The following is a 54,952-nucleotide window of genomic DNA, read 5'->3' as shown; positions in this document are numbered from 1 at the left end:
GGCCGCTCGGACACGCTACCTCGCCCCCCGAGCGTAGCCGACGGGTCGCGGGGCAACCTGGGCCCGGCCTGGGACGTGCTTCACGCATGGGGGACGAACCGGATCGCGGACTGCGGCTCGGCAACCTGGCCCGGTAACCACCGGCTGACCGTGGCCTGCACCCGCCCCGACGGGCGGGTGGTGACCAGAGTGTTCTCGGTGAACCAGCGGACCCCGACGACGGGATCTCGCCGCTCACCTGGCTGGTGCTCGGCGGGGTGCTGCTGCCCGTCAGCGGCATCGGGTTCGCCGTGACGCTGCGCCGGATGCGGGCTAGCTCCAGCTGAGCGTGAGCGCCGCGCCCTGGGCGTGGCCGGCCTCGGCGGCCGGGGTCCGGGTCGACGGGTCCAGGGGATTCGCGCCGAACGCCGCCACCGACGCCTCGTCCGGGGTGACCAGTGCGACCTCGGCGCCCTTCGCGCGCAGCTCGTCGAGGACCGCCGGGAGCGGTTTCTCCCTCGGCAACGCGGATTCCAGCCCGAGCGGCGAGACGACCGTGACGCGCGTGAAGCCCGTCGCGTAGTCCGCGTTCTCCGCTGAGCGGACGCCGCCGTCGACGTAGCGGCGGCCCTCGATCGTGACCGCCGGCCAGACACCCGGGACCGCGCAGCTCGCCGCCACCGCGTCGACCAGGGTCGCCCCCGATGCGCGGTCGAACTGCCGCGGCTCGCCGGTTTCCGCGTCCACCGCCACGATCACCAGGCGCTGCTCCGGCCAGTCGTGCGCCGGCAGGCGCGCCTCGATCACCGCGCGGCGGTCCGCTTCCGACACCGTTTCGGCCGTCAGCGCGAGCTTGCCCACCGCTCGGCGCACGTCGGCCGGCGAGCCGGCTCCGGCGAACGCGCTCCCGAAGTCCGCGGCGAACTTCTCGAAGTCGATGTCGGCCGGGATCTCCGGCGCCTGGCGCGCCGGGTCGGTCTGGCGGGCGAGGAGCTCGTCGAGGGAGACGCCGCTGGTCACCTGCGCCGCGACCGCCGCCCCGGCCGACGTCCCGACGAGCAGGTCCGCCCCCGTGAGGTCCTGGCCGTGGCCGGCCAGCCCGGCCAGCAACCCCGTCGTCCACGCGATCCCGGCGACCCCGCCGCCGCCCAGCACCAAAGCCTGTCCGCTCATGGGGCCAGCGTATCGACCGGGACCGACAGTTTCGGCCGATCAGGCCTGGCGCAGGGCTTTCGCGGCGATCCGGGCCTGCACCTCGGGCCGGCGCAGCGGCGGCACGGTGGCCGGCGGCTGACGGCGTTCGGGCAGCTGCTCGAGCAGCCGCGCGGTGATTTCCGTGATCTCGGCGACCGCGGCTTCGAACGGCTCGCGCGTGGCGTCCGAGAGCGACTGGACGCCGGTCACCTTGCGGACGTACTGGCGGGCCGCGGCCTCGATCTCCTCGCCCGTCGCGGCTGGCTGGAGCCCCCGGAGGGTGGTGATGTTTCGGCACATGCCGCCCAGGGTACGACGCTCCGGACGCTTCGATCACACGGTCGGGTAGGCCGGGCCCCACCTCGTTGACGCCGGATCCCGCGGTTGGGCAGTGTCGGGGAAGTGCCTCTCAGACCGCGTCCCTTCCGCTTCGCCCGTCCCGAACCCGGCATCCTCGAAGAAGCACCGCCCGAAACCCCGATCCCGGAACAGGCGTGGCCCCGCGTGCGGGCCGACGAGCTGGTCACCCTCGTGGCACACGTCTTCGCCGCCCACGGCTTCCCCGAGGCGCGGGCCCGCATCGCGGCCGAAGCGCTCTGCCACGGCGATCTCACCGGGTCGCCGGAGACCGGGGTCGCCGACCTGACCCGCGTCCACCTGCCGTTGCTGGAAAACGGGCTCGTCGTGCCGCACGCCGAGCCGTTGATGATCGCCGACCGCGGGGCCGCCGCGCTGATCGACTACCGCCGCGCGCCGGGGCTCTGGGCCGTCGGCGACGCGATGGACCGGGCCGTGACGCGGGCCGGGCGCTTCGGCGTCGGGCTCGTTTCGCTGCGCGGGATCGGGCCGTTCGGCCGGGCCGGCCACCACGCCGCGCGCGCCCTGCCGCACGCGATGATCGGGCTGGTGCTCGCCGCGGGCGGGGAGCCCGGCCAGCCGATGAACCCGCTGGGCATGGCGGCCCCGGGCGGCGCGTACCCCGAGTTCGTCTTCGACATGGACCGGTCCGGCTCCGAAGGCGCCGGGTTGACGCTGCTCGTCGAGGTCCTCGCCGGGGTGCTCTCGGGTGTCGCCGACCACGAGCACGACACCGGCCTGCTGGTGCTGGCGATCGCGCCGACGACGTTGCGCAGCGCGGACGGCTTCTACCGCGCGGCCAGCGCCCTGTTCGGCAGCATGCTCGGCTGGGAGGGCGGGGCGCCGATCCGCTACCCCGGCTGGCGGGAGGCCCAGCACCTCGAGCAGTGCCGGGCGCTGGGCGTGCCGCTGGCGGGGCCGGTGCGCCGCGAGCTCGACGCGCTGGCCGCGTCGATCGGCCTGCCGCCGCTGACCAGCGTCGGCTAGCGGACTAGGACGACCTTGCCGCGGTCGGGGCCCACCGCCACCACGTCGCCGTCGGACAGCTGGCGGCCGCGGCGGGTCTCGACCTCACCGTTGACCAGGACCTCTTCGGCGTCGATCAGGTCCTTCGCGTGGGAGCCGTCTTCGGCGAGGCCGGCCAGCTTGAGGAACTGGCCGAGCCGGATCGGCTCGCCGGTGATGGGTACGTCGACGGGATCACTCATACGCGCATCATGCCCGGGCGGTCGTCTGCCGGTAGAGGGCCTGGACGTCCGTGTCGAAGTAGCTGGAGTAGGACGTGTCGGGGTCGTCGCCGCCGTACTCGAACCCGCCGATGACGCCGATGACCTTGCCGAGGCGGGTCTGCGGGTCGGGCGCGGTGACCCAGGGGCCGCCGCTGGTGCCGGTCGGGAAGCCGACGCAGTCCACTTTCAGCTGGTAGGTGTCCTGGCGGCTGGTCGTGTTCTGGCAGACGGCCGGCGTCTCGGAGTCGTCCGGGTAGCCGGTGAGGGTGATGGCCTGCTCGAACTCGCCGCCGGTGGCCAGGGTGTTCGCGCCGACCAGGCTCTCCAGGGTCTTCGTGGCGCCCGCCTGGTGCGCGGTGGCGAAGCCGACGTCGAGGTCCTGGTCCGACGACGCGGCCCAGCCGGGCGCGACCAGCTCGTCGGCCACCGCCCAGTAGCCGAAGGGCGCGACACCGTCGTGGTAGCCCGGCGCGAACGTGACGCCGGTGAGGTACCCGCCGCCTTCGCCGTCGTGGATGCAGTGGGCGGCGGTCAGCAGGACGTCACCCTGCTGGCTGTGCACCACGCTGGCGGTGCAGTAGTGCGAGCCCTCGATGAAGAGCGCGCCGACCGCGGCGCTGGACGCCGTGGGCAGGTCCGGCGCCGCCACCGGAGCGGCCTCGACGGCCGGGGCGTCCGCGGGTTCCGGCGGCCGGCCGGCGAAGGCCACGACGAACGCCGCCCCGAGCAGCAGGACCGCGGCGACGGTGAGCAGAACGGCGGGCCGCCGCACGTGCATCGCCTCCTCGTCACTCGACCGCCATCACTCTAAGGTGCCGGGGCGAGACGATCAGCACACCCACAGCAAGTTCACAGGCGCTACCATCCGTAACACCTCAGGGAGGGCCGATGAAGCAGTTCTCGGACAAGGTCGTGGTGATCACCGGAGCGGGCTCGGGGATCGGCCGGGCGCTGGCTCTGGAGTTCGCGCGCCGCGGGGCACGGGTAGCGCTCTCCGATGTCAACGCCGCGAACGCGGAGGAGACGGCGAAGCTGGCCGGGGACAAGGCTCGCGCGTACACCCTGGACGTCGCCGACCGCGCCGCCGTGCTCGCGCACGCCGAGGAGGTCGCGGGCGAGTTCGGCGGGGTCGACGTCGTCGTGAACAACGCGGGTGTCGCGCTCGGCGCCACCGTCGAGGAGATGACTTTCGAGGACTACGACTGGCTGATGGGCATCAACCTCGGCGGTGTCGTGAACGGCACAAAGGCGTTCTTGCCGCACTTGATCGCGTCCGGCGACGGGCATGTCGTGAACATTTCCAGCATCTTCGGCTTCGTCGGCGTACCGACGCAGAGCGCGTACAACGCGGCGAAGTTCGCGGTGCGGGGATTCACCGAGGCTCTGCGCGAAGAAATGCTGATCGCGCGGCACCCGGTGGGCGTCAGCTGCGTGCATCCCGGTGGGATCAAAACCAACATCGTGCGCAACTCGCGAGGTGGTTCCGGCGACCAGGAGAAGGCCGCACAGGGCTTCGATCGGATCGCGAAGACGACGCCGGAGAAGGCGGCGCAAACGATCCTGCGCGGGATCGAGCGGAAGTCGGCGCGGATCCTCATCGGGCCGGACGCCTACGTCGTCGACGCCATCCCGCGCGTGCTCGGCTCGGCCTACCAGCGGCCGCTGGCGATGCTCGCGCGCATGGGGATCCGGAAGACGGAAAGCTGAATCGCATTCGGACTACGACTTTCAGGGTGTCCGCACCGGAATAAGCTTCACCCGATGGAGTTGCGTTTCGGACAGGCCCGTCCGAAATGGTCCAGAATGCGTGGGGTCCACGAGCCCCGTACCGGAGGTCCCCGATGCTTCGCACCGCACAGCGCAGTGCGACCCGTCCGTCCGGCGACACCGCGGTGGAGCTGCTGGATCGCACCGGCATCATCGCGGCGAGCCTGCCCCGGCGCCGCCGCACCGACGACGAGCCGGCAGCCGAGCCGATCTACACGCGGCCGCCGGTGTGCGACCAGGACCTGCGGCCCAAGTCGGTGGTGATCCGGCGCCGCGCCCGCACCTGGCTCGGCAGCGGCGCCGCCGTGCTGCTCGTCGCCGTCGGTTGGCTGGGCGGCGGAATGCTCTCCGGCGGGCTGTTCGGCACGCCGCCGGCCGACGACGTCGCCCAGCTGGACCCCCGCCCGGCCGTCGCCGAAGCGCCAGCGCCGCAGGCTCCTCAGGCGCCGGCGGTCACCCCGCCGCCGACCACCGTGTACGTGGCGGTGCCCGCGAAGCCGGCGCCGAAGAACGTTCAGGCGCAGGCGAAACCGCAGCCGAAGAAGAAGTCCTCGGCGGACGCCGAGGCGCGCGCGGACCTGCCGTCACCGCCGCCGTCGCCGTCGACGACCAACCCGGTGCAGGCCTGGGTGAACGTCGCCGAAAGCATGATTGAGCAGTACCAGTACCGCTCCGAGACGACGACCACGGCTCGACGCTGAAAAACCAATTTCCCATTTTGTTCGTGGGTTGCCAACTAGTCGATCATCTTGTTACCTTCGGTTGTCCGATGGCTGCGGCACACGGCCCGGTCGTCGACTTGCTGACAGGGGAGGAAGCAAGGATGAACAATCGCGCCCTTTTCCGCCGCACCGCCGTGGTCGCCGCCGTCGTGGCCGTGGTGACGACGACCGCCACCGGGGTGGCCGCCGCCAACACCGTCAACGTGCCCTGCACCGACAGCAACGTGCAGGCCTCGGTCATGGCTTCCGAGGTGACGACGTGCTTTTCCGGCACCGGCCCGTCCTGGACCGGGCACCTCTACCGCCCGCAGGCGATCTGGGGCGGCTCGTACACGATCGTCGTGTCCTTCGAAGGGGTGGACGACCCGGCCATCGCCGGACCGCACCAGACGGTGACGATCCCCGCGGGCGCCGCGGCCATCGTCGACGTCCAGCTCCTGCCGGCCTGAGTGGGGACGCCGTGATGAGCAAGCGTTTCACCGTTCGCGCCGCGCTGGGCGTGACACTGGCCGCCGTGGCCTTGCTGACCGCCACGACGGCGGCCGGCGCCGAAGAGCCGTCCGCTCGGCTCAAGGACAACGACGGCTGCAACCACGACATCTGCATCATCGTCAACGGGACCGGCAACCACATCACCCACGTCGAGGTGCTGGCCAACGACGACGTGCGGAAGATGGGCCAGTTCTACCTGGACATCAAGACGCCCGGGGGATCGGCGCGGAACTACGGCGCGAAGAGCCCCGGTTACGCGGCGGGCTTCATCCCGTACCCCGGCGTCGACTACGACCCGGGCACGCAGTTCTGCGGCGGCGCCTTCGAAGTCGACGGGAGGGACGCGCCCGGCTACCCGTGCGTAACCGCTCCGGTCTGACGCGGTTTCCCGGCGGCGGCCCGGATTCCCGGGTCGCCGCCCTCAGGCGCCGCTCCAGCGGTACTCGTGCTCGGGGCGCCCGGTGGCGCCGTAGCGCAGCCGCATCTGGACGGTCCCGGACTCCGCCAGCGCCGTCAGGTACCGCTGGGCCGTCGCGCGGGCCATGCCGAGCTCGCCGGCGACCTCGGCCGCCGACAGCGGGCGGCCGGCCCGCCGCAGCTGCTCCGAGACCAGCCGGGACGTCGCCGTCGACTGGCCCTTCGGCGCGGACGTGCGGTCCTGGTCGTGCAGCACCCGGTACGCGCGGTCGACGTCGTCCTGGGCCATCGGGCGCTCGGCCGTGAGCAGGCCGCGGAAGCGTGCGTACGACGTCAGCCGCTCCGCGAGCTGGCGGGTGGTGAACGGCTTGATCAGGTAGTTCAGCGCGCCGGCCCGGATCGCCGCGGCCACCGACGCGCTGTCGGTCGCCGCGGACAGCACGATCGTGTCGGTCTGCAGCTCCGGCAGCACCACGAGGCCGGACTCGTCGGGCAGGTAGACGTCGAGCAGCACCAGGTCCGGCGAGAGCTCGCGGACACGCGCGCGGGCCTCGGCGGCGGTGTGCGCGGTGCCGACCACCGCGAAGCCGTCCACCTCCTCGACGAACCCGGCGTGCACTCCGGCGACCCGGAAGTCGTCGTCCACGATGAGCGTGCGGATCATCCGTCCTCCGTCAGCATTCCGGGCAGTTTCGCGACGAACAGGGCGCCGGTTTCGCCGTCACCGGGGCCGGCCAGCCAGACGTCGCCGCCGCGGGCGCGAGCGGCCTGCCGGGCCAGGGCCAGCCCGATCCCGTGGCCGGGCGCGATCTTCGTCGAGACGCCTTCGTCGAACAACCTCCGCCGCAGGTCCTCCGGCACGCCGGGCCCACTGTCCACAACGGACAGGTGGAGGGTCGTTCCTTCGGCGAGCAGGGAGATCTCGACGGTCGCCGGCCGCCGCGGGCCCATCCGCGCGGCGTGCAGCGCGTTGTCGACGAGGTTGCCGATGACGGTGTTCGCGGCGATCGGGTCGGTGACCGCCGAGGGCACCCAGGTGTCGTCGGCCAGCTTGAGCGTGAGGCCCTTTTCCTGCGCCTGCTCGGTTTTCGCGACGAGCAGCGCCTGCAGGTACGGATCGGCGACGGCGTCACCGAGCTCGCTCGGCCGCGCGGACGAGGAGTCCGTCAGCGTCTGCAGGTATTCGACGGCTTCGGTGTGGTGACCCAGCTGCAGCAGCCCGTAGAGCGTGTGCAGCCGGTTCGCGAACTCGTGCCGCTGCGCGCGCAGGCCGTCGGACAACGCGCGGATGCCGTCGAGCTCACGGGTGAGCGTGTCGAGGTCGGTGCGGTCGCGGAAGGTCAGCACGCTGCCGATCGGCCGGTCGTCGAGCCGCACCGCGCGCGAGTTGATGACGAGCACGCGGTTTCCGGCCACCGCCAGGAGGTTGTCGACCGGTCGTCCTTCGGCGACGGCCTTGTGCACCCGCGGCGAGAGTTCGAGCTCGGCCATCGCCGCGCCGATCGGGAGCTCGGTGCCGAGCAGGCGTTCGGCTTCCTCGTTGCGCACCGAGACGCGGTTCGCCTCGTCGACGGCGAGCACGCCCTCGCCGATCCCGTGCAGCACGGCTTCGCGTTCGTAGAGCAGTTCGGTGAGTTCGTGCGGTTCCAGGCCGTGCGTGACGCGCCGCAGCCGGCGGTTGAGCAGCGCCGACGCGCCCGCGCCGAGCAGCAGCGCGCCGCCGGCGAACGCCAGGGTCGTCACCAGGAGCTTGTTGAACGCGCCAGTCGGATCCGCCACGTCGAAGCCGACGCTCACCTCCCCGACCACCCGGGTGTGGTCGGGGGTCCAGATCGGGGTCTTGCTGCGGACGGACAGCCCGAGCGTGCCGTTCTGCACGGCGCTGACCTCGTCGAACCCGGCCAGCGCCTGGTCGGCCGAGGTGCTGACCCGCTTGCCGATGTTGCTCGGCGTCGGGTGGGCCAGCCGGATGCTGTTGTCGTCGGTGATCACGACGAACAGGGCGTCGGTCCGGTCCCGCACGGCGAGCGCCCGCTCCTGGAGCGCGCCGCCGGGGATCTTCGCGGCGGTGTCCGCGACCACGACCGGGTCCGTCGCGACGGACTTCGCGATGGCGAGCGCGCGCTGGCCGTACTGGTCGGTGAGGGTGCGGGACAGGAGCGCGCTGACCAGCGCGACGCCGAGCCCGACGACGAGGACGACCACGCCGATCTGCAGCAGCAGCACCTGCCTGCTGAACCGCATCCGCGGGAAGAGCGCCCACTTTGGCATGACCGGGAACATACCCCCAGGTCAAGACCGTGCGCTAAACGAGCAAAACATTCAGAACGCGCAGGTCGCGCGGAGAACGTCGACAAGCTTCACGTCCGCGCCACACGTACTTAACGTCCTCTCCCAACGCGTGACCCCTATCACGTGACGAAGGAGTCACCTCCCCATGGTTCCCCCACTGATCGAACTCACCGGAGCCACGAAACGGTTCCCGAGCGGGTCCGGTTCCGTGCACACGGCCGTCCGCGACCTGACCATGACCGTCCAGCCCGGCGAGTTCGTCGCCGTTGTCGGCCCCACCGGCTGCGGCAAGTCGACGACGCTCTCCCTCGTGTCCGGGCTCCAGCCGCCGTCCGCCGGGCGGGTGCAGGTGAACGGCGAGGACGTGAAGTCCATTCCGGACGGTGTCGGGTACATGTTCCAGACCGACGCCGTGATGCCGTGGCGTTCGGTGCTGGACAACGTCGCCTCGGGCCCGCGCTTCCGCGGCGCGTCGAAGGCCGAGGCCCGCGCGCAGGCCGTCGACTGGATCGCCCGCGTCGGGCTCGCCGGGTTCGAGAAGTACTACCCGCACCAGCTTTCCGGCGGGATGCGCAAGCGCGTCGCGCTGGCCCAGACGCTTGTCACCAAGCCGAAGATCATGCTGATGGACGAGCCGTTCTCGGCGCTGGACGTGCAGACCCGCGCGCTGATGCAGGACGAGCTGCTGCGCCTGTGGTCGGGTTCGGGGGCCGCGGTGATCTTCGTGACCCACGACCTCGACGAGGCGATCGCGCTGGCGGACAAGGTCGTCGTGCTGACGACGTCGCCGGCCACCGTGAAGGACGTCTTCGAGATTCCCCTGGAGCGGCCGCGGAAGGTCGAGGACCTGCGGCTCACCGAGGAGTTCCGCAAGCTCTACGCCGACATCTGGGAATCACTGCGCAGTGAGGTCGACAAGGCCCGCGAGAAGGGAGCGTCCCGTGTCGCTTGAGACCCCCGCGGCGGCGCCGGCCACCGCCCTGCCGGTGCTGGAAACCGAGCAGGACATCCTCACGAAGGCCAAGCGGGCGACGTCCCGGCGCAAGCGCAACACCTGGTTGCTGCGGCTGGCGCTGGTGATCGCGTGGCTCGGCAGTTGGGAGCTGACGGCGACCTACTGGATCGACCCGTTCTTCTATTCGAAGCCGTCGCGCATCTGGGAACGGCTGGTCGAGTGGGTCACCGCCGGGACCGACTTCGGCTCCCTCTGGTACCAGCTGTGGGTCACCGTCGAGGAAGCCCTGGTCGGGTTCGCCATCGGCGCCGTGGCCGGTGTCATCTTCGGCGTGATCCTGGGCCGCAGCCGGTACCTGGCCGACGTGCTGGCGCCGTTCATCAAGGCCGCCAACGCCGTGCCGCGCATCGTGCTCGCCTCGCTCTTCGTGATCTGGTTCGGGCTGGGGCTGGCGTCGAAGGTCGCCACGGTCGTTGTGCTGGTGTTCTTCGTGGTGTTCTTCAACGCCTTCACCGGCGCCCGCGAGGTGGACCGCAACCTGATCGACAACGCGCGCATCCTCGGCGCGGGCAAGATGCAGGTGATCAAGGCGATCGTGCTGCCGAGCGCGACGTCGTGGATCCTGTCGTCGCTGCACACCGCGTTCGGCTTCGCGCTGATCGGCGCGGTCGTCGGTGAGTACGCCGGTTCGAAGGCCGGCATCGGCTTCCTCATCTCCAACGCGCAGGGCACCTTCGACTCCGCCGGCATCTACGCCGCGATGATCATCATCACCGTGGTCGCCCTGTTCGCCGAGTGGGGCATCGGGAACCTCGAAAACCGGCTGCTGCGGTGGCGGCCGTCGATGTCCGGCTCCAGCGACCAGACCGTCATCTGAAAGGGAACGAACCGATGAGGATTCGACGCAGCGTCGCCGCGTTCGCCGCGCTGACCGTGGTGGCGGCGATGACCACCGCCTGCCAGGACTCGCGCACCGCCGCGACGGGCGAGGGTGGCAAGCCGAAGGTCACGATCATGGTTGGGGGCCTGGAAAAGGTCATCTACCTGCCCGCGATGCTCACCCAGCAGCTGGGGAACTTCGCCGCCCAGGGCATCGACGTCGAGCTGCAGAGCGAGCAGTCGGGCGCCAACGCCGAGACCGCGCTCGTGGCCGGCCAGGTGCAGGGCGTGGTCGGGTTCTACGACCACACGATCGACCTGCAGGCCAAGGACCAGTGCATCAAGAGCGTGGTGCAGATGGCCAACATCCCGGGTGAAGCCGAGGTCGTCAGCACCGCGCAGGCCGGCCAGATCAAGGGCGCGGCCGACTTCAAGGGCAAGAAGCTGGGCGTGACGTCGCTCGGGTCGTCCACCGACTTCCTGACGAAGGCGCTGGCGGCCAAGGCGGGCGTGGGCGCCGACCAGTACACGCCGGTCAAGGTCGGCGCCGGGCAGACGTTCATCGCGAGCCTGGACAACGGCGGCATCGACGGCGGCATGACGACCGACCCGACCATCGCGCAGCTGACCAACACCGGCAAGGCGAAGGTGCTGTTCGACCTGCGGACGGTCGAGGGCACGAAGGCCGCGCTGGGCGGGCTGTACCCGGCGTCGTCGCTTTACATGGGCTGCGACTTCGTGGACCGGAACAAGGACGCCGTGCAGAAGCTGGCCAACGCGTTCGTGGCCACGCTGAAGTGGATCAGCCAGCACAGCCCGGAGGAGATCGCGGCGAAGATGCCGGCGTCCTACAGCGGCGGTGACAAGGCGCTCTACATCAAGTCCGTCAAGGACAGCATCGGCATGTTCAACGCCGATGGGAAGATGGACGCCGGCGGCGCCAAGAACGCGCTCGAGGTGCTTTCGAGCTTCTCGAAGAACGTGCAGCCGAAGAAGGACTCGATCGACCTGTCGAAGACCTACACGACGGAATTCGTCGACGCGGCCGCGAAGCAGGGCTAGCCGGACCCCGCTCACCTGACCGGGCGGTTGGTGAGCGATATCGACCCGTAAAGGCCTCTTTCCCCCGCGGAGGCCTTTACGGGTCTTTTCGGACAATGACAAGACCATGCGAAAGTAGCTACCTTCTTTTTCGCGTTACTCCAACACTTGGGGAACGGTTTTCCCGGTCCCCATCGGTGAACGGAGTCCCCGCATGTCCAGAATCCTCGCGTCGCGTGCTGCCCGCGTCCTCACGGCGGTCGCCGCTGCTGCCGCCGGCCTCGCTGTCTCGGGCACGGCGCACGCCGCGGTCGAGTACGGCTCCCACTTCCACGGCCACCAGTTCTCCGGCGGCAACTGGGGTGGTTACGTCAGCTTCGGCAGCTTCACGACGGCGACGGCGAGCTGGACCGAACCGACCGTGACGTGCCGGTCGAGCAACGACCTCTTCGCGCCCTGGGTCGGCATCGACGGCGACGGATCGTCCACAGTGGAACAGACCGGCGTCGAGACGGACTGCTCCAGCGGGCGTCCGGTGTATTCGGCCTGGTACGAGATGTACCCGGCCGCACCGGTGTACTACAACGTCTCGGTCGGCGCGGGTGACCACATCACCGCGACCGTGACGCGCACCGCCACCAACACCTACCGCCTCGACCTCTCCGACACGACCAAGGGCTGGACGAAGACGACCACGAAGTCGCTGACGTCCAAGCACGCGTCGGCGGAGGCGATCATCGAGTCCCCGACCGACTCCTACCCGACCATTTCGGGTGGCATCAAGTTCACCGGCGTCAAGTTCAACGGGACGAACCTGGCCTCGACCAGCCCGTCCGCCCTGAACGCCGACGACCGCGGCACCGGCACGTGGATCCCGGGCGCGATCGGCTCGGACGGCCAGAGCTTCACGATCGCGCGCCACTGAGTCACTTCAGGTTGTTGATCGCCCAGGCGACGACCATCACCGCGAGGATGAGCGAAATGGCCGCCTGCAGCATCATCGTCATCTTCGCCCAGATCCGCAGGGGCATGACGTCGGTGGGGCTGAAGGCGGCCGCGTTCGTGAACGAGAAGTAGAGGTAGTCCAGGTAGGACGGTTCCCAGTCCTGGTGCGCCAGGTCCGGGTCGGCCATTTGCGGGAACTGCAGGTCGGGGTACTGCGCCCGGCCTGCAGCCCGCTTGCCCGGGCCGCCGCGGTCGAACTCCCAGTACCAGAGGGAGAACGCGACGATGTTCGTCCAGTAGACGATCCCGCCGGTGACCAGCACGGCCCCGGCGCGGTCGCCGATGGAGCCGGTCGCGATGCTGTAGACGAGCGTGACGGCGGACCCGGCGTTCACCGCGGTCACCGCCGCGACGAGCAGCAGCGAGATCACCCGCTCGACCGCGCTGAACTCCGTCATCGGACCCGGGTTGACCAGCAGCAGCGCGACCACGAGCAGCGCGGAGACGGCGGGCAGCAGCCACTGCGGGTGCAGCGCCATGTCGTCGGGCAGGACGACCTGCAGCACGAGCGTGGCGACGACCACGCCCATGGCGGGCCAGCGCGTCTCCCCGGAGGTCCGCCGGCGCCAGGCGGGAAGTGCCTCTTCAGTCACCGGCCCAACGTAGGACGCCCTCGGCCGGCTAGCCAGCCGGTGCGGTGGTGACTTCGCCGGGCAGCTTGCGCGCGACGTCCGTTCGCGAGCGCGCGCCGAGCTTCCGCAGCACCTTCGCCACGTGCTGCTCCACCGTTCGCGGCGAGAGGAACAGCCCGTCCGCGATCTCCCTGTTCGTCCGGCCCTCCGCGAGCATCCGCGCCACTTCGCGTTCCCGCGGCGACAGCTCACTCCCGTATCCGCGCCGCCCGCGTTGCGACGGCGCCCAGGCGCCGTGTTCACGCAGCTGGTGACGGCACCGTCCCGCATCCCGCGTCGCGCCCAGCTGCTCGTACGCCTCGGCCGCCGCTGTCAGCTCCTCGACCGCGTCGCGGTTGCCCGCGGCGAGCCGGCACATCGCGGCCCGCTCCCGCATCGCCGTCGCCGGGTACGGCATCGGCAGTGCCACGTAACCCGACGCGGCTTCGTCGAACAGCGCGGCCGCCGCGAGGTGCTTGCCGCGTGCCTCCAGCAGCACCGCCCGGCCCGCCACCAGGGCCGCCGTGGCCACCGGCGCGTCCCGGCCCTCGATGCCGCGGGCGAACGCCTCGACGACGTTGTCCGCCTCCGGCCAGCGCCCGGCCCGCGCGTACGCCTGGGCCGCCGCCGGAACCAGCGCCGCGCCCCAGATCCAGACGCCCTTGCGGCCGGCCGCGGCCACCGCGGTGTCGGCCACCGCACACGCGCCGTCGACGTCGTCGGTCGCCAGCAGCACCGTGATCAGCACCCCGGCCGCCGACAGCACCACCGGGATCGGCCCGCGGTCCGGCGCGTGCACGCTCGCCGCCGTCAGGTGCCGTTGGGCCGCGGCGAACTCGCCGCGCACGGCCGCGAGCCCGCCGAGCACCAGCGACGACTCCATGACGATCGGGCCGAGCTCCGGATAGCTGTCCCGCAGCTGCTCGGCGGCTTCGGCGAGCCCGGACCAGCGCCCGCGCACCCAGTCCAGCCGGACGCGGGTGCCCTGGATCAGGCCGATCGCGTACAACGCGCCCGCGTCGGTCGCGCGCCGGACGCCTTCGGTCACCAGCCGCTCCGCGCGGTCCAGGTAGCCGGCCCAGGCCTGCCCGTCGGCGAGGTTGCACCACAGCCGGGCCAGCTGGACGCGCTCGGCGACCGTGCCGACGGTGTCGGAAAGCGCTTCGAACTCCGTCCACGCCGAGCCGTCGCCGACGTGCGACGCGGCCGCGATGCGGTCGGCGGTCAGCGCGAGCCGCAGCTCGGGGTCGTCGAGCCGTTCGTAGACCTCACCTGCGCGAGCGCGCCAGCCTTCGTGCCACGACAACGGCGTCAGCCCGTCGATCGGCTGGGCGAGCAGCGTGATCCCGCGGGCGGCGAGGTCGGGCCGGTCGGTCAGCTCGCCGATCGCGCGCTCGACCTCCAGCCGGCCGCGGCCGAGCCCGCCGATGGTCCGGACCAGGAGCATGCCGAGGCTCAGCCGGATCGAGCCGCGGACCGACGCCGGCAGCGTCACCTCTTCGAGGACACGTTCCAGCGTGCCGAGCACGTCCGGGCGGAAGCCGCGCAGCGCGACCTGGCTCAGCTTGCCGGCGACCCGCCCGATGTCGGCCTGCGCCGGGCCGGGTTCGGCCAGCACCGACTGCAGGAGGTCGATCGCGCGGGACGTCTCGCCGCGGGTGATCGCCTCGTCGGCGGCGGCTTCGGCGTAGTGCCGCCACTGGTCGACGCGGCCGGCTGCGCGCGAGTGCCGGGCCAGCAGCGTGAGCGGCGGCGACGGCAGGGCGGCGAGCACGCGGATCGCCTGCGCGTGCAGCAACGCACGCTCGGGTCCGGTCACCATGTCGTAGACGGCCTTGCGTGCCAACGGATGCCGGAAACCGTACCGGCCGTCGCCGACTTCGCCGAGCACCCCGCCGGACAACGCGGCGAGCAGCGCGGTGCGGAGGACGTCGTCCGGCAGCCCGGCCAGCTCGCCGAGCACGGCGGCCTCGGCGCCGACGCCGAGCACCGCGGCCGCCCCGGCCAGCCGCACCGCGGGCTCGGGCAGCGTCGCGAGACGTTCGGTGACGGCTTCCCGCAGCAGCACCGGGACTTCGAGGTTCTCCAGCAGGCGGTCGGAGAGCACTTCCCCGACCGGCAGCCGCTCGGCCGCTTCCCGCAGCGCTCGGAGGGTTTCCTCGACCACGAACGGGATCCCGGCGGTGCACTCGTGCAGCTTCGCCGCGAACTCGTCGGTGACCCGCGGCACGTCGAGGAGGTCGACGGCGAGCCGGCGCACGGCCGTGACGTCGAGCGCGCCCAGCGCGACCCGCGCGGAGTGGACCGCCGGGTCGGTTCGGAAGGGGGCGCCGAGCGGGCCTGGGCGGACGTCGGTGGCGGACCGGTAGGTGGCGACGACCGCCAGCTCCGGCGGCATCGAGCCGGCGAGGAACCGCATGAGATCGCGGGTGTCCTCGTCGGCCCACTGGAGGTCGTCGATCAGCACGAGCGCGGGCCCGCACGCCCGCAGCAGCTCCCGCACCGCGCGGAAGACGCGGTGGCGCTCGGCGACCGGGTCGGCCAGCGGCTCGGGCCGCGGGGGAAGCGCTTCCGCCAGCTCCGGCAGCAACGGCCGCAGCACCCCGGCGACCGGGCTGAGCGGCCCGAGCGGCTCGTCGCCCACCGCGCGAAGCGCTTCCAGGACGGGTCCGTAGGGAAACGGTTCCCGCAGCGGCTGGCAGGCGCCGGTGAGCACCCGGCTGCCTTCGAACTCCTTGCGGCGCCCGATCTCGGCCAGCAACCGGGTGCGGCCCATGCCGGGCTCACCCTCGATCAGCACCGCGGCCGGGCGCCGCCGGAGCACGTCCACGATGGCGTCGAGCTCGGTGTCCCGGCCGGTCAGCCGGGCGGGTCCCGACCGGACGGAGACCGTGGTCGCGCGGGGAGCCGTCAACCACATACGACCTCCTCGACGCACACCGGGGGCTGTGCGCGGGAGCCTAAGCAGCGTTGATCGGTCCGTAAACCATTAACCGAATAGGTGGCCGACACCGCCCTCACACGTCTGCCTACCGGCTGTCACCGGTTTGCCGCGGGATTCACCGGTCCCGGGCCACGGCGCGGGGGAAACTTCGGCGTTTTGCCCGTTCCGGTCGTGCTTAACGCGTTCAGGGGTGAGCGTCGGCTACCGAAAGTAGTGTCCGGAAACCCTACTTAAGGACCTGTCCGACCGGGTGACAACCCACGGTGGGGACCGCTTGGAGCAGGGGATTCGTCCGGAGTGAATGCGTATACCCATTCGCCGGGCGCCCGGATTGCACCGTAACGCCCACTGCGGGGACCCTCACCCGGGGGAGTACCACTGCGTGGCCGGTGCGGAGCCGCGCGTAACCAGCTAGGGAGAAGCATGAAGATCGCGAGACTTCTCGGTGCCGCTGCCACCGCGGTCATGGCGACCGGCGCGCTCACCGCGCTCGCCGTGCCCGCGTCCGGCCAGGACCTGCTGAACCCGGACATCGTCCCCGCCATGCAGCGGGACCTGGGCCTGACCCACGACCAGGTGCTGACGCGGCTGAAGAGCGAGGACGTCGCGAACAAGGTCACCGAAGCCGTCAGCGCGACGCTCGGCGACGCGTTCGGTGGCGCCACCTACAACGCCGCCACGGGCAAGGCGCACATCCAGACGACGAACGCCGCCGAGGTCGCGAAGATCCAGGCGTCCGGGGCCGAGGCGGAGGTCGTGAAGTTCAGCGCCCGCCAGCTCGACTCCACTGTGGACAAGTTCACGGCCCTCGACAGCTCGGCGCCGTACGCGATCACCGGCTGGGGGGTGGACTCCGTCACCAACCGCGTCACGCTCTCCGTCCTGTCGGGGCAGCGCGCCGCCGCCGACGCGTTCCTCACGCGGTCCGGTGTGGACAAGTCGTCGGTAACGATTCTCGACGCGGCCGCGAAACCGGCCCTGCACGCCAACATCCGCGGTGGTGACGCCTACTACATCGGCGGCTCGTCGCGGTGCTCGGTCGGGTTCTCGACCACGACCGGCTTCGTCACCGCCGGGCACTGTGGCGCGCTCACCGGCGGCGGCTCGCTGACCGGGTCCAACGGCGCGGCGCTCGGCAGCTGGATCACCTACCGGTTCCCGGGTGTCGACTACGCGGCGGTCCGGACCAACAGCAGCTGGACCCCCGTCGCGCAGATGAACAACGGGACCGCCGTGCGCGGGCAGTCGAACGCGGCGACCGGCACCTCGGTCTGCAAGGCCGGCTCGACCACCGGCTGGACCTGCGGCACAATCGGCGCCAAGAACCAGAGCGTCCGCTACGCCGAAGGCACGGTCAACGGCATGACCGCGACCAACGTCCGCTCGGCGGCCGGTGACTCGGGCGGCGGCTTCATCAGCGGCAACTCGGCGCAGGGCATCCTGTCCGGCGGCAACACGTCCGTGACCTACTTCTACCCGATCGCCGGCGCGCTCTCCGGCACCGGCACCACCCTGAAGACCAGCTGACCCGCGAAACAGCGAAGGGCGGGTTTCGAGTGCCTCCAGCGCACTCGAAACCCGCCCTTGTCCTCGCCGCGGGAATGGGAGGTTCAGGGGTCAGACGTTGCTGATCTCCTCGATCAGCCCGTCGACGTCGAAGTGCGCGCTCTCTTCGCCGAGCGGCACCAGTTCGCAGGACGCGTCGAGGAACGACCGGACGTCCTCGACCTCGAGCTCGAACGACGCATAGCCGTCCGGTGACTCGATTTCGAGGGTGAGGAAGTCTTCGTCCTCGGACAGGTCCGGGCGGACCCGGACGTCGCCGAGGCCGGCCGGCTCGTCGAGCCCGGCCACGAGGAGGTCACGCGCGAAGGTCCATTCGATCCACCGGCCGCGCTCGGTCCGGAACGCGACGGTGACCGCGAACGGCTCGTGCGCGTGGTAGGAGAGGCGTGAGAGGACGGGCGTGGTGCTCTCGTTCAGCACCACGAACTGGCTCTGGTGAACGGCGTCGGTGTGCATGGCCCCTCCTGGAGTCCGGTGGCGGTTCGCGCGGCGCGAACTGTTCGGCTAGGAGATGACCAGGGCCGATCGTCATGACGGAGAAACTCTCACGTTCACTTGATCGGTTGCATCCGTCCATTGTGGTGTAACGCCGGGCACATACCCCTTGCACTCAGCCGGCGACAGGTGGTGACGGCTCGCGCAGCGCGTCCGGCAGCTTTCTCCGCAGCACGAGCAGCGCCGGGACGGCTCCCGCGCAGGTCAGGGCCAGTACGGACCACGTGAGCGCGTTGCCGACGCTGAGCAGGGCGGCCAGCAGGCCCGGCGCGAGGGCGACCGGCAGGCCCCAGGACAGCTGGAAGACCGAGCTGGCACGCCCCTCGGCGCCGCGGGGGGCGGCCGCGGCCGCCGTGGCGGTGCCCGTCGGCCCGAACATCGTCTCCGCGACCGAGAAGCCGAGGCTCGTCAGGAGGATCAGCCCGGTGGCCACGGGCAGGGGGACGATTTCCAACGGGACGAGCAGAGTGAAGGAAACCGCGAAGAGGACGGCGGAGCCGATGAGCACCGTCGTCCGGCTGCGGCCGGCCAGCAGCGTGACGATCGGGCGCTGCGTGGTGACGACGACCACGGTGCCGAGCGTGATCGCGGTCCCGGCGATCCACTGTGGACCGTGCAGCAGGTCGCGCACGACGATCGGCAGCACCGCGAACTTGCTCGCGCTGGCGAGCGTGAAAGCCATGTGGGTGACGCAGAACCCGGTGAACGGCCGGTCCCCGAGCACCGCCCGCCACCCCGAGCTTTCACGTGAAAGCTCGGGCCCCAGGTGGGAGCTTTCACGTGAAAGCTCCGGGAGGGAGCCGATCAGGACGGCCGCGACCGCGAAGCTCGCCGCGTTCACGTACGCGAGCAAGTGGAACGCCCAGGGGCTCGTGATGGTCGGCAGCACCGCGGTCGCCGCCGCCCCGACCCCCGCGCCGGCGAAGCGCCCCACCGTCTGCGCCGCCAGCATCCGGTCCGTTTCGCTCCCGGACGTGAGCCGCGCGACCATCGGTGCGTTGCACGTCCAGAACAGCCGGTCGCCGAAGCCGGCGACCACCGAAACCACGATCACCTGCCAGCTGGTGTGGACCAGTGGGTAGGCGCAGAAGGCCGCGATCCGCACGAGGTTCCCGGCGACGAGCAGCGCCCGCGGCCCGAACCGGTCCATGGCGGCGCCGGTCGCCGGCCCGCTGACGAGCGCGAGCAGCGCGCCGGTGCTCAGCGACGTCCCCGCGTCGAGCAGGCCCATGCCCTGGCCGTGCACCAGGAACAGCAGCGCGAAGGGCACCCACAGCCCGCTGCCGAGCGCGTCGATCAGGGTGGCGGCCAGGAAGACCCGGCGATGTCGAAGCATGCTTCCCCCCGGAAAGGCAGCGCTCCAGACTATCGCCGCGACCCGCCCGCGCGGTCGCCTACGGGCCCAGCGGCAGGTTGAGCCCCACTTTCACCCGGTCCATCGCGACGCTCGTGGTGAAGTGCCGGACGTTCGGGTTGTCGAAGAACATCCGCCGGGTGAAGGCCTCGAAGCCGCTCATGTCCGGGCACGTCACGATCAGCACGAAGTCGGCGTTGCCGGTGACGTAGTAACACTGCTGCACGCAGTCGTCGGCGAGGATCTGGCGGCGGAACGCGTCCAGCACCGCGAGGTTCTCGCGCTCCATCTCGACCATGACGACGAAGGTCATGCTCAGCCCGAGCGCCTGCGGGGACAGCACCGCGACCTCGCGCTCGATCACGCCCGCCTCCCGCAGCCGCTTGATCCGCCGCTGCACCGCCGCGGCCGACAACCCGACCTTCGCGCCGATCGTCTCGGCGATCGTGCGGGCGTCCGCCTGGAGGCAGGCGAGGATGGCGATGTCGAGCTGGTCGAGGTCGGGAGTCTGCACCCCAGCAGGCTAACGGGGACCCCCGACGATTTGCCGCGAGTTCGCCGTCGGCTCACTCGGCCGTGACGCCGCTCACTACTCCGTACGAGGGGAAGATGAAACAACTTTCTGAGTGAGCTGGAACACAACTGACCGGTCTACCAGGGGGTAGCCCATACAAGTGGAAGACCAGCCGGTCGCTCCGCCAACCCGCCGGCGTGGGGAGGCTCTCCCGTGCCCGCACCTGCCGCCGTGCTGACCGGTCTCGGCTCGTGGTTGCCGACAAAAGTCCTGGACAACCACGAGATCGCCGCCCGGCTCGACACCTCGGACGAGTGGATCCGGACCCGCACGGGCATCCGCGAACGCCGTGTCGCCGGGCCCGGCGAGTCCACAGTGGACCTCGCGGCCGGGGCCGGTCGCCGGGCGCTGGCGTCCGCCGGCACCGGCGCCGACATGGTCGTCCTCGCCACCTCCACGCCCGACCAGCCCTGCCCGGCCAGCGCACCGCAGGTCGCCGCCCGGCTCGGGCTCGGCACGGCCGCGGCGTTCGACGTCAACGCCGTGTGCAGCGGCTTCGTCTACGCGCTGGCGACCGCCGCCGGGTTCATCGCTGGCGGCCTCGCCGAGCGCGTGCTCGTGATCGGCGCCGACACCTTCACCACGCTCATCGACCCCGCCGACCGCACCACCGTGCCGATCTTCGGCGACGGCGCCGGCGCGGTCCTGCTGCGGGCCGGGGACGCCGGCGAGCCCGGCGCGTTCGGGCCGTTCGACCTGCACAGCGAGGGTGAGCACGCCGAGCTGCTGTGGGTCGAGGCCGGCGGCGCGCGCAAGCGGCTCTCCGACGACCCGGGTGACCGCTTCCTCGCGATGCAGGGCACCGCGGTGTTCCGGCACGCCTGCGCGCGCATGGCCGAGTCGTCCCGCACCGTGCTGGAGCGGGCGGGCTGGATGGTCGGCGACGTCGACCGGTTCGTCGGGCACCAGGCGAACATCCGGATCCTGCAGGCGACGGCCAAGCAGCTCGGCATGCCGGCCGACGCCGTGGTCGCCAACATCGACCGCGTCGGCAACACCAGCGCCGCGTCGATCCCGCTCGCGCTGGACGACGCCCGGCGCGACGGCACCCTCACCCCCGGCAACCGGGTCCTGCTCAGCGCGTTCGGCGCGGGCCTGACCTGGGGCTCGACCGTGCTGACCTGGCCGGACCTGGGTCAGCCGGCCTGAGGTTCCGCGGTCCAGGTCGGCGTCGCCGCCTGGCGGCCGCGCAGCTCCAGCTCGCCGTGCTTCACCCAGTGCGCGGCTTCGCTGGGCAGGGCCGAGGAGACGACGGCGTCACTCGCGAGGATTCGTGACGGCGTCGCCTTGGCCAGCTCGGTGAGCCGCGCGGCCTCGTTGACCGCGTCGCCGATCACGGTGTACTCGAGCCGGCTACTGCTGCCCAGCTGCCCGGCGAACACCGGGCCGGTCGAGACGCCGATGCCGAGGTCGAGCTCACCCGCGTCACGCACGGCGTCCCGGATCGCGCGGGCGGCGGCCAGCGCGACGGTGGGCGCGTCCGCGAGCCGTGTCGGGGCGCCGAAGATGCACAGCGCGGCGTCCCCCTGGAACTTGTTGACCAGCCCGCCGCGCGCGTCGACCGCGGAGACGACGGCGGCGAACAGCCGGTTCAGCTTCCCGACCAGCTCCTCCGGCGGGGTGCGGTAGGCCAGCGCGGTCGAGTCGACGACGTCGACGAACAACGCCGTCACTTCGCGGACGTCGCCGGACAGGGAGGCGCCGTACTCCAGGGCGTGCCGGGCGACGTCGGCGCCGACGTGCCGTCCGAAGAGGTCCCGCATCCGCGCCTGCTCGCGCAGCCCGGACGCGAGCTGGTTCACCGACGTCTGGAGCAGGCCGATCTCGCTGGAGTCGTCGACGTCGACCGCGACGGTGGTGTCGCCGCGCGCGATCCGGTCGAGCGCGACCCGCAGCCGGTGCAGCGGCGCCGCAACCGCCCTGGCCAGCAGCGCCGTGCCGATCGCGCCGACCACCAGGCCGATCACCGACAGCATGACCAGGCTCGCGGTGGGGTTGCCGGCGCCGAGGTCCGGCGGGGTGGCGACGAGCAGCACGCCGACGAACGGGACCCCGCTGGCCAGCGCCCAGGTGACGACCAGCCGGGTCAGCACGGTGACCGGCAGCGAGCCCCGCGGCGGCAGGATCCCGAGCGCGATCGTCATCACCGGCCGCGCCACCCACTCGGCCGCGAGGTAGGTGAGGCCGACGGTGGTGAGCCCGCCGAGCCCGATGACGGTCGCCATGCCGGCGGCGTCCTCACCCGAGCCGAGCACGCCGGCCAGGACGGCGAGCACGAGCGTTCCGATCAGCCAGAGGGTGCCGCTGACCACGGCCATGTCGACCGGCAGCCGCAGCGCGCGCTTCGCCTCGCTTTCCGACGGCGGCCGCCCGAGCACGAACCAGACCGCGGTGCGGCGCTGCAGCCACGCGGTCCACAGCGTCCCGGCCAGCAGCGACACGACGACGATGCCGCCCGCGGTCAGGCCGAGCACCCACCCCCGCTCGCCGACGTCCTTCGGCAGGCCCTGCAGCACGAGCAGCAGCGCGACCACCCCGGAGCCGGCCACACTGGAGCCGACGCCGAGCCCGGCGAAGCCCAGGCTGGTGCGCAACACCACCCGGAAGTTCTTCACGGCGATCTTGCGCACGGCGTTGATCGTACGGCCGAAAATCCGTGGCCACCGCCGGTGGCCGGTGGTTACCGTGCGGATCATGGAGTCACTCGGCCAGGAGGAGATCCGGGCCTCGTTCGTCAACTGCACCCGCGGCGAGGCCAAGGGGGTGACGCTGCCGGCCCGGCCCGAAGAGATCCCGTGGGAGCGGCGGCAGTTCCTCGGCTGGCGTGACCCGAAGGCGCCCGGGCGCGCCTACCTCGTGCTGCCCTACGGCGGCGAAGTGGTCGGGCTCGCCCTGCGGGCCGCTCCCGCGCCAAAGTCCCGGCTGCGCAGCAACATCTGCGGCTTCTGCACCACGACCCACGGCCTTGCCGACATCACGCTGTTCTCGGGCAGGCGCGCCGGGAAGCTCGGCCGCGAAGGCAACACGCTGGGCATCTACGCCTGCGGGAACCTGGGGTGCAACCAGTACGTCCGCGGGGAGCTGAAGTCCGACGTGCCCCAGCCGCACGAGACCTTGACGCTCGAACAGCGTCTCGCGCGCCTCGAGGAGCGGGTGCACAAGTTCGTCGCGCGGGTGCTTGAGTCTCGTTAGAAGCGGTACCGCACGATGTGCGCCATCTTCGCCAGCGGTGGCACGTACTTCACCAGCCGGAGCTGGAACCGGGTGAACGGCCGCAGCCGGGCCATGACCTCCGGGGTCGACCAGTGCGCGGCGTCCAAAGAGGACACCATCGTGAGGCCGTCGCGCTCCAGCTCGTGCGGGTCGTTCACACCCCAGTGCAGGGTCGCGCCCACACGGCGCACGGGGGTGTTGAGCTTCTGCGCCTTGATGCCGAGCCGGTTGAAGACGTCGCAGACCAGCTCGCCGGACGGGAACTTGGCGACCAGGCGCCGGATCAGCTCGTGGCCCTTCTCCGGGTCCAGGTACATGGTCAGGCCCTCGGCGACGATCAGCGCCGGCCGGTCCGACGGCACCTGGTCGAGCCACGCGAAGTCGGTCACCGACGTGCCGATGTTCGTGTGGTTTGGCGCCGGCGCGAAGAGCTTCTCGCGCAGCTCGACGACCTCGGGGTAGTCGACGTCGTACCAGTGCACGGTCTCCGGCGGGGCGAGGCGCTGGAACCGGGTGTCAATACCGCAGCCCAGGTGCAGCACGATCGCGTCCGGGTGCTTCGCGAGGTAGTCGGCGGCCCACGCGTCGATCGGCTTCGCCCGCAGGACGACGCTCACCGCGCTGTCGCGGGTGATGCCGAGCTGGGCGAAGTCGTAGTCGATCCGGCGGACGGCTTCGTCGGCGGCGTGGTCGCCGAGCACGGGGTCGGCCTCGCGGCTGTCGAGCGCGCGGCCGTAGAGCGTGGCCAGCATCGTGGCCTTCTCTTCGGTGAAGTGCACCTTCTCCATCAGCGCTCCTCCGCGGCGAAGTCGTGCGCGTACGTCTTGGCGTCGACCAGGTGCTTGAGGGTCAGCTCGCGGGCCGCGGCCGGGTCGGACCGGCGGATGGCGTCGAGGATCGCGCGGTGCTCGTCGACGGCCTTGCGGATCTGGCCGGGCAGCCGCAGCGCCAGCCGCCGCTCCTCGCCGACCAGGGCGAGCACCGACCGCAGCAGCCCGGCGACGTCGTCGTTGCCGGCGTTCTGCGCGATCACCCGGTGGAACTCGGCGTCGGCGGCGATGACGTGCAGCATGTCGCCGTCCTCGGCCGCCTTCGCCATCTCGTCGACGTTGTCCTCGAGGCGGCTGACGGTCTTCGCGGTGGCGTGCCGGGCGAGCCGTTCGGCGAGGGTCGGCTCGACGGTCGCACGCAGGTCGAAGAGCTTCTCGACGAGCTGGTCGTGCTCGGTGAACCAGGTGCGCAACGGCTGTTCCTGCTGCTCACGGACGTAGGTGCCGGAGCCGGCGCGGATCCGGACGTAGCCGATCGAGTCGAGCACGCGCAGCGCCTGCCGCAGCGACCCGCGGCTGATGCCGAGGTCCTCGCACAGGACGCGTTCGGCGGGCAGCCGCGCGCCCGGCGGCAGCTTCCCGGAGTCGATCAGCGACCGCAGCCGGTCGACGGTCGCGCTCCAGACCTGCTCGGTGTCCACGGCGTCCATCTTCTCAGCTCCGGAAACTGTCGGGGGTGGCTGCCATGATCACCGGCATGGACATCTTGGGGGCGTGGGTGCGCGGCTGGGCGGTGTCGCGGGCGACTCCACCGCCGGTCGAGGAGCCGGACGGCTACCGCGTCGACGTCGGCTTGCCGTGGCACCGAGTCCGCTACCTGCTGCGGTCACCGTCGGCGGTGGCTTCGCGGGCGCGGACGGTGGCGGCGCCGGGCACGTGGCTGAAGACGTGCGGCGCGCGTCCCGCGGTGGTCGAGGGCCTGACAGCGGAGTGGGAGGTGGGGGAGACGGAGTACCTGATGACGTTCGACGGCGTCTGTCCGCCCGCCGAGGTCCCGGCGCCCTACGCGGTGACGGTCAGTGGCGAAGGCCCGGTGTGGGAGGTGGCGGTGACCGCTTCGGGCGAGCCGGCGGCCCGCGGCTGGGTCGCGGTGGATTCGGGGGTGGCGGTGTTCGACCGGATCGTCACGGAGCCCGAACACCGGCGCCGAGGGCTCGGCCGGGTGGTGATGCACCGGCTGGGCGTCGCCGCGAGGGCGCGGTCGAGCGTCCTGCTGGCATCGGCCGCCGGGAGTGAGCTGTACGGCGCGCTGGGCTGGCGGGTGGCGTCCGAAGTCGTCCCCGCGCACGTACCGGAAGGAGCGCCGTGACCGCACGCTTCAAGGACCTCGCACTGGACGCGACCGACCACCAGGCCCTGGCCGACTGGTGGTGCCGGGCGATGGGCTACGTCCGCCGTGACTCCCTCACCGGCGACGAGCGCCCGGAAGACTGGCCCGTCCCGATCGTCGACCCGGCGGGGAAAGGGCCGCTCATCTGGGTCAACCCGGTGCCCGAGGCGAAGACGGTCAAGAACCGCATGCACCTGGACGTCTTCGGCGACCCGGCGGAGCTGGCGGAACTCGGCGCGACGCTGGTCCGGCCGCGCGGCGGCGACCTCGAGTGGGAGGTGATGGCCGATCCGGAAGGCAACGAGTTCTGCGTCTTCACGCCGCCGTGACCGGGACCGGTCCCCGAGTTCCGGCCGTACCGTTGCCACTCGACGGCCGAGGGGAGCGACGTGACCAACCTGCGCCTTGCCGGGATCGGGGCACTCGGACTCCTGCTCGCCGCGTGCGGCGGTGCCCAGGAACCGGCACCCGCACCGCCACCACCCGCGCCGCCGACCTCGGCAGCGCCGATGACCGCACGATCCTTGGCGACCGTCCTCGGGGAAGCGGAAGTCACGAAGCTGGACGCGATCGGCAGTGTGCTGCTCTCCTGCGTGCCGGACCTGTCCCACTGCTACCACTCCGTGGCCGCCGTGCGCACGGGCGTCGCCGAGGCGCAGGCCAAGATCAAGGCCGATCCCGACGCGTCCCGCTTCGCCGCGGCGCTCGAGAAGCTCGACGAAACCGGCAAGCAGGCGGATGTCCTGCAGGGGTGCGAAGAGTGGTTCACCAGCGACGGCGGCGCCGGCGGGAAGGGCTGCTCCGCCGCCTTCAACGACGTGGTCGCGCTCTTCGGCGAGTTCCGCGCCCTGATCTAACCGACGGAAGTGTCTGACCAGACACATCCGCGTCGCGGGAGTGGCCCACCATGCTTAGGCTCCGCACGTGAGCGCTTCATGACGTGGTGGCACGCGGTGATCATCGTGGTCGCCGGGATCTGGGCCGGCACCATCAACGCCGTGGTCGGGTCGGGGACCCTCGTGACCTTTCCCGTCCTGGTCGCGCTGGGGTACCCGCCGGTGACGGCGACGACGTCCAACGCGATCGGGCTCGCGCCCGGCACCCTCAGCGGCGCCTGGGGTTACCGGCACGAGCTCACCGGCTACTGGCGGCAGACCGCCAAGTTCGCCGTCGCGTCGTTCCTCGGCGCCATCGGCGGCACCATCCTGCTGCTGTCGCTGCCGAAGGACGCCTTCGAGGCCGTGGTCCCGGTGCTCGTGGGGCTGGCCGTGATCCTCGTGATCGTGCAGCCGCGCGTCTCGAAGTGGGTCGCGAAGCGCCGCGAGGACAACGGCGAAGAGCACAAAGCCGGGCCGCTGCTGATGTTCTTCATCTTCCTCATCGGCATCTACGGCGGGTACTTCACCGCCGCGCAGGGCGTGATGCTGATGGCCGTGATGGGGATGCTGCTGTCGGAACCGCTGCAGAAGCTCAACGGCGTCAAGAACGTCCTCGCCGCCGTCGTCAACGTCGTGGCCGGGGTGATCTACGCGTTCGTCGCGCCGATCAGCTGGCCCGTCGTGCTGTGGCTGGCCGTCGGCTCGACCGCCGGCGGCTTCCTCGGCGCGAAGATCGGCCGGAAGCTGCCGCCGGCGGTGCTGCGCGGCGTGATCGTGGTGATCGGCGTCGCCGCCGTGATCCAGCTGGTGGTCAAGCAGTTCAGCGACTGAATTCCCGCGCGGCGGCCAGGAAGAGGTCGTTCTCGTCGCGGGTCCCGATGGTCACGCGCACGCCGTCACCGGCGAACGGCCGCACCACCAGCTTGCGGTCCAGCGCGTGCTCGGCGAACGGCACGGCCTGGTCCCCGAGCGGCAGCCAGACGAAGTTCGCCTGCGTCTCCGGCACCCGGTACCCGGCGGCGATCAGCTCGTCGCGCACCCGCCCGCGTTCGGCGATGATCTCCTGGCAGCGCGCCAGGAGCTCGTCCGCCGCGTCGAGCGACGCCAGCGCGGCGACCTGCGCGAGCATGTTCACCGAGAAGGCCACGTACACCTGGCGAAGCGCGTCGGCGACCGCTTCCGGCGCGACGGCGTAACCGACTCGAAGGCCCGCGAGCCCGTACGCCTTCGAGAACGTGCGAAGCACCATGACGTTCGGGCGCGTGCGGGTGTACTCGATGCCGTCGGGAACTTCCGGGTCGGTGACGAACTCCTTGTACGCCTCGTCCAGCACGACCAGCACGCGCTGCGGGACCGCGTCCAGGAAGCGCTCGAGCTCGGCGCGGCGGACCGCCGTCCCGGTGGGGTTGTTGGGGTTGCAGACGAAGACGATGCGCGTCCGGTCGGTGATCGCCGCGAGCATCGCGTCGAGGTCGAGCTCCTGGCCTTCGGTGATCGGCACCTTGACGGAGACGGCGTGCGCCACCTGCGTCACGATCGGGTAGGCCTCGAACGACCGCCAGCCGAAGATGACCTCGTCGCCGGGCGCGCACGCGGCCTGGATCGTCTGCTGGCACAGCGAAACCGAGCCGCAGCCGATCGCGACGCGCTCGACCGGCACGTCCAGCTCGCGCGCCAGCCGCTCGCGCAGCAGCTGCGAGCCGGTGTCCGGGTACCGGTTGACTCCCGCGGCGGCTTCGGCGATGGCGCGGGCGACGCTCGGCAGCGCACCGCCGGGCACCTCATTGCTCGCCAGCTTGATGGCGCCTTCGATCGTCCGGCCGGGGATGTATTTCGGCAACGATTCGAGATCGGCACGCGGGGACACGGACGACATCTTCGGCGCTCCTCCGGTTGAACGGGACAACCCCGTCACCGTATCTTTTCCGGCCGCCACCACGCGAGTCCCTTCAAACGGTTGCCGGTGCAGTTACCTGCGACACTGGGTTCCTTCCGTTCACCTCGAAGTGATTGAGTGACGCAATGACGTCGACCAGCACCGTGGACTACCAGCGCACCGACGGCCGTGCCCTCCGCCTGACCTTTTCGGAACCCGAGGGCGCGCTACGCGGTGGCCTGGTGGTGCTGCACGAAGCGGACGGCGTCACCGACGGTGTGAAACTGCTGCTCGCGAGCCTCGCCCTCGAAGGCTGGCTGACCGTCACCCCGCACCTCGAGAACGACCAGCTGACCCAGCAGGACCTCCTTGACGCGACGGACATCACACTCGCCTGGCTCGTCGAACGCGGTGTCCAGGCCGACCTGCTCGGCGTCATGGGCTTCGACCTCGGCGGCACCGCGGCGCTCGTGGTCGCCTCGCACCGCAGGCTCGGGGCCGCCGTCAGCGTCGGCGGGCAGCAGGTCGCGGAGCTGCCGGCGCTGGTCGAGATTGCCGGTCGGCTCACCAGCCCGTGGCTCGGCATGTACGGCGACGCCGGTGACGAGGCCGGCGGCGCCGAGGTGGAGCGGCTGCGTGACGCCGCGGCGTCGGCGAAGGTCGCCACGAACGTCGTCCACTACCCGGGTGCGAACCACCGCTTCGACGCCGACCCCGGCGCGGCCGCCGAGGCCTGGCAGCGCACGCTCAACTGGTTCGACGCGCACCTGCGGTGATGTCGGCGCCCGCCACACCCGGGGCGGGCCGAGTGTCGGTTTCGACCACAGTGACTTCGTGATCCGAGGGATTAGGCTCGGGGCGTGACGCACACCGCCGACGCCCCCGAAGTGCTCTGGCGCCCCGAGCCGAGCCACGTTGCCGACACGAAGATCGAAGCCTTCCGCCAGTGGCTGCGGGCCGAGCGCGGGGTCGAGGTGGACGACTACCGCTCGCTCTGGGAGTTCTCCGTCGACCGCGGCCCGGACTTCTGGCAGGCGGTCGCGGACTTCCTCGGCGTCCGCTGGCACGACCAGCCGGGCGAGGTGCTCGCGGGCGAGATGCCGAACGCCGTCTGGTTCCAGGGCGGCACCCTGAACTACGCCGAGCACGCGCTCACCCCCGGCGTCGCGGGCGCCGCGAAGGGTGACGACGAGACTGCGGTGATCTTCCACCGCGAAGACGGCTTCGCGGACCAGCTGACGTACGGCGAGCTTCGCGCGCAGGTCGCGGCGGCCCGGGCGGCGTTCCTCGAGCTGGGCGTCGGCAAGGGTGACCGGGTGGTCGCGCTGGCGCCGAACTGCCCGCAGACGCTGGTCGCGTTCCTCGCGGCGGCGAGCATCGGCGCGGTCTGGTCGTCGTGCTCGCCCGACTTCGGCGTCCGCGCGGTCGCCGACCGGTTCGTCCAGATCGAGCCGAAGCTGTTCTTCGCGGTCAACGCCTACGCGTACAACGGCCGCCAGTTCGACATCCGGACGACGGTCGCCGACCTGCGGGAGAAGCTGCCGTCGCTGGCCGCGACCGTGGTCGTCGAGTACGTCGGCGAGGGCCGGCTCGAGGGCGCGCACGACTGGGCCGAGCTGCTCGCGAAGCACGAGGGCGCGCCGCTGCTGTTCGAGCCGGTCGAGTTCGCGCACCCGCTGTGGGTGCTCTACTCGTCCGGCACCACGGGCCTGCCGAAGGGCATCGTCCACGGCCACGGCGGCATCACGCTGGAGCACCTCAAGGCCCTCGCGCTGCAGACCGACCTCGGGCCCGGCGACCGGTTCTTCTGGTTCAGCACCACCGGCTGGATGATGTGGAACTTCCTCATCTCCGGCCTGCTGGTCGGCACGACGATCGTGCTCTACGACGGCAACCCGGGCTTCCCGGACCTGAACGCGCTCTGGCACCTGGCCGAGCAGCACCGCGTCACCTACTTCGGCACGTCGGCGCCGTACATCCAGAGCTGCCTGAAGAAGGGCATCAAGCCCGCCGAGCGCTACGACCTGACGGCGTTGCGCGCGCTGGGCTCGACCGGCGCGCCGCTGAGCGTCGAGGGGTTCCGGTGGATCGTGAACGAGATCGGCCCGAAGGTGCAGATCTGCTCGGTCTCCGGCGGCACCGACCTGTGCGCGGCGTTCGTCGCGTCCGCGCCCGACGTGCCGGTCTGGCTGGGTGAGCTCTCCTGCCCGGCGCTGGGCGCCGCGGTCACCGCGTTCGACGAGGCCGGCAACGCCGTCGTCGAGCAGGTCGGCGAGCTGGTGATCACCAAGCCGATGCCGTCGATGCCGGTGTTCTTCTGGAACGACCCCGACGGCTCGCGCCTGCGTGAGGCGTACTTCGAGATGTACCCGGGGCTGTGGCGCCACGGCGACTGGATCCGGATCACCAGCCGCGGCTCGGCGGTCATCTACGGCCGCAGCGACTCGACGCTCAACCGGGGCGGCGTCCGGATGGGCACGGCGGAGTTCTACCGGGTCGTCGAGGGGTACGACGAGATCGCGGACTCCCTGGTCGTGGACACCTCGGCGGCCGGGAACGAAGACGGTCAGCTGATCTGCTTCGTGGTGCTCGCGGACGGCGTCAAGATCGAAGACATCGAGCCGACGCTGCGGAAGGAGCTCCGTAGCGCCCTGTCACCGCGCCATGTACCCGATCGGTTCGTCGTGGTTTCCGAGATTCCTCGTACCTTGAACGGTAAGAAGTGTGAGGTACCGGTGAAGAAGATCCTCGCCGGTGTGGCTCCCGACCGGGCCGTCAGCCGCGACGCGCTGGCCAACCCGGCGGCGCTGACGCCGTTCGTGGAGCTCGCCGGGGGGTAGATGGGGGAAGCATGATCGCCTGCAACGGGTTGCACAGGTGGTGACGGGGACACGCGCGCAGACCACCTGGCGGGTGGCGGGGGCCACCACCGTGGGGGTGATCACCTGGGTGACCCGGCTGGCCGGACTGATGACGCTCGTGTCGGTCCTGGTGCCGGCCGGGCGCCGGAACCTGCGCGGGCGCCTGTCGGAGTGGCTGGAGCTGCCGCAGGACGCCACCGTCGCCGCGGCGACGATCGCGCTGGTCACGGGCGTGCTGCTGGTGCTGCTGGCCGCCGGCCTGCGGCGTCGCAAGCGCCGGGCGTGGCAGCTCGCGGTCGGCGCGACGGTGCTGCTCACGGTGTCGCACCTGGGCCTGCGGCACGTCTTCGGCGCCGGGCTGGTGTCGGTCGTGCTGCTGGTGGGCCTGATCGCGAACCGCCGTTACTTCGTCGCGAAGCCGGACCCGGTGGTCGGACGCTGGCGCGCGGTGCGCGTGTTCCTGCAGCTGGTGCTGGCCGGGTTCGTGATCAACGTCATCCTGCTGTCCGTGGCGTCGCACGCCGTGCTGGAGCCACTGAGCTTCCCGGACCGGCTGGCGGAGTCCGCGCTCGCGCTCGTCGGGGCGAGCGGGCCCGCGGTCTTCCACCAGATGTGGCTGGAGGACATGACGGCCGCCGTCGGGCTGCTGTTCGGCCTCGCCGCCGTCCTGGTGTCGGCGTACTTCCTGCTGCGCTCGGCCGAGCCGGCGCCGCGGCTGACCGACGACGAGGTCACACGCCTGCGCAAGCTCCTGGACGAGCACGGCGAGCGTGACTCCCTCGGGTACTTCGCGCTGCGCCGCGACAAGTTCGCGGTGTTCTCCCGCACCGGCAAGGCCGCGGTCACCTACCGCGTGATCGCCGGGGTGGCGCTCTGCTCGGCCGACCCGCTCGGTGACCACGAGGCGTGGCCGGGCGCGATCGAGGAGTACCTCGAGGTCTGCCGCCGCAACGGCTGGGTCCCGGCGGCGATGGGTGTCTCCGAGCTCGGCGCGACGGTCTGGGCCCGGTTCGGCCTGGAGGTGCTGGAGATCGGCGACGAAGCCGTCGTCGACGTCGAGGACTTCACCCTGGACGGCCGCACCATGCGCGGCGTCCGCCAGGCCGCGGCGCGCACCAAGCGCGCGGGCTACAAGGTGCTGGTGCGCCGCACGGAGGACCTGCGCCCGGGCGAGCTGGCCGAGCTGGAGGCCCTGGCCGCGAACTGGCGCGGCACGGACACCGAGCGTGGTTTCTCGATGGCGCTGGGGCGCATGGGCGACACGGGATCGGTGCTGGTGACGGCCGAGCAGGGTGGCCGGGTCCGCGGGCTGCTCCAGTTCGTGCCGTGGGGCTCGAAGGGCCTCTCGCTGGACGTCATGCGCCGCGACCGCACGGCCGACAACGGTGTCAACGAGCTGATGATCTCGGAGCTCCTGCTGGCCGCCCGCCGCCACGACGTCGAGCAGGTGTCCCTGAACTTCGCGGCGTTCAGAGCCCTGATGGAGCAGGGCCGGCGCATCGGCGCCGGCCCGGTCGCGCGCATGTCCGCGAAGGTGCTCCACTTCTTCTCGCGCTGGATCCAGATCGAGACGCTGTACCGCTTCAACGCCAAGTTCCAGCCGCGCTGGGTGCCGAGGTACCTGGTGTACCCGGGCGTCCGCGAACTCCCGCGCGTCGGCATCGCGACGTTCGAGGCCGAGGGGCTCGGCGGACGATCTCCGCGCCTGCTCAGACTGCTGCGCCGAGCGTGAGGGGGGTGCCTTCGGAGGTGGTCCGGGGGGTGTGTAACCTATCTGAGCAGTGGTCGTTGGGCCCAGGAGGCTTCGCCTAGTCTGGTCTATGGCGCCGCACTGCTAATGCGGTTGGGGGTAACCCCCCCTCCCGGGTTCAAATCCCGGAGCCTCCGCTGGTGCCCGGTTCGCCGGGTGCTAGGTTACAACTGAACACGCGCCCGTAGCTCAGCTGGATAGAGCATCTGACTACGGATCAGAAGGTCAGGGGTTCGAATCCCTTCGGGCGCACGTCTGGTTGAGACAGCAGTACCGAGCAGGGCCTCGTTTCCGACAGGAAACGAGGCCCTGCTTGCATTCGCGGACAGTCCACTGCGGAACCTGGTCAGCCCACCAGGAAGTGGACCAGGTTGCCGACGCTGTGGATCGCGAAGTAGGCGATGTCGGCGGCTGCGTAAACGATGTCCGAGATACCCATGGTGAGTCCTTCCGTCGGTGTGTCCAAAGGGGTTACCGCGCGGTAATGGGTAAAGCATTGGGCCAAACGGCCTAATTGGCCAGGCTTTAACATTGCTTTACCCCAGTTGGGGGATCAATGACGAACGTCACCTGGCGCGGGCGATGAACTGGGTCACAAGAATGCTGCGAATGGTCGCGATCTGTGCTCCAGGTCGGGCTTTCCGCGTCGCGCGGACCCGGCGAAGGGATGCGACGGTGTCTTCCGCACCCCTTGGTTCGGCTGCTTTGTGTAACTGGACTGGACCAGTCAACTCGCCAATTCCGCAACCGGTCCGGCGCCTTCGGCACTCTCTGTACTCGTGCTTCCATAATTGGTCTGGACCACGTAACGTCTTCGCAAACGGCGCAAATCACCGTCTTGGTCCCCCCTGGTGCGCGTCGGCCTGTACCTGGCTCAAGGGAGAGTTATGTCCAGAAAGAGATGGCACCTCCTCGGTCTCTTCACCGCGGTCGGCGCGATCGCGATCGGGCTCGTCACCGTGCCGGCGAGTGCCGCCGGTGGTGTCAGCGCGAGCTTCACCAAGGGCTCCGACTGGGGCACCGGCTACGAAGGCAAGTACACGATCGCCAACGGCTCCGGTTCGGCGCTGCCCAGCTGGACGGTCGAGTTCGACCTCCCGTCCGGCGCGAAGATCGCTTCGCTGTGGGATGGCAGCTACACCGCCGCCGGCCAGCACGTCACGGTCAAGAACACCTGGAACGGCAACGTCGGCAACGGCGGCAGCGCCAGCTTCGGCTTCAACGTCTCCTACTCGGGCGCCTTCGCCGCCCCCTCCAACTGCCGGCTGAACGGCGGCTCCTGCGACGCTGGCGGTGGCACCCCGACCACCACGCCGACCACTCCGACGCAGCCGACCACCACCCCGACCACGCCCACCACGCCGCCGACGACGACCACCACCCCGCCCCCGCAGGGCGGCCTGAAGAACGTCGGCTACTTCGTGCAGTGGGGCGTCTACGGCCGCAACTACCACGTCAAGAACATCGAGACGTCGGGTTCGGCGAACAAGCTGACGCACATCAACTACTCGTTCGGCAACGTCACGAACGGCTCGTGCACCGCCAACGACGACCCGTACGCCGACTACCAGAAGACCTACGACGCCGCGGGCAGCGTCGACGGTGTCGCCGACACCTGGGACCAGCCGGTCGCGGGCAACTTCAACCAGCTGCGCAAGCTGAAGAAGATGCACCCGGGCCTCAAGGTCATCTGGTCGTTCGGCGGCTGGACGTACTCCGGTGGCTTCGGCCAGGCCGCGCAGAACCCGGCCGCGTTCGCGCAGTCCTGCTACAACCTGCTGAAGGACCCGCGCTGGGCCGACATCTGGGACGGCATCGACATCGACTGGGAGTACCCGAACGCGTGCGGCCTGAGCTGTGACTCCAGCGGCGCCAACTCGTACAAGAACCTGATGTCCGCGCTGCGCTCGAAGTTCGGCTCGTCGTTCCTGGTCACCTCGGCCATCTCGGCGGACGGCAGCAACGGCGGCAAGCTGGACGTCGCCGACTACGCCGGTGCCGCGCCGTACCTCGACTGGTTCAACGTCATGACCTACGACTACTTCGGCGCCTGGGCGCCGCAGGGTCCGACGGCCCCGCACTCGCCGCTGACCAACTTCACCGGCATCCCGACGCCGGGCTTCTACTCCGACGCGGCGATCCAGAAGCTGAAGAGCAAGGGCGTCCCGTCGAGCAAGCTGTTGCTGGGCATCGGCTTCTACGGCCGTGGCTGGACCGGCGTCACGCAGAGCACGCCGGGTGGCACCGCGACCGGCCCCGCGCCGGGCACGTACGAGCAGGGTATCGAGGACTACAAGGTCCTGAAGAACTCCTGCCCGTCGACCGGCACGTTCGCCGGCACCGCCTACGCGAAGTGCGGCAGCAACTGGTGGAGCTACGACACCCCGGGCACCATCGGCGGCAAGATGTCCTACGCCAAGCAGCAGGGTCTCGGCGGCGCGTTCTTCTGGGAGCTGACCGGTGACACGAGCAACGGCGAGCTCATCACCGCGATGAAGAACGGCCTGTCGTGAAGCGCCGGTGGTTGCCGGCGCTCGGGCTGGCGGCCGCGGCCGCCACGATCGGTGCGATGTTCGTGATCGCTCCGGCGAACGCGGCGGGCGGCGTGTCCGCGACCTTCTCGAAGGGCTCCGACTGGGGCACCGGGTACGAGGGCAAGTACACGATCGCCAACGGCTCGGGCTCGACGCTCACCTCGTGGACCGTCGAGTTCGACCTGCCGGGCGGCGCGAAGATCGCTTCGCTGTGGGACGGCAGCTACACCGCGGCCGGCCAGCACGTCACGGTCAAGAACACCTGGAACGGCAACGTCGGCAACGGCGGTAGCGCGAGCTTCGGCTTCAACGTGACGTACTCGGGTTCGTACGTCGCGCCGTCGAACTGCAAGCTCAACGGTGGGTCGTGTGCGGCCGGGGGGACACCTCCCACCACGACCACACCGCCGCCTACGACGACACCCCCGCCCACGACCACCCCGCCGCCGGGCACCGGCGGCAAGGGCGCGCCGTACCTGTACATGGGCTGGGGCAGCCCGCCGAACCCGCAGACGGTGATGAACGCGACCGGCGTCAAGTGGTTCACCATGGCGTTCATCAACGCCTCCGGTGGCTGCAACCCGGCGTGGGACAGCAGCCGTCCGCTTTCGGGCAGCGCGGACGCCAACGCGATCGCGCAGATCAAGGCGGCGGGCGGCCAGGTCGTCCCGTCGTTCGGCGGCTGGAGCGGCAACAAGCTCGGCCCGAACTGCTCGACGTCGGCCGCGCTGGCCGGCGCCTACCAGCAGGTGATCAACGCGTACGGGCTCAAGGCGATCGACATCGACATCGAGAACTCCGACGAGTTCGAGAACGAGGCCGTGCAGGACCGGATCCTGGGCGCGCTGAAGATCGTCAAGCAGAACAACCCGGGCGTGCAGACCATCCTGACGTTCGGCACGTCGACGACCGGCCCGAACTACTACGGCAACCGGCTCATCGACCAGTCGAAGGCCCTCGGCGCGAACGTGGACGTGTTCACGATCATGCCGTTCGACTTCGGCGGCGGCTCGAACATGTACGCCAGCACGACGAGCGCGGCGAACGGCTTGCGGGACAAGCTGAAGTCGACGTTCGGGTGGAACGACGCCACGGCGTACAGCCACCTGGGCATCTCGGGCATGAACGGGCTGTCCGACCAGCAGGAGCTGACGGATCTGTCGACCTGGACCCAGATCACGAACTGGGCCAAGTCGAACAAGATCGGCCGCCTGGCGTTCTGGTCGGTCAACCGCGACCGCGGCTGCCCCGGCGGCGGTGTGCAGTCGGCGTGCAGCGGCATCGCGCAGAACGACTGGGATTTCACGAAGGTGACGGCGGGCTTCTGACGTCGTTGTGAATGACGGCCTCCTTGCCGGCTCCCCGGGCCGGCAAGGAGGCCTTCGTCGTTCAGAGCGCTTTGACGGCGTCCCCGATGGCGTCGTTGAGGATCGACAACCCCAGCGAAATCTCTTCTTCGGTCGCCGTCAACGGCGGGGCGATGCGGAACACTCCGCCCATTCCCGGCAGCTGGACGATGTTCATGTGCAGGCCCAGCTCGAGGCAGCGCCGCGTGACGTGGGCGCCCAGCTCGTCCGAGCCCTGCTTGGTGTCGCGGTCCACCACCAGCTCCAGACCGGCCAGCAGGCCGCGGCCGCGGATGTCACCGACGACGTCGTGGTACTCCGCGAGCTGCTCCAGGCCCCGGCGCAGCACGCCGCCCAGCTCGAGCGCGCGCTCGTCGAGGCGGTCGCGGATCAGCACGTCGAGGACCGTGTTGCCGACCGCCGCCGGGAGGGGGTCCGCGACGTGCGTGGTGAAGAACAGGAAGCCGCGGTCGTGCGCTTCCTGCTCGATCTCCGCGCTGGTCAGCACCGCGGCCAGCGGGAGCCCGGCGCCGAGGGTCTTGGAGAGCGTCAGGATGTCGGGGACCACGCCGTCACGCTCGAACGCGTACCACGTGCCGGTGCGGCAGAGCCCGGTCTGGGCCTCGTCGAGGATCAGCAGCATGCCGCGCTCGCGGCACTTCTCCTGCAACGCCGCGAAGTAGCCGGGCGGCGGCTCGATGATGCCGCCGGAGCTCAGGATCGGCTCGACCAGGCACGCGGCCAGGCTGCCGACCGACTGCGCGTCGATCAGGTCGAAGCCGAAGTCGAGCTGACGCCGCCAGTCGAGGTTGCCCTCGGCGTCGGTGAAGTCCGGCCGGTAGGAGTGGGGCGCGGGGATCGCGAAGTTGCCCGGCGCGGCGGGCCCGTACCCGCGGCGGCCGGCGCTGTAGGTGGCGCTCGCCGCGGCCTGCGTCATGCCGTGCCACGAGCGGGCGAACGAGACGATCTCGTGCTTGCCGGTGACGAGCTTGGCCAGCCGGACGGCCGCCTCGTTCGACTCGGCGCCCGTGGTCAGCAGCAGCGCCTTCTCCAGCGGCGCCGGGAGCGTGCCGGCCAGCCGCCGGGCGAGGTCGACGACCGGGCGGCTCAGCATGCCGCTGAACAGGTGGTCCAGCCGCCCGACCTGCCGCCGGACGGTCTCGACGATCTCCGGGTGCGAGTGCCCGAGGATCGCGCTCATCTGGCCGGAGGTGAAGTCGAGGATCCGGCGGCCGTCCTCGGTGAAGACGAAGCTGCCTTCGGCGTGGTCGATGATTTCGCGCGTGAAGGCGCCGCCGTAGCGCACGAGGTGCCGGTCGGCGTCGGCCCAGAACGTGGCGGTGGGGTTCATGGGCTCGACGGTAGGTCGACGCCGAGCGTCACGTCCAGCTCACGATTCCGGCTTTGGTGTTCGGTTCTGCCGTACAAGAATGGGCGTCATGCTGAACCCGTGGCGCCTGCGGCTGCTGAGCCGCCTCGACACCCTGGGCACGGTCCGCGCGGTCGCGCAGGACGCCAACCTGAGCGCGTCGAGTGTCTCGCAGCAGCTGGCGGTGCTCGAGGCGGAAACCCGCACCCAGCTGCTGGAACGCACGGGCCGCCGGGTCCGCCTGACGCCGGCGGGCCTGATGCTGGCCCGGCGCGCGCGAGCGATCCTCGACCACATGGACACGGTCGAGGCGGAGCTGCGCACCCTCGGCGAGGAGCCGGTCGGCCAGGTCCGGCTGGGAGCGTTCCAGAGCGCGATCCACACGATGGCGGTCCCGGCGGTGACCCGCCTCGCGGCCGCGCACCCGCACCTGGAGGTCGAGCTGCTGGAGCTCGAGCCCCACGCGAGCATCCCGGCCCTGCGCGGCGGCGACGCGGACGTGATCCTCACGACGACCGACTTCGTCGAGCAGCCGCTGGGCCCGGACCTCGACATCGTCCCGCTGGCCACGGACCCGATCGTGCTCGTTTCCTCGGGTGACGCCCCGCGAGGCCCGGCCGTGCTTTCGGCGTACGCGGACGAGCCGTGGGCGCTGGATGCACCGCAGTCGTACATGGCGAACCTGACGCTGCGCCTGTGCCGCGAGTCGGGGTTCGAGCCGCGGGTGGTGTGCCGCTTCAGCAACTACTTGATGACGCTGCAGCACGTGGAGGCCGGGTTGTCGATCGCGCTGCTGCCGGGGTTGGCGGTGGACCGCCGCTACCACGTGTCGACGCGGGAGCTGGCCACGCCGGTGACACGGACGATCGCGGCGGTGGTGCGGCGCGGCTCCCCGACCCGCGCGGCGGTGCATGTGGTGCTGGACGCGTTGCGGCAGCGGCCGGACCTGCCGGCCCTGGCCGAATGGGCCGGCGGGGGCGCAGACTGAGCCGGTGCGGGTGGCGGTGCGGGTCGCCGGGGTGGTGCAGGGCGTGGGGTTTCGGCCTTTCGTCCATCGGCTCGCGAGGCAGCTCGGGCTCGGGGGCTTCGTCGGGAACGACGTCCGTGGGGTGTTCATCGAGGTCGAAGGCCCACCAATCTCCATCGCCGCGTTCGAAAAGGCACTGAAAGAGCAGGCGCCGCCGCTCGCTGTGGTTGATCGGGTCGACGTGCGCGAGATTCCCGCCGAGGGGGAAACCGGCTTCCGGATCGTCGAAAGTCCCGACGGGGGCGCCGCCGACACGCTCATCTCCGCCGATTCAGCCACCTGCGACGACTGCCTGCGCGAGCTCCGAGACCCCGCGGACCGGCGCTACCGGTACCCCTTCGTCAACTGCACCAACTGCGGCCCGCGGTTCACGATCGTCACCGGGGTGCCCTACGACCGGCCGCTCACCACCATGGCCGGGTTTGCGTTGTGCGCCGACTGCAAGCAGGAGTACGAAGACCCCGACGACCGGCGGTTCCACGCCCAGCCCGTCTGCTGCCCGGCCTGCGGGCCCACCCTCCGGTTCGAGCCCGGCGGCGGTGACCCCATCAGCCAAGCCGCGGCCGCGATCGACCAAGGCGCGGTCGTCGCGATCAAGGGGCTGGGTGGGTATCACCTCGCCGTCGGGGCGCGGCACGAAGAAGCCGCGACGAAGCTGCGCGCGAGGAAACACCGTGAGGACAAGCCCTTCGCCGTCATGGTCGCCGACCTGACCGAGGCCCGGGAGCTGGCGGAAGTCGACAGGGCAGCCGAAGAAGCGCTGAGCAGCCGACGACGGCCCATCGTGCTGCTACCCAAGAGAACCGGCCTCGCCGAAGCCGTCGCGCCCGGGAACCGGCGGGTCGGGCTCATGCTGCCCTACTCCCCGTTGCACCACCTGCTGCTCGAACACACCGGCCCCATCGTGCTGACCAGCGCCAACGTCTCCGACGAGCCCATCGTCTTCCGCGATGACGACCTCGGCCGCCTCAAGCACATCGCTGACGCCTTTCTCCGCCACGACCGGCCGATCCACACCAGGACCGACGACTCCGTGGTGCGGATCGTCCGAGGAAAGCCGCAGCTCCAACGGCGGTCACGCGGGTACGCGCCCGAGCCCGTCCGCATCGAGAAAACGACAAAGCACCTTCTCGGCTGCGGCGCCGAGCTCAAGAACACCTTCTGCCTCGCCAAAGGCCGTCACGCTTTCGTCTCCCACCACATCGGCGACCTCGAGAACTACGAGACCTACCTGGCTTTCACCGAAGGCATCACCCACCTCAAACGCCTCTTCGACATCGAACCCGCGCTCATCGCCCACGACCTCCACCCCGAGTACCTCTCCACGAAATACGCGCTGGAGCAGGAAACCGACCTCCTGGGCGTGCAGCACCACCACGCCCACATCGCCGCCTGCCTGGCCGACAACCACTGCGACGGCCCGGTCCTCGGTGTCGCCTTCGACGGCACCGGTTTCGGTCCCGACGGCACCATCTGGGGCGGTGAGTTCCTCCTCGCCGACCTGACCACCTACCAGCGGCTCAGCCACCTCCGCACCGTCGCCATGCCCGGTGGCGTGCAGGCCATCCGGCAGCCGTGGCGGATGGCGGCGTCCTATGTGGACGAACTCGGGCGGCCCGCCGACGAAACCATCGTGAAGCTGAAACGCAGTGGCCTCAACTCACCCCTGACCTCCAGCGCCGGCCGGCTCTTCGACGCCGCCGCCGCGCTGCTCGGCGTCCGCGACACCATCAACTACGAGGGCCAGGCCGCCATCGAGCTGGAGCAGCTCGCCGACCCCGCCGAGACGGTCGCCTATCCCGCGCGCGTCGACGACGTCGTCCACGGTGAGGACCTGATCGCCGCGCTCCTGGACGACACCGCCGCCCGGCCGGTCCGGGCCGCGCGGTTCCACAACGGGGTCGCCGCGGCGATCACGGGCACCTGCGACCGGCTGCGGGAGCACAGCACCACCGTCGCGCTGTCCGGCGGTGTCTTCCAGAACGTCCTCCTGCTCGCCCGGACCGTCGAAGCGCTGGAGAACACCGGCTTCACCGTCCTGACCCACCGGGACATGCCCACGAACGACGGCGGGATCAGCTTCGGACAGGTTGCCGTAGCCAGTCGTGCCACTCGGTGAGGCCGTCGCCGCGCGTCGCGCTGATCTGAAGGACCTGCGCCGTCGGGTTCACGCGGCGGACGTCCCGCTCGAACTCCGCGACGTCGAAGTCGACGTACGGCAGCAGGTCGACCTTGTTCAGCAGCACCAGGTCCGTCGCGGCGAACATGTGCGGGTACTTCAGCGGCTTCCCAGGCCCCTCGGTCACCGACAGGATCACGACGCGCGCGGCCTCGCCGAGGTCGAACAGCGCCGGGCAGACCAGGTTGCCGACGTTCTCGATGAACAGCGTCGAGCCGGGCGCGAGCGTGAGCGAGTGCAGGGCCCGGTGCAGCATCGACGCGTCCAGGTGGCAACCGGCGCCGGTGTTGATCTGCACCACCGGCGCGCCCGTGGCCTTGATACGCTCGGCGTCGAGCAGTGTCTCCTGGTCACCCTCGATCACCGCGCACGGAACATCGACAGCGCGGATGGTCCGCTCCAGCAGCGTCGTCTTCCCCGCGCCCGGGGAGCTCATCAGGTTCAGGGCGAAGACGTCCGACGAGCGCAGGTGCGTCCGGTTGTGCGACGCGAGCTCGTCGTTCTTCGCCAGGATGTCCTGCTCCAGGACCACGGTGTGGGTGTGGTCGGTGATCCGGACGTCCGAATCGGAGCAGCCGCAGGTGTCACACATGGCTGACCTCCACCGAGGTGATGCGCAGTTCGCGCCCGGCGAGCACCGAAACGTCGGCGCTGCCGCAGGGGCACAGCAGGATGAAGTCGTCGAGCGTGAACTCGGCGCCGCAGTCGCGGCAGCGGGCGCGCCCGGACGGCTCGGCGATGTCCAGCCGGGCGCCTTCCAAGGAAGTTCCCGTGCACAGGACGTCGAAGCAGAAGCGGACGCTGTCCGGGACCACCCCGGACAGCCGCCCGATCTCCAGCCGCACGCACGACACGCGCGCGTCGCCGAGCCGGGTGACGATCGTGTCGACCACCGACTGCGTGACGGACATTTCGTGCATTCAGCAGATCCTCGGCAACGGGTCCCCGACCAGCAGGTCCACGATCCGGGTGCCGCCGAACGTCGTGTTCAGCAGCACGATCCCCGGCGGGTCGTCGGCGATCCGCCCGATCACCGCGGCGTCCGCGCCCAGCGGGTGCGCGCGCAACGCGGCCAGGGCGTCCGCGGCCTGGGCGCCGTCCACGACGACCACGATCCGGCCCTCGCACGCGACGTACAGCGGGTCGATGCCGAGCAGCTCCGACGCGCCCCGGACCTCGGTCCGGACCGGGACGGCCTTTTCGTCGACGACCACGGCGACCTCCGCCGCCTTCGCGATCTCGTTGAGGATCGTCGCGACACCGCCGCGGGTCGCGTCCCGCATCGCGCGCACGCCGGGCACCGCGGCGAGCAGCCCGGCGACGAGGTCGTGCACCGGCGCGGTGTCGGACTCGAGGTCGGCGTCGATGTCGAGCTCGCCGCGGGCCAGCATGATCGTGACGCCGTGGTCACCGATCGGCCCGGAGACGAGGACGGCGTCTCCGGGCTTCACGGTGGCCACGCCGAGGCCGGTGCGGGTGAGCACCCCGACCCCGGCCGTGTTGATGTACACGCCGTCGGCCTTGCCGCGCTGGACGACTTTCGTGTCGCCGGTGACGATCTGGACGCCGGCCGCGAGCGCCGCCGACTTCATCGAGTCGACGATCTTCAGCAGGTCCTCGACCGGGAATCCCTCTTCGAGGATGAACCCCGCGGTCAGGTACAGCGGCCGCGCGCCGGACACGGCGAGGTCGTTCACCGTGCCGTTGACCGCCAGGTCGCCGATGTTCCCGCCGGGGAAGAACAGCGGCGAGACGACGTAGGAGTCCGTGGTCAGGGCCAGCCGGGCGTCCCCGACGGTCAGCGACGCCGAGTCTTCGAGCGGCTCCAGCAGGGGGTTGCGGAACGCGTCGAGGAACACGGCTTCGATCAGCGTGTGTGTCGATTTGCCGCCCGCGCCGTGCGACAGCGTGATGCGCTCTTCCCGCACTTTCGCGCGCCTGCGCCGGGCCCGTTCGATGCGGTCGAGGACCTGCTGCTCGCGTTCGGTGGTGGTCATGCGCGGCTCGCCTCCCGGACGCGCTGACGGCTGAACCGGCCGAAGTTGTAGTACGCAGCGCAGGCGCCTTCGGGTGAGACCATGCACGTCCCGATCGGCGTCTCCGGGGTGCACGCGGTGCCGAACACCTTGCACTCCCACGGCTTCAGCACGCCCTTGAGCACCTCGCCGCACTGGCACGCCTTCGGGTCGGCGACGCGCAGGCCGGGGATCTCGAAGATCCGTTCGGCGTCGAACGCGGCGTACTTCTCGCGGATCGCCATCGCCGAATGCGTGATGAAGCCGAGGCCGCGCCACTCGAAGTACGGCCGCAGCTCCATGACCTCGTTGATGGCCTTCAGCGCCACCATGTTCCCGTCCCAGGGCACCACCCGGGAGTACTGGTTCTCGACCTCCGAGCGCCCCGAGGACAGCTGCAGCATCAGCAGGTAGATCGACTGCAGGATGTCGAGTGGCTCGAAGCCGGCGACGACGACGGGCTTGCCGTAGTCGCGCGCGATGAACTCGTACGGCCGGCAGCCGATCACCGTCGAGACGTGCCCCGGGCCGATGAAGCCGTCGAGCCGCAGGTCGGGGGAGTCGAGGATGGCCTTGATCGCCGGGATGATCGTGACGTGGTTGCCGAACACCGAGAAGTTCTCGATGCCTTCGGCGGCCGCGCGCAGCAGCGTCATCGCGGTGGACGGCGTGGTCGTCTCGAAGCCGATCGCCATGAACACCACACGCAGGTCCGGGTTCTGCCGCGCGATCTTCAGCGAGTCGAGCGGCGAATACACCATGCGGATGTTCGTGCCCTCGGCGTTGGAGTCGAAGAAGTTCCCGCCGGAGCCGGGCACACGCATCATGTCGCCGAACGACGTCATGAGCACGCCGGGCTGCCGGGCGATGTGGATGGCGTCGTCGATGCGGCCCATCGGGATGACGCACACCGGGCAGCCCGGCCCGTGCACCAGCGTGATGCTCTCGGGCAGGTAGTCCTCGAGGCCGTGTTTGTAGATGGTGTGCGTGTGCCCGCCGCAGACCTCCATGAACTTGTAGTGGCGGCCCGGCTCGCACAGCGACGTGATCTTCGCGGACAGTGCCCGCGCCTTCTCCGCGTCGCGGAACTCGTCGACAAAACGCATGACGACTCCTTATTCGATCCGGGATTCCAGCAGGGCGGCCATTTCGTCCTCGTACGCCTTGCCGATGCTTTCGAGGAACTCGAGCGCGGCCGCGGCCTCCTGCTCGTCTATTTTGGACAGTGCGAAGCCGACGTGGATGAGGATCCACTCGCCGGGCTTCGGCGGGTCGTCGTCGAGCAGGCCGATGTTGATGGTGCGCTTGACGCCGCTCACGGACACTTTCGCGAGGTCCGGGCGGTCCTCGCTGATTTCGATGATCTCGCCCGGGATGCCGAGGCACATGGCTCAGACCTCCGTCGGCTGCAGCCGGGGGCTGGTGCCCCAGGCCAGTTCGATGACCGCGCGGACCGCGGCCGGGATGGCCGCTTTGACCTCGGCGGACAGCCCGATCCCTTCGTCGACACAAGCCGGTTCACAGCCGACGAGCAGCACCCGCCCGGCATCCCCGCCGAGCAGCCGGAGCAGCCGGAACACCGCGTCCGGCTGCATGCCGTGCGCGTCGATCGACGCCGTGGCGAGGTCGTCGGTGTCGGCCTCGATGAGCGAGAGCGTGCCGGGCGGCCGGCCGTGCGGGGTGGCGTCGAGCAGGATCGTCGTGTCGTAACCACCCATCAGGTCGTAGGCGAGGTGCATGCCGGCGATGCCGTAGTCGGCGATCTGCACCCAGGGCGGCAGGTCGGCCCCTTCCAGCTCCTTGACGACCTCCACGCCGAAACCGTCGTCGCTCAGGAAGATGTTGCCGATGCCGGCGACCAGGACTCGTGGCCTCATTCCGCGACCTCCAGGGGTTCGATTTCGTCGGGGGAGAAGTACCGGTACCGGCCGTGGGCGTGCTGGAGGTCGGCGCCGGGGTCGTCGTCGAGGGTGACGGCGACGTGCGTGGCGCCGTCCACATCGGACAGGACGACCCGGACGGTGGCGGTCTTGCCGGTGAGGAACATGTCCTGGGCGTCGGCGCCACGCAGGTTCGGCCGCAGCCGCACCCGGGACCCCTCGGCGACGCGCACCCCGGCGACGGTCACCGAAGGCGCGACCGGCCGCACGGACCGGATCGCGCCGTGCAGCCGGTCGAGCAGCTCCGGCGGCATCGTGTCGACGCGGTCGAGGATCGCCGCCGCACGCGGGTCGGTGGCCCGGGCCTCGCGCTTTTCCTCGTCGGTGAGCGTCATCGTGCGCAGGGTCAGGATCTCGTCGATCTCGGTGCCGTCGAAGAGGTCACCCGGGCTTTCCGGCGCGATCGACGGGTTGTCGTAGAGGATGATCGGCGACGCGAGCATCACCGTGCTGCGCGCGGTGTCGCCGATCAGCACCGGCCACAGCCGCTCCTGCCGGCAGGCTTCGACCGCCGGTTTCGCCCACTCCGGCGGGTCGAGCATCGACAGGAAGTGCCCGGTGTCCACGCTGAGCACGAGGTGCGCGGCCAGCAGCGAATGGCGGAGGGCGTGCTCCCGGACGCCGTCGGAGTGCCACGACGTCGTGTTGTGCACCTCGACGCGCAGCCGGGCGCCGCCGAACGGCCCGTCGAGCGGGTCGACGCGGGCGGTGAGGACACCGGACAGCTCGTGCTGAAACGGCCTTTCGACCGGGAGTTCGGAGAGCGGCAGCTCGAAGTCGATCTCCTGCTCGTCGGCTTCGTCCCACGTGTCGTGCCGGGGCCGGGCGCGCAGGAACCGCAGCTTGACGTGCAGGATCGTGTGCTCGAGCGGTTCGAGGACACATTCGACCCGCGCCGACGCGTGCTCGCCGATCTCAGCCGACGCGTAGGACGGCGGCACGAGCACACCCCACTGCCAGCGCACGCGGTTCTTCGGCGCCGACGCCCGGTACGGATACAGGAGATAACCCTCGTAGAGCATGGCGTCACCGACCGCGCGGGCCTGCTCGAGAACGTTCACGGCGCACCCGCCAGCAGCTGCTCGATCGCCGCTTCCCAGGTCGGGATCGCGTGCCGCGCCTTGTACTTGAGCAGCGCGTCCACCGTCTCGCGCGGCAGCTTGACCCACGCGACGTTCGGGAAGTACCGCGCCATCAGCTCGTCCCAGACGCCCACCGGCATCCGGACCTCGGCCTGGGTGTGCCATGGGATCTGCTCGACCCAGAACCCCGGGCCGCCCTTGCCGAACACGGTGCCGCTGAACAGCAGCACCATCGGGACCACACCTTCGGACAACGCGTGGAAGTACTTGCCGGCCGCGACTTCGAGGTCGTAGGTGCACGGCACCTCGGCGTCGACCTCGGTGGCGCCGCTGAACCCCGGCACGGTGACCGAGACGGTCGTGAACTGGAACGGCTTCAGCGTCTCGCCCCACCGGGAGCGCTCGCCGAAGAGGTGGGTGAGCAGCTCCGACTCGTCGTCGGAGTAGCGGCGGCGCTGCGGCTCGATGCGGATCTGGACGCGCAGCACCATCGCGTGCACCGGCTGCCCGGACAGCTCGGTGATCCGCAGCTTGAACGCCAGCGTCGGCGAAGCCGCGTACTTGAGCGGCCGGACGTCGACGCAGTCGAAGGTGAGCTCAGCCATCCGTCACGACCTCACTGCGCTCCCGCAGCCGGGCGAAGAAGGCATCGATGGCTTCGTGCGCTTCGGTGCCGCCGTCGAAGCCGCGCCAGGTCGAGCGGACCAGCCCGACCAGCTCGTAGCAGACGTCGATCGGCACCAGAAACGCTTCGAAGCCGAGATCGAGCTGGTTGAGCAGCAGCGCTTCGACGTCGTCGGTGACGTCGGCGAGCAGGTCGTCGCCCGTGCCCAGCGGAAGCAGGGATTCCGTCGCACCCGCCGGGCTCGGGTAGAACGCGACGACGCGGTCCTGCACCGAGTTCCGGAACAGGAACGCCGTCTTGACCGGGATCCCTGCGGACTCCCACAGCGCGGCGCCCGGCTCGAAGCGCGGGAGGTGCCGGACGCGGTCCGGCACCGCGCGGTGCCGCTTCCCGCCCGCCCCGCGGTGGGTGAAGAGCAGGTAGCAGCCCCGGCAGGCGCACAGGATCGTGCGGGACTCGAGGTCGATGACGTGCCCGTGCTCCGCCCCGATCGGTTCCGCGCACATCTCGCACTTCTCACCCGGCGCGGCCCGCGGCGCGGGAGTGCGGAACCTGCGCAGGCCGCCGGTCACGGGACCTCCACGGGACACAGCGGCAGCAGCGGCCGCCCACCCGGGCCGGCGTCTTCGACCACACCCTCGACGAGGACCTCGGCGATCTCCGGCGCCACCTCCCGGATGGTCCGTTCGATGGCGTACTTCGCGGTGACCGTCGAGGACGGGCAGCCGTCGCAGGTGCCCTGCAGCCGCAGCCGCAGGACACCGTCGTCGATCCCGACGAACTCGACGTCGCCGGCGTGCGAACCCAGGTACGGCCGGACCTTGTCGAGGGCTTCGGCGACCCGCTCGTGCGTCGACTTCGGGTGCAGGTCGTGCAGCACGAGCAGGCCGCGGACGTGGTCGTCCTCGGCGAGGCGGTCCAGCAGCGGCCGGTCGACGACTTCGACGATCCGGGCCAGGCCGGCGCCGTAGAACTCGAGCAGCGTGTGGACGAGCTCTTCGGCGAGCTCGGCGTCCTTGCCGGAGAGCTCGCCCAACAGCTGCTCGATGCGCTCGCCGACCCGGTCGACCGCCGTCATCCGAGCTCCCCGCCGAACGCGTGCGGGGTGTGCAGCCGCTCGACGACCTTGCCCTTGCCGGTGTACATGTGCACGCCGCACGGCAGGCACGGGTCGAAGCTGCGGACCGCGCGCATGATGTCGATGCCCTTGAAGTTCTCCTGCGTGTTCTCCTCGAAGATCGGCGTGTTCTGCACGGCGTCCTCGTACGGCCCCGGCGTGCCGAAGCTGTCGCGGACACTGCCGTTCCACGGCGTCGGCGGGTACGGGTGGTAGTTCGCGATCTTGCCGCCCTTGATCACCATGTGGTGCGAGAGCACGCCGCGCACGGCTTCGGTGAAGCCGCAGCTCACGCCCTCGTCCGGGACCTTGAACGGCTCCCACGTCTTCGTCTTGCCCTGGCGGACCTCACCGAGGGCCTGGTCGGCGAAGTGCAGGGCCAGCGCCGCCGCGTACGCCTGGAAGTACGTCCGCGCGCGGTTGCGCTCGAGCGCGTTGCTCCACTTCGGGATCTTCCACTCGAACTCGACCTCGGGCTTCGTGGCGGTGCGCGGCAAGGAGATCTTCACGCTGTGGCCGGTCGACTTCAGGTACGGCGTGTCGACGAGCCCGGCCAGCGCGGTGACCCAGAGGCGCGCGATCGGGCCGCCGCCGGTGTCGAGGGCGAGGTGGTCCTTGCCGTCGAACCAGCGCGGCGACATCGTCCACGAGTACTTGCCCTCGAAGTCGCGCTTCGCCGGCCGCGGGATCGTGTGCTGGTTCCACGGGTGGCGCTGGTCGACCGGGTTGCCGAGCGGGTCCTGCGTGACGAACATCGGCTGGTCGGCCCAGTCTTCGTAGAACGAGCTGCCGAGCAGGATCCGGATGCCGAGGTTGATGTCGACCAGGCTGGTCGTGACGAGCTTGCCGTCGACGACCACGCCGGGCGTGACGTACATCTTCCGGCCCCAGGACTCCATGTTCTCGTAGGTGAAGTCGCAGTACTCGGGGTTGTTCAGGCTGCCCCAGCAGCCGAGCAGGATCCGCCGCCGGCCGACCTCTTCGTAGCCGGGCAGGGCTTCGTAGAAGAAGTCGAAGAGGTCGTCGTGCATCGGCAGGCAGCGCTTCATGAACTCGACGTAGCGCATGAGCCGGGTCAGGTAGTCGGTGAACAGCTGCACGGTGGCGACCGTGCCGACACCACCGGGGTACAAAGTGGACGGATGGACGTGCCGGCCTTCCATCAGGCAGAACATCTCGCGCGTTGACCGGCTGACCTGCAGCGCCTCGCGGTAGAACTCGCCTTCCAGGGGGTTCAGCGAGCGCATGATGTCGCCGATGGTGCGGTAACCGTGGTCGCCGGCGTGCGGCGCTTCGGTGCGGTTGGCCAGCTCCAGGACACCCGGGTTGGTCTCGGCGACCATCTTCTCGCAGTAGTCGACCCCGACCAGGTTCTCCTGGAAGATGTTGTGGTCGAACATGTACTCGGCGGCCTCGCCGAGGTTGATGATCCACTCGCCGAGGTGCGGCGGGCGCACGCCGTAGGCCATGTTCTGGGCGTACACCGAGCACGTCGCGTGGTTGTCGCCGCAGATCCCGCAGATCCGGCTGGTGATGAAGTGCGCGTCGCGCGGGTCCTTGCCCTTCATGAAGATGCTGTAGCCGCGGAAGACCGACGACGTGCTGTGGCACTCGACGACGCGTTTCGCGGCCCAGTCGATCTTCGTGTAGATCCCGAGGCTGCCGACGATCCGGGTGATCGGGTCCCACGCCATCTCGACGAGGTCGGTCCTGTCCTTCATTTCGGTCATGACCAAACCCCTTTCAGCGCCACGTGGACTGGTAGCCGGTGTGGAGCTTCTTGCCCGTGTGCCGCCACTTCGGCTCCTTGTCGAGCTTGCGTTCGGTGATCTTCCGCAGCCGCCGGATCACCGACCCGTACGCGCCGCTGGCCAGCGACGACACGTTCGCGCCCGGCGGCTCGTCCATGAACGGCATGAACTTGTCCGGGAAGCCCGGCATGGTGCAGCCGATGCAGATCCCGCCGACGTTCGGGCAGCCGCCGACGCCGTTGATCCAGCCGCGTTTCGGCACGTTGCACTTCACGACCGGGCCCCAGCAGCCCAGCTTCACCAGGCACTTCGGCGAGCCGTACTCGGTGGCGAACTCACCCTGCTCGTAGTAGCCGCCGCGGTCGCAGCCCTCGTGCACGGTCGCGCCGAAGAGCCACTGCGGCCGCAGGTGGTCGTCGAGCGGGATCATCGGCGCCTGGCCGGCGGCCTGGTAGAGCAGGTAGGTGATGGTCTCGGACAGGTTGTCCGGGTGGGTCGGGCAGCCGGGCACGCAGACGATCGGGATGCCGGCCCCGGACTTCCAGTCCCAGCCCAGGTAGTCGGGCACGCCCATGGCGCCGGTCGGGTTGCCCTCCATCGCGTGGATGCCGCCGTAGGTGGCGCAGGTGCCGACGGCCATCACGGCCAGGGCCTTGGGCGCCAGGCGGTCGAGCCACTCGCTGGTCGTCATCGGCTGGCCGGTCTCGGGGTTATTCCCGAACCCGCACCAGTAGCCTTCGTCCTTGATCGCCTCGTTCGGGATCGAGCCCTCGACGACCAGCACGAACGGCTCCAGCTCACCGCGGTCGGCCTTGTAGAACCACTCGATGAACGTGTCGGCCCCCTTGTCGGGGCCGCATTCGAAGTCGATCAGCGGCCAGTGGACCGCGATCTTGGGCAGGCCGGGCAGGACACCGAGGACGATCTCCTCGATGCTCGGCTGGGTGGCGGCGGTCAGCGCGACGGAGTCGCCGTCGCACGAGAGGCCGGCGTTGATCCAGAGGACGTGGATGGGCTGCTCTTCGGTCTGTTCTGCGGCATGCGTCACGGCTGATTCCCCTTGGCGAGGTCGTCGAGCGCGCCGAGGGTCAGCTCCCACAGCGCGTGGTAGAGGGTCGTCTGGGCTTCCTGGATGCGGTGCACGGACGGTGATGGCACGACGAAGAGGTGGTCGATGCTGTCGAGCTCGGCCATCTTCCCGCCGTCGTACCCGGCGACACCGACCGTCACCAGGCCGCGCCGGGCGGCTTCGTCGAAGGCGCGCACCAGGTTCGCGGAGTTCCCGCTGGTGGACAGGCCCACCGCGATGTCGCCGGCCCGCCCGAACGCGCCGATCTGGCGCGCGAACACGACGTCGAACCCGATGTCGTTGGACAGGGCGGTCACCACCGCGATGTCATTCGTCAACCCGAAGGCGGGCAACGGCTTCGCGTCGCCCGCCGGGCTGAGGAACAGGCTCGCGAGGTCCTGGGCGTCGGTCGAGCTCCCGCCGTTGCCGAAGGCGAGCAGGCGCCCGCCGCCGGCGAACGCGCGCGCGAGGTCCTGCGCGCACGCGAACAGGCGGTCGCGGTCGGCCGCGAGCACCTGGGCCCGCAGCGCGACGATCTCGCGTACCTTGTCCACAGTGGACTGTTCGACCTGGCGGAGGACGGCATCGAGGTCGCCGGAACCCGCGTAGAGGAACGGGTACAGCGCTTCGAGGCCGTCCGCGCCCACGGGGGTGTGCTCCCGCGTCATGGCGCGTCAACTCCCTGGGCTAGGGATTCTCCAGACGAGCGATGGCTTCTCCGGCGTGCACCAGGATTCGGTCGCCGACACCGGCTTCGACCAGCGCCACACTGACTTCTTCCCGGGTGGACCCGGTGTCCACGACAGCAAGCTCGTGGTCGAGGAGTTCGACTACGGTCACTTCGACCGCGGTGTCGGAGCAGGTGATGCACACCCCGTCATGGCAGACGGGGCCGACGTCTCTGTCGGCGTCACGGGCGCTCACGACGCCACCTCCAGCAGGCCGGGTTGCTCCAGGAAGACGTGCACCAGCTCCCACAGCACGTGGTAGGTGGTCACGTGGACCTCCTTGACCACACGCGGGTCGTCGGAGCGGGCGGTGAAGACGTGGTCCAGCCCAGTAGTCGTGGCAATCGCGCCGCCGTTACGACCGGTCAGCGCGACGGTGAACATCCCCAGGTCGCGGGCCGTTTCGAGGGCGCGGCGGACGTTGGCGCACTCGCCGTCGGTGGAGATGCCCAGCGCGATGTCGTCGGGCTCGCCGATGATCCGCAGCTGGTGGGCGAAGACGTCTTCGAGGCCGACGCGGTTGGCGACCCCGGTGACCGTGGCGACGTCGGCCGTCAGCGACAGCGCCGGGAGCGCGCGCTTGCCGACGATCACCGGGTGGACGAACTCGACCGCCACGTGCTGGGCGTCGGTGCTGGGGCCGCCGTTGCCGAACACCACGAGCTTGCCGCCGCGGTGGAAGCGGCGGGCCATGCCGTGGCACGCCTCGGCGACCGTGCGGGCGTCGCCGGCCAGGGCGAGCACCGGCGCCTCGCGGCGCGCGAAAAGGGCGGCTACGGAGTCCGGGTGATTCGGTGACCACGGCATCGCGGCACTTCCTCGGGCAGCTGCTCGGTGGTGGGAGCGCACCCCAGGTTAGAGCTGTGAGTTGGATCACACAATAGATCGAACGGTCAGAAATGGTGCGCTCGGTCCTCCTGGACGTGCTCCGCACGGGCGAGCCACTGTTCCGCCTCCTGGGCGGCACCCCGCGACCGCAGCATCCGGGCCAGGCTGAGCATGCCCTGGACGTCGCCGGTTTCGGCGGCCCGGCGGAACCACTGCTCGGCCCCGGCGAGGTCCTCGCGGTGCTCGGCGAGGTGCCCGAGGTTGGTCAGCGCGGGGACGCTGCCGTGCTCGGCGGCCTTGCGGTACCAGGCGGCGGCCTCACCCTCGTCACCCCGGTTGCGGGCGAGCACGCCGAGGTTCGTCATGGCCGCGGGGTCGCCGCGCTCGGCGGCGTCGAGGTACCAGCTCTCGGCTTCTTCGAGGTCGCCGCGGCGGTGCAGCAGCAGCCCGAGCCGCACGACCGCTTCGACGTGCCCGCCGGTCGCGCCCTGGCGGTACCAGGACTCGGCGTCCGCCGGCCGGCCGAGCCGCTCGGCCTGCCGGCCCAGCTGGCAGGTGGCCGCGAGGTCGCCGGCCAGCACGGCCGAGCGCCACCAGCGGGCCGCCTCGGCGGCCTGGCCGCGGTCCCGTAGCACCACGCCCAGGTCGATCATCGCGGCGGTGATCCCGGCGTCGGCGGCCTGCCGCAGCCACGACTCGGCCTCCTCGATCTTCCCCTGCTCACGCAGCATGTGCCCGAGCGAGGCGATCGACGGCAGGTCGCCGGTGCGCGCGGCCTCGGCGTACCAGTGCTGGGCGTCCTCGCGCTTCCCGCGCCGCTCGTACGACCGGGCCAGGTTCAGCATCCCGTGCGGGTCGCCGGCCAGCGCCGCCTCGTGGTACCAGCGCTCGGCCTCGTCCCGCTCGCCGCGCTCGGCGAGCAGGTGGGCCAGCGCCGTCATCGAGACGCGGTCACCGCCCATGGCGGCCTTGCGGAACCACGTCTCGGCCTCGGTGAGCTGCCCGCTTTCGCGCAGGGCCGAGCCCATCCTGGCCATGGCGACGACATTGCCGCCCTCGGCGGCCTTGCGCTGGAAAAACTCGTCGAACTTCTTGAGCCGGCCGGGCATCGGCTGCTCCCTCCGGATGGGTCCTGCTCCGGTAGTCGCAGTTGATCGGCTCGGTGTGACACCTCATGCCTTGGGTGGGCGAGGTCACATTCGCGCCAGGTCGTCGTGTCGACGCGGTTGTCCCGGGCCGGCAGAGGCGACACTACGCCGCGCGCACCCGCAGGTGAGAGGAGAAATTCGTGGCCGCACGCGCCTTTCGGCTCAGCGTGACGCATCGGATCCTGCTGGTAGTCGCGATCCTCGCGGTCGCGCTCTTCGGGTACTGGGTGACGAGCCGCGGAGCCGGCGCGACCCCGCCCCCGTCGTCGTCCTCGGCACCGGTTCCGGTCTCCGCCGCCGACGCGGAGAAGCAGCTCGGCGAGCTGACCATCGCCGCGCGGACGTCCATGGACGGGTATTCGCGTGAGAAGTTCCCGCACTGGGCCGGCCAGGGGTCAGGCTGTGACACGCGTGAAGTCGTGCTCAAGCGCGCCGGCATGGACGTCAAGACCGACAAGGACTGCAAGGCGACGTCCGGGACGTGGAAGAGCGTCTACGACGACGAGACCTGGACCAAGGCGACCGACCTCGACATCGACCACATGGTCCCGCTCGGGCAGGCCTGGGCGAGCGGCGCGAAGGCGTGGACGACCGAGAAGCGCGAGCAGTTCGCGAACGACCTGACGCGGCCGCAGCTGTTCGCCGTCACCGACAACCTCAACCAGCAGAAGAGCGACAAGGCGCCGGACCAGTGGAAACCGCCGCTCGTGGCGTTCTGGTGCACCTACGCGACCGACTGGATCGTGGTGAAGCACTACTACGGCCTGACCGTGACCCAGGGCGAGAAGACCGCCTTGACGGACATGCTCCGCCGCTGCTGAGCTGGCCGGCATGACGACCTTCGTGCTGGTCCACGGTGGCGGCGGCAGCGGCTGGGACTTCCACCTGCTCGGCCCGGAGCTCCTCGCGCGCGGCCACACCTTCGTCGCGCCGGACCTCCCGATCACCGACCCGTCGGCCGGGCTCGCCGACTTCACCGACACGGTGCTGGCGGCGGTGGACGACACCTCGGACGTCGCCGTGGTCGGGCACTCCTACGGCGGGTTCACCGCGCCGCTGGTCGCCGAGAAGCTGCGCGCGCGGCTGCTGGTGTACCTGGCCGGGATGATCCCGGCGCCGGGGGAGCCGCCGGGCCAGTGGTGGGGCAACACCGGCTTCCAGGCGCCGACGGGCCTGAGCGACATCGAGACGTACTTCAACGGTGTCCCGCTCCCGCTCGCCGAGGAGGGCATGGCGCACGGGCGTGACCAGGTGAGCAAGGAAGGGGAGGAGCCGTGGCCGCTGGCGGCTCACCCGGACGTCCCGACCCGGGTCGTGCTGTGCCGTGACGACCGGTTCTTCACCCCGGACTTCCAGCGCCGGATCGCCCGGGAGCGGCTGGGCATCGAGCCCGACGAGGTCGACGGCCCGCACTGCGCGCCGCTGAGCCACCCCGCGCAGATCGCCGACCTGCTGGTGAGCTACCTGTAAGCGCCCTGCCGCAGCTTGTCGTGAGTGTTTAGGGCGGGGTGGATTCAAGCGGTCGTCGCAACAGGCTCCTGCGTGGACAGTAGCTGGTTGAGTCGCTCAGCTGGGGTGTCCCA

The 54,952-nt window shown here is 70.6% G+C and carries 57 protein-coding genes and 3 tRNA genes (1 of these 60 cut by a window edge); 27 read left to right on the top strand and 33 right to left on the bottom strand.

Annotated elements, in window-relative coordinates; genetic code table 11:
• The 3 genes from ACZ63E_RS40510 to ACZ63E_RS40500 all read right to left on the bottom strand — a co-directional run.
• A tRNA-Ser gene (locus ACZ63E_RS40510) sits at positions 1-20 on the bottom strand; it reaches 67 nt to the left of the window's first position.
• A 292-nt stretch (positions 21-312) separates the two neighbouring features.
• A complete protein-coding gene (locus ACZ63E_RS40505) occupies positions 313-1,152 on the bottom strand; it encodes a patatin-like phospholipase family protein (protein ID WP_465341613.1) in 840 nt (279 codons plus the stop codon).
• A gap of 39 nt (positions 1,153-1,191) precedes the next feature.
• Positions 1,192-1,473, bottom strand: coding sequence for a DUF2277 domain-containing protein (locus ACZ63E_RS40500; RefSeq protein ID WP_465314057.1), 282 nt, complete (start codon positions 1,471-1,473; stop codon positions 1,192-1,194).
• Positions 1,474-1,575: 102 nt separating this feature from the next.
• Here ACZ63E_RS40500 and ACZ63E_RS40495 point away from each other — a divergent pair, with 102 nt between their 5' ends.
• The gene (locus ACZ63E_RS40495; RefSeq protein ID WP_465341612.1) at positions 1,576-2,517 is read left to right on the top strand and encodes an Ldh family oxidoreductase; all 942 of its coding nucleotides are present in this window, start codon (positions 1,576-1,578) and stop codon (positions 2,515-2,517) included.
• Here ACZ63E_RS40495 and ACZ63E_RS40490 read toward each other — a convergent pair.
• Both ACZ63E_RS40490 and ACZ63E_RS40485 read right to left on the bottom strand, forming a co-directional pair.
• Complete coding sequence (locus ACZ63E_RS40490; protein ID WP_465341611.1) at positions 2,514-2,738, bottom strand: RNA-binding S4 domain-containing protein; 225 nt, start codon at positions 2,736-2,738, stop codon at positions 2,514-2,516. The two genes, ACZ63E_RS40495 and ACZ63E_RS40490, sit on opposite strands and share 4 nt — an antisense overlap.
• Positions 2,739-2,745: 7 nt before the next feature.
• Positions 2,746-3,537, bottom strand: coding sequence for a trypsin-like serine peptidase (locus tag ACZ63E_RS40485; protein WP_465341610.1), 792 nt, complete (start codon positions 3,535-3,537; stop codon positions 2,746-2,748).
• Positions 3,538-3,647: 110 nt separating this feature from the next.
• Here ACZ63E_RS40485 and ACZ63E_RS40480 point away from each other — a divergent pair, with 110 nt between their 5' ends.
• From ACZ63E_RS40480 to ACZ63E_RS40465, 4 genes are all read left to right on the top strand, one after another.
• Positions 3,648-4,466, top strand: coding sequence for an SDR family oxidoreductase (locus tag ACZ63E_RS40480; RefSeq protein WP_465341609.1), 819 nt, complete (start codon positions 3,648-3,650; stop codon positions 4,464-4,466).
• Positions 4,467-4,600: 134 nt separating this feature from the next.
• The gene (locus tag ACZ63E_RS40475) at positions 4,601-5,227 is read left to right on the top strand and encodes a hypothetical protein (protein ID WP_465341608.1); all 627 of its coding nucleotides are present in this window, start codon (positions 4,601-4,603) and stop codon (positions 5,225-5,227) included.
• A gap of 122 nt (positions 5,228-5,349) precedes the next feature.
• Positions 5,350-5,697: a hypothetical protein gene (locus tag ACZ63E_RS40470; RefSeq protein ID WP_465314063.1), complete on the top strand. Its 348-nt coding sequence runs from the start codon at positions 5,350-5,352 to the stop codon at positions 5,695-5,697.
• 14 nt (positions 5,698-5,711) lie between these two features.
• Positions 5,712-6,119: a hypothetical protein gene (locus ACZ63E_RS40465; protein ID WP_465341607.1), complete on the top strand. Its 408-nt coding sequence runs from the start codon at positions 5,712-5,714 to the stop codon at positions 6,117-6,119.
• A 42-nt stretch (positions 6,120-6,161) separates the two neighbouring features.
• Here the strand turns inward: ACZ63E_RS40465 and ACZ63E_RS40460 are convergent, their stop codons facing one another.
• Together ACZ63E_RS40460 and ACZ63E_RS40455 are read right to left on the bottom strand one after the other, a co-directional pair.
• Positions 6,162-6,821 carry a response regulator gene (locus tag ACZ63E_RS40460; protein WP_465341606.1) on the bottom strand — a complete coding sequence of 220 codons (660 nt, stop codon included), beginning with the start codon at positions 6,819-6,821 and terminating at the stop codon, positions 6,162-6,164.
• On the bottom strand, positions 6,818-8,401 hold the full coding sequence (locus tag ACZ63E_RS40455; protein WP_465341739.1) for a sensor histidine kinase: 1,584 nt from the start codon (positions 8,399-8,401) through the stop codon (positions 6,818-6,820). The genes ACZ63E_RS40460 and ACZ63E_RS40455 overlap by 4 nt, the downstream gene beginning before the upstream one ends.
• A gap of 193 nt (positions 8,402-8,594) precedes the next feature.
• Between ACZ63E_RS40455 and ACZ63E_RS40450 the strand changes: the two genes are divergently transcribed.
• The 4 genes from ACZ63E_RS40450 to ACZ63E_RS40435 all read left to right on the top strand — a co-directional run bounded on the left by ACZ63E_RS40450 (position 8,595) and on the right by ACZ63E_RS40435 (position 12,249).
• Entirely contained in the window at positions 8,595-9,401 is an 807-nt protein-coding gene (locus tag ACZ63E_RS40450; RefSeq protein WP_465341605.1) for an ABC transporter ATP-binding protein, read from the top strand.
• Positions 9,391-10,281 (top strand): ABC transporter permease, encoded by an 891-nt coding sequence (locus ACZ63E_RS40445; protein ID WP_465341604.1) that lies wholly within the window; start codon positions 9,391-9,393, stop codon positions 10,279-10,281. The genes ACZ63E_RS40450 and ACZ63E_RS40445 overlap by 11 nt, the downstream gene beginning before the upstream one ends.
• A 14-nt stretch (positions 10,282-10,295) precedes the next feature.
• Positions 10,296-11,345, top strand: coding sequence for an ABC transporter substrate-binding protein (locus tag ACZ63E_RS40440; protein WP_465314068.1), 1,050 nt, complete (start codon positions 10,296-10,298; stop codon positions 11,343-11,345).
• Positions 11,346-11,538: 193 nt separating this feature from the next.
• Positions 11,539-12,249, top strand: coding sequence for a G1 family glutamic endopeptidase (locus tag ACZ63E_RS40435; protein WP_465341603.1), 711 nt, complete (start codon positions 11,539-11,541; stop codon positions 12,247-12,249).
• Between the two features lies 1 nt (position 12,250).
• Here the strand turns inward: ACZ63E_RS40435 and ACZ63E_RS40430 are convergent, their stop codons facing one another.
• Both ACZ63E_RS40430 and ACZ63E_RS40425 read right to left on the bottom strand, forming a co-directional pair.
• Complete coding sequence (locus ACZ63E_RS40430) at positions 12,251-12,859, bottom strand: hypothetical protein (RefSeq protein ID WP_465314091.1); 609 nt, start codon at positions 12,857-12,859, stop codon at positions 12,251-12,253.
• A gap of 91 nt (positions 12,860-12,950) precedes the next feature.
• Positions 12,951-15,860 carry an ATP-binding protein gene (locus tag ACZ63E_RS40425; protein WP_465341602.1) on the bottom strand — a complete coding sequence of 970 codons (2,910 nt, stop codon included), beginning with the start codon at positions 15,858-15,860 and terminating at the stop codon, positions 12,951-12,953.
• Positions 15,861-16,307: 447 nt separating this feature from the next.
• On the opposite strand from ACZ63E_RS40425, the gene ACZ63E_RS40420 reads away from it, so the two are divergent.
• A complete protein-coding gene (locus tag ACZ63E_RS40420) occupies positions 16,308-17,411 on the top strand; it encodes a S1 family peptidase (protein ID WP_465341601.1) in 1,104 nt (367 codons plus the stop codon).
• A 90-nt stretch (positions 17,412-17,501) separates the two neighbouring features.
• On the opposite strand, the gene ACZ63E_RS40415 is transcribed toward ACZ63E_RS40420, so the two are convergent.
• The 3 genes from ACZ63E_RS40415 to ACZ63E_RS40405 all read right to left on the bottom strand — a co-directional run bounded on the left by ACZ63E_RS40415 (position 17,502) and on the right by ACZ63E_RS40405 (position 19,813).
• A complete protein-coding gene (locus ACZ63E_RS40415; protein ID WP_465314072.1) occupies positions 17,502-17,906 on the bottom strand; it encodes an SsgA family sporulation/cell division regulator in 405 nt (134 codons plus the stop codon).
• 154 nt (positions 17,907-18,060) lie between these two features.
• A complete protein-coding gene (locus tag ACZ63E_RS40410) occupies positions 18,061-19,281 on the bottom strand; it encodes an MFS transporter (protein ID WP_465341600.1) in 1,221 nt (406 codons plus the stop codon).
• 58 nt (positions 19,282-19,339) lie between these two features.
• Positions 19,340-19,813 carry an Lrp/AsnC family transcriptional regulator gene (locus tag ACZ63E_RS40405; RefSeq protein WP_465314074.1) on the bottom strand — a complete coding sequence of 158 codons (474 nt, stop codon included), beginning with the start codon at positions 19,811-19,813 and terminating at the stop codon, positions 19,340-19,342.
• 213 nt (positions 19,814-20,026) lie between these two features.
• Here ACZ63E_RS40405 and ACZ63E_RS40400 point away from each other — a divergent pair, with 213 nt between their 5' ends.
• Positions 20,027-21,022 carry a beta-ketoacyl-ACP synthase III gene (locus tag ACZ63E_RS40400; RefSeq protein ID WP_465341599.1) on the top strand — a complete coding sequence of 332 codons (996 nt, stop codon included), beginning with the start codon at positions 20,027-20,029 and terminating at the stop codon, positions 21,020-21,022.
• Here ACZ63E_RS40400 and ACZ63E_RS40395 read toward each other — a convergent pair.
• Positions 21,010-22,503 carry an adenylate/guanylate cyclase domain-containing protein gene (locus ACZ63E_RS40395; protein WP_465341598.1) on the bottom strand — a complete coding sequence of 498 codons (1,494 nt, stop codon included), beginning with the start codon at positions 22,501-22,503 and terminating at the stop codon, positions 21,010-21,012. The two genes, ACZ63E_RS40400 and ACZ63E_RS40395, sit on opposite strands and share 13 nt — an antisense overlap.
• Before the next feature lie 64 nt (positions 22,504-22,567).
• On the opposite strand from ACZ63E_RS40395, the gene ACZ63E_RS40390 reads away from it, so the two are divergent.
• The gene (locus ACZ63E_RS40390) at positions 22,568-23,065 is read left to right on the top strand and encodes an FBP domain-containing protein (RefSeq protein WP_465341597.1); all 498 of its coding nucleotides are present in this window, start codon (positions 22,568-22,570) and stop codon (positions 23,063-23,065) included.
• On the opposite strand, the gene ACZ63E_RS40385 is transcribed toward ACZ63E_RS40390, so the two are convergent.
• Complete coding sequence (locus ACZ63E_RS40385) at positions 23,062-23,874, bottom strand: class I SAM-dependent methyltransferase (protein WP_465341596.1); 813 nt, start codon at positions 23,872-23,874, stop codon at positions 23,062-23,064. The two genes, ACZ63E_RS40390 and ACZ63E_RS40385, sit on opposite strands and share 4 nt — an antisense overlap.
• Entirely contained in the window at positions 23,874-24,557 is a 684-nt protein-coding gene (locus ACZ63E_RS40380) for a FadR/GntR family transcriptional regulator (protein ID WP_465341738.1), read from the bottom strand. The genes ACZ63E_RS40385 and ACZ63E_RS40380 overlap by 1 nt, the downstream gene beginning before the upstream one ends.
• Positions 24,558-24,613: 56 nt before the next feature.
• Between ACZ63E_RS40380 and ACZ63E_RS40375 the strand changes: the two genes are divergently transcribed.
• From ACZ63E_RS40375 to ACZ63E_RS40360, 4 genes are all read left to right on the top strand, one after another.
• Positions 24,614-25,225, top strand: a complete 612-nt coding sequence (locus tag ACZ63E_RS40375; protein ID WP_465341595.1) for a GNAT family N-acetyltransferase — start codon at positions 24,614-24,616, stop codon at positions 25,223-25,225.
• A complete protein-coding gene (locus ACZ63E_RS40370) occupies positions 25,222-25,575 on the top strand; it encodes a VOC family protein (protein ID WP_465341594.1) in 354 nt (117 codons plus the stop codon). Before ACZ63E_RS40375 ends, ACZ63E_RS40370 begins: the two co-directional genes overlap by 4 nt.
• Positions 25,576-25,755: 180 nt before the next feature.
• Positions 25,756-26,103: a hypothetical protein gene (locus tag ACZ63E_RS40365; protein ID WP_465341593.1), complete on the top strand. Its 348-nt coding sequence runs from the start codon at positions 25,756-25,758 to the stop codon at positions 26,101-26,103.
• A 78-nt stretch (positions 26,104-26,181) separates the two neighbouring features.
• Complete coding sequence (locus tag ACZ63E_RS40360; RefSeq protein WP_465314082.1) at positions 26,182-26,955, top strand: sulfite exporter TauE/SafE family protein; 774 nt, start codon at positions 26,182-26,184, stop codon at positions 26,953-26,955.
• Here ACZ63E_RS40360 and hisC read toward each other — a convergent pair.
• Positions 26,945-28,000, bottom strand: a complete 1,056-nt coding sequence (gene hisC / locus ACZ63E_RS40355) for a histidinol-phosphate transaminase (RefSeq protein WP_465341592.1) — start codon at positions 27,998-28,000, stop codon at positions 26,945-26,947. The two genes, ACZ63E_RS40360 and hisC, sit on opposite strands and share 11 nt — an antisense overlap.
• Before the next feature lie 146 nt (positions 28,001-28,146).
• On the opposite strand from hisC, the gene ACZ63E_RS40350 reads away from it, so the two are divergent.
• From ACZ63E_RS40350 to ACZ63E_RS40320, 7 genes are all read left to right on the top strand, one after another.
• Positions 28,147-28,776 carry a dienelactone hydrolase family protein gene (locus ACZ63E_RS40350; protein ID WP_465341591.1) on the top strand — a complete coding sequence of 210 codons (630 nt, stop codon included), beginning with the start codon at positions 28,147-28,149 and terminating at the stop codon, positions 28,774-28,776.
• A gap of 84 nt (positions 28,777-28,860) precedes the next feature.
• The gene (locus ACZ63E_RS40345; protein ID WP_465341590.1) at positions 28,861-30,840 is read left to right on the top strand and encodes an acetoacetate--CoA ligase; all 1,980 of its coding nucleotides are present in this window, start codon (positions 28,861-28,863) and stop codon (positions 30,838-30,840) included.
• Between the two features lie 37 nt (positions 30,841-30,877).
• Positions 30,878-32,593, top strand: a complete 1,716-nt coding sequence (locus tag ACZ63E_RS40340) for a phosphatidylglycerol lysyltransferase domain-containing protein (RefSeq protein ID WP_465341589.1) — start codon at positions 30,878-30,880, stop codon at positions 32,591-32,593.
• Between the two features lie 65 nt (positions 32,594-32,658).
• A tRNA-Ser gene (locus tag ACZ63E_RS40335) sits at positions 32,659-32,748 on the top strand.
• Between the two features lie 41 nt (positions 32,749-32,789).
• A tRNA-Arg gene (locus ACZ63E_RS40330) sits at positions 32,790-32,863 on the top strand.
• 635 nt (positions 32,864-33,498) lie between these two features.
• Positions 33,499-35,124 (top strand): glycosyl hydrolase family 18 protein, encoded by a 1,626-nt coding sequence (locus ACZ63E_RS40325; RefSeq protein ID WP_465341588.1) that lies wholly within the window; start codon positions 33,499-33,501, stop codon positions 35,122-35,124.
• Complete coding sequence (locus ACZ63E_RS40320; protein ID WP_465341587.1) at positions 35,121-36,473, top strand: cellulose binding domain-containing protein; 1,353 nt, start codon at positions 35,121-35,123, stop codon at positions 36,471-36,473. Before ACZ63E_RS40325 ends, ACZ63E_RS40320 begins: the two co-directional genes overlap by 4 nt.
• 61 nt (positions 36,474-36,534) lie before the next feature.
• Here the strand turns inward: ACZ63E_RS40320 and ACZ63E_RS40315 are convergent, their stop codons facing one another.
• On the bottom strand, positions 36,535-37,842 hold the full coding sequence (locus tag ACZ63E_RS40315; RefSeq protein ID WP_465341586.1) for an aspartate aminotransferase family protein: 1,308 nt from the start codon (positions 37,840-37,842) through the stop codon (positions 36,535-36,537).
• An 88-nt stretch (positions 37,843-37,930) separates the two neighbouring features.
• Between ACZ63E_RS40315 and ACZ63E_RS40310 the strand changes: the two genes are divergently transcribed.
• Complete coding sequence (locus ACZ63E_RS40310; RefSeq protein WP_465313665.1) at positions 37,931-38,848, top strand: LysR family transcriptional regulator; 918 nt, start codon at positions 37,931-37,933, stop codon at positions 38,846-38,848.
• 4 nt (positions 38,849-38,852) lie between these two features.
• Positions 38,853-41,006, top strand: a complete 2,154-nt coding sequence (gene hypF / locus ACZ63E_RS40305) for a carbamoyltransferase HypF (RefSeq protein WP_465341585.1) — start codon at positions 38,853-38,855, stop codon at positions 41,004-41,006.
• Here hypF and hypB read toward each other — a convergent pair.
• The 16 genes from hypB to ACZ63E_RS40225 all read right to left on the bottom strand — a co-directional run bounded on the left by hypB (position 40,963) and on the right by ACZ63E_RS40225 (position 53,330).
• Complete coding sequence (gene hypB, locus ACZ63E_RS40300) at positions 40,963-41,658, bottom strand: hydrogenase nickel incorporation protein HypB (RefSeq protein ID WP_465341584.1); 696 nt, start codon at positions 41,656-41,658, stop codon at positions 40,963-40,965. The two genes, hypF and hypB, sit on opposite strands and share 44 nt — an antisense overlap.
• Positions 41,651-41,986, bottom strand: coding sequence for a hydrogenase maturation nickel metallochaperone HypA/HybF (locus tag ACZ63E_RS40295; RefSeq protein ID WP_465341583.1), 336 nt, complete (start codon positions 41,984-41,986; stop codon positions 41,651-41,653). The genes hypB and ACZ63E_RS40295 overlap by 8 nt, the downstream gene beginning before the upstream one ends.
• A complete protein-coding gene (gene hypE, locus ACZ63E_RS40290; RefSeq protein ID WP_465341582.1) occupies positions 41,987-43,063 on the bottom strand; it encodes a hydrogenase expression/formation protein HypE in 1,077 nt (358 codons plus the stop codon). It abuts the gene before it with no gap.
• A complete protein-coding gene (hypD, locus tag ACZ63E_RS40285; RefSeq protein WP_465341581.1) occupies positions 43,060-44,187 on the bottom strand; it encodes a hydrogenase formation protein HypD in 1,128 nt (375 codons plus the stop codon). The genes hypE and hypD overlap by 4 nt, the downstream gene beginning before the upstream one ends.
• Positions 44,188-44,196: 9 nt before the next feature.
• A complete protein-coding gene (locus ACZ63E_RS40280; RefSeq protein WP_465341580.1) occupies positions 44,197-44,469 on the bottom strand; it encodes a HypC/HybG/HupF family hydrogenase formation chaperone in 273 nt (90 codons plus the stop codon).
• Positions 44,470-44,472: 3 nt separating this feature from the next.
• The gene (locus tag ACZ63E_RS40275) at positions 44,473-44,958 is read right to left on the bottom strand and encodes a hydrogenase maturation protease (RefSeq protein WP_465341579.1); all 486 of its coding nucleotides are present in this window, start codon (positions 44,956-44,958) and stop codon (positions 44,473-44,475) included.
• Entirely contained in the window at positions 44,955-46,082 is a 1,128-nt protein-coding gene (locus ACZ63E_RS40270; protein WP_465341578.1) for a hypothetical protein, read from the bottom strand. Before ACZ63E_RS40270 ends, ACZ63E_RS40275 begins: the two co-directional genes overlap by 4 nt.
• Positions 46,079-46,708 (bottom strand): DUF6084 family protein, encoded by a 630-nt coding sequence (locus ACZ63E_RS40265; RefSeq protein WP_465341577.1) that lies wholly within the window; start codon positions 46,706-46,708, stop codon positions 46,079-46,081. Before ACZ63E_RS40265 ends, ACZ63E_RS40270 begins: the two co-directional genes overlap by 4 nt.
• Entirely contained in the window at positions 46,701-47,300 is a 600-nt protein-coding gene (locus tag ACZ63E_RS40260; RefSeq protein ID WP_465341576.1) for a DUF5947 family protein, read from the bottom strand. The genes ACZ63E_RS40265 and ACZ63E_RS40260 overlap by 8 nt, the downstream gene beginning before the upstream one ends.
• Positions 47,297-47,806 carry a NifU family protein gene (locus tag ACZ63E_RS40255; protein WP_465341575.1) on the bottom strand — a complete coding sequence of 170 codons (510 nt, stop codon included), beginning with the start codon at positions 47,804-47,806 and terminating at the stop codon, positions 47,297-47,299. Before ACZ63E_RS40255 ends, ACZ63E_RS40260 begins: the two co-directional genes overlap by 4 nt.
• Positions 47,803-49,575, bottom strand: a complete 1,773-nt coding sequence (locus ACZ63E_RS40250) for a nickel-dependent hydrogenase large subunit (protein WP_465341574.1) — start codon at positions 49,573-49,575, stop codon at positions 47,803-47,805. Before ACZ63E_RS40250 ends, ACZ63E_RS40255 begins: the two co-directional genes overlap by 4 nt.
• A 13-nt stretch (positions 49,576-49,588) precedes the next feature.
• Positions 49,589-50,644: an NADH-quinone oxidoreductase subunit B family protein gene (locus ACZ63E_RS40245; RefSeq protein ID WP_465341573.1), complete on the bottom strand. Its 1,056-nt coding sequence runs from the start codon at positions 50,642-50,644 to the stop codon at positions 49,589-49,591.
• The gene (locus ACZ63E_RS40240; protein WP_465341572.1) at positions 50,641-51,333 is read right to left on the bottom strand and encodes a D-sedoheptulose-7-phosphate isomerase; all 693 of its coding nucleotides are present in this window, start codon (positions 51,331-51,333) and stop codon (positions 50,641-50,643) included. Before ACZ63E_RS40240 ends, ACZ63E_RS40245 begins: the two co-directional genes overlap by 4 nt.
• Before the next feature lie 19 nt (positions 51,334-51,352).
• The gene (locus ACZ63E_RS40235) at positions 51,353-51,589 is read right to left on the bottom strand and encodes a HypC/HybG/HupF family hydrogenase formation chaperone (protein WP_465341571.1); all 237 of its coding nucleotides are present in this window, start codon (positions 51,587-51,589) and stop codon (positions 51,353-51,355) included.
• Positions 51,586-52,200 carry a D-sedoheptulose-7-phosphate isomerase gene (locus ACZ63E_RS40230; protein WP_465341570.1) on the bottom strand — a complete coding sequence of 205 codons (615 nt, stop codon included), beginning with the start codon at positions 52,198-52,200 and terminating at the stop codon, positions 51,586-51,588. The genes ACZ63E_RS40235 and ACZ63E_RS40230 overlap by 4 nt, the downstream gene beginning before the upstream one ends.
• Positions 52,201-52,286: 86 nt before the next feature.
• Positions 52,287-53,330 (bottom strand): tetratricopeptide repeat protein, encoded by a 1,044-nt coding sequence (locus ACZ63E_RS40225; protein ID WP_465341569.1) that lies wholly within the window; start codon positions 53,328-53,330, stop codon positions 52,287-52,289.
• 179 nt (positions 53,331-53,509) lie between these two features.
• Here ACZ63E_RS40225 and ACZ63E_RS40220 point away from each other — a divergent pair, with 179 nt between their 5' ends.
• Together ACZ63E_RS40220 and ACZ63E_RS40215 are read left to right on the top strand one after the other, a co-directional pair.
• The gene (locus ACZ63E_RS40220) at positions 53,510-54,190 is read left to right on the top strand and encodes an HNH endonuclease family protein (RefSeq protein ID WP_465341568.1); all 681 of its coding nucleotides are present in this window, start codon (positions 53,510-53,512) and stop codon (positions 54,188-54,190) included.
• A 10-nt stretch (positions 54,191-54,200) separates the two neighbouring features.
• Entirely contained in the window at positions 54,201-54,839 is a 639-nt protein-coding gene (locus tag ACZ63E_RS40215) for an alpha/beta fold hydrolase (protein WP_465341567.1), read from the top strand.
• Positions 54,840-54,952 lie beyond the last annotated feature (113 nt).

This window comes from Amycolatopsis sp. NPDC104819 (genome assembly GCF_055583145.1).
This window is presented reverse-complemented; position numbering and strand designations above follow the sequence as displayed.

Coding starts and splice junctions, on each gene's coding strand:
- ACZ63E_RS40505 (WP_465341613.1), bottom strand. CDS start 1,152: ATGAGCGGACAGGCTTTGGTGCTGGGCGGCGGCGGGGTCGCCGGGATC.
- ACZ63E_RS40500 (WP_465314057.1), bottom strand. CDS start 1,473: ATGTGCCGAAACATCACCACCCTCCGGGGGCTCCAGCCAGCCGCGACG.
- ACZ63E_RS40490 (WP_465341611.1), bottom strand. CDS start 2,738: ATGAGTGATCCCGTCGACGTACCCATCACCGGCGAGCCGATCCGGCTC.
- ACZ63E_RS40485 (WP_465341610.1), bottom strand. CDS start 3,537: ATGCACGTGCGGCGGCCCGCCGTTCTGCTCACCGTCGCCGCGGTCCTG.
- ACZ63E_RS40480 (WP_465341609.1), top strand. CDS start 3,648: ATGAAGCAGTTCTCGGACAAGGTCGTGGTGATCACCGGAGCGGGCTCG.
- ACZ63E_RS40475 (WP_465341608.1), top strand. CDS start 4,601: ATGCTTCGCACCGCACAGCGCAGTGCGACCCGTCCGTCCGGCGACACC.
- ACZ63E_RS40470 (WP_465314063.1), top strand. CDS start 5,350: ATGAACAATCGCGCCCTTTTCCGCCGCACCGCCGTGGTCGCCGCCGTC.
- ACZ63E_RS40465 (WP_465341607.1), top strand. CDS start 5,712: ATGAGCAAGCGTTTCACCGTTCGCGCCGCGCTGGGCGTGACACTGGCC.
- ACZ63E_RS40460 (WP_465341606.1), bottom strand. CDS start 6,821: ATGATCCGCACGCTCATCGTGGACGACGACTTCCGGGTCGCCGGAGTG.
- ACZ63E_RS40455 (WP_465341739.1), bottom strand. CDS start 8,401: ATGCGGTTCAGCAGGCAGGTGCTGCTGCTGCAGATCGGCGTGGTCGTC.
- ACZ63E_RS40450 (WP_465341605.1), top strand. CDS start 8,595: ATGGTTCCCCCACTGATCGAACTCACCGGAGCCACGAAACGGTTCCCG.
- ACZ63E_RS40440 (WP_465314068.1), top strand. CDS start 10,296: ATGAGGATTCGACGCAGCGTCGCCGCGTTCGCCGCGCTGACCGTGGTG.
- ACZ63E_RS40435 (WP_465341603.1), top strand. CDS start 11,539: ATGTCCAGAATCCTCGCGTCGCGTGCTGCCCGCGTCCTCACGGCGGTC.
- ACZ63E_RS40430 (WP_465314091.1), bottom strand. CDS start 12,859: ATGGGCGTGGTCGTCGCCACGCTCGTGCTGCAGGTCGTCCTGCCCGAC.
- ACZ63E_RS40425 (WP_465341602.1), bottom strand. CDS start 15,860: ATGTGGTTGACGGCTCCCCGCGCGACCACGGTCTCCGTCCGGTCGGGA.
- ACZ63E_RS40420 (WP_465341601.1), top strand. CDS start 16,308: ATGAAGATCGCGAGACTTCTCGGTGCCGCTGCCACCGCGGTCATGGCG.
- ACZ63E_RS40415 (WP_465314072.1), bottom strand. CDS start 17,906: ATGCACACCGACGCCGTTCACCAGAGCCAGTTCGTGGTGCTGAACGAG.
- ACZ63E_RS40410 (WP_465341600.1), bottom strand. CDS start 19,281: ATGCTTCGACATCGCCGGGTCTTCCTGGCCGCCACCCTGATCGACGCG.
- ACZ63E_RS40390 (WP_465341597.1), top strand. CDS start 22,568: ATGGAGTCACTCGGCCAGGAGGAGATCCGGGCCTCGTTCGTCAACTGC.
- ACZ63E_RS40385 (WP_465341596.1), bottom strand. CDS start 23,874: ATGGAGAAGGTGCACTTCACCGAAGAGAAGGCCACGATGCTGGCCACG.
- ACZ63E_RS40375 (WP_465341595.1), top strand. CDS start 24,614: ATGGACATCTTGGGGGCGTGGGTGCGCGGCTGGGCGGTGTCGCGGGCG.
- ACZ63E_RS40365 (WP_465341593.1), top strand. CDS start 25,756: ATGACCGCACGATCCTTGGCGACCGTCCTCGGGGAAGCGGAAGTCACG.
- ACZ63E_RS40360 (WP_465314082.1), top strand. CDS start 26,182: ATGACGTGGTGGCACGCGGTGATCATCGTGGTCGCCGGGATCTGGGCC.
- hisC (WP_465341592.1), bottom strand. CDS start 28,000: ATGTCGTCCGTGTCCCCGCGTGCCGATCTCGAATCGTTGCCGAAATAC.
- ACZ63E_RS40350 (WP_465341591.1), top strand. CDS start 28,147: ATGACGTCGACCAGCACCGTGGACTACCAGCGCACCGACGGCCGTGCC.
- ACZ63E_RS40325 (WP_465341588.1), top strand. CDS start 33,499: ATGTCCAGAAAGAGATGGCACCTCCTCGGTCTCTTCACCGCGGTCGGC.
- ACZ63E_RS40315 (WP_465341586.1), bottom strand. CDS start 37,842: ATGAACCCCACCGCCACGTTCTGGGCCGACGCCGACCGGCACCTCGTG.
- ACZ63E_RS40310 (WP_465313665.1), top strand. CDS start 37,931: ATGCTGAACCCGTGGCGCCTGCGGCTGCTGAGCCGCCTCGACACCCTG.
- hypB (WP_465341584.1), bottom strand. CDS start 41,658: ATGTGTGACACCTGCGGCTGCTCCGATTCGGACGTCCGGATCACCGAC.
- ACZ63E_RS40295 (WP_465341583.1), bottom strand. CDS start 41,986: ATGCACGAAATGTCCGTCACGCAGTCGGTGGTCGACACGATCGTCACC.
- hypE (WP_465341582.1), bottom strand. CDS start 43,063: ATGACCACCACCGAACGCGAGCAGCAGGTCCTCGACCGCATCGAACGG.
- hypD (WP_465341581.1), bottom strand. CDS start 44,187: ATGCGTTTTGTCGACGAGTTCCGCGACGCGGAGAAGGCGCGGGCACTG.
- ACZ63E_RS40280 (WP_465341580.1), bottom strand. CDS start 44,469: ATGTGCCTCGGCATCCCGGGCGAGATCATCGAAATCAGCGAGGACCGC.
- ACZ63E_RS40275 (WP_465341579.1), bottom strand. CDS start 44,958: ATGAGGCCACGAGTCCTGGTCGCCGGCATCGGCAACATCTTCCTGAGC.
- ACZ63E_RS40265 (WP_465341577.1), bottom strand. CDS start 46,708: ATGGCTGAGCTCACCTTCGACTGCGTCGACGTCCGGCCGCTCAAGTAC.
- ACZ63E_RS40255 (WP_465341575.1), bottom strand. CDS start 47,806: ATGACGGCGGTCGACCGGGTCGGCGAGCGCATCGAGCAGCTGTTGGGC.
- ACZ63E_RS40250 (WP_465341574.1), bottom strand. CDS start 49,575: ATGACCGAAATGAAGGACAGGACCGACCTCGTCGAGATGGCGTGGGAC.
- ACZ63E_RS40240 (WP_465341572.1), bottom strand. CDS start 51,333: ATGACGCGGGAGCACACCCCCGTGGGCGCGGACGGCCTCGAAGCGCTG.
- ACZ63E_RS40230 (WP_465341570.1), bottom strand. CDS start 52,200: ATGCCGTGGTCACCGAATCACCCGGACTCCGTAGCCGCCCTTTTCGCG.
- ACZ63E_RS40225 (WP_465341569.1), bottom strand. CDS start 53,330: ATGCCCGGCCGGCTCAAGAAGTTCGACGAGTTTTTCCAGCGCAAGGCC.
- ACZ63E_RS40215 (WP_465341567.1), top strand. CDS start 54,201: ATGACGACCTTCGTGCTGGTCCACGGTGGCGGCGGCAGCGGCTGGGAC.